Annotated in this window: 54 protein-coding genes (1 of these 54 cut by a window edge); 38 read left to right on the top strand and 16 right to left on the bottom strand. The window is 62.2% G+C overall.

Annotation, left to right across the window (positions count from 1 at the left end; genetic code table 11):
• The 25 genes from Q0C17_RS15855 to Q0C17_RS15735 all read left to right on the top strand — a co-directional run.
• Positions 1-335 carry the end of an NADH-quinone oxidoreductase subunit M gene (locus Q0C17_RS15855; protein ID WP_291208335.1) on the top strand. Its footprint begins 1168 nt before the window's first position, so the window shows 335 of its 1503 coding nt (coding positions 1169-1503); the start codon falls outside the window, past its left edge; the stop codon is at positions 333-335.
• 1 nt (position 336) lies between these two features.
• Positions 337-1770, top strand: coding sequence for an NADH-quinone oxidoreductase subunit NuoN (gene nuoN, locus Q0C17_RS15850; protein WP_291208333.1), 1434 nt, complete (start codon positions 337-339; stop codon positions 1768-1770).
• On the top strand, positions 1767-2498 hold the full coding sequence (locus Q0C17_RS15845; protein ID WP_291208330.1) for a biotin--[acetyl-CoA-carboxylase] ligase: 732 nt from the start codon (positions 1767-1769) through the stop codon (positions 2496-2498). Before nuoN ends, Q0C17_RS15845 begins: the two co-directional genes overlap by 4 nt.
• Before the next feature lie 6 nt (positions 2499-2504).
• Positions 2505-3272: a type III pantothenate kinase gene (locus Q0C17_RS15840; protein WP_291208327.1), complete on the top strand. Its 768-nt coding sequence runs from the start codon at positions 2505-2507 to the stop codon at positions 3270-3272.
• A 6-nt stretch (positions 3273-3278) separates the two neighbouring features.
• Positions 3279-4964: a ribonuclease J gene (locus Q0C17_RS15835; protein ID WP_291208325.1), complete on the top strand. Its 1686-nt coding sequence runs from the start codon at positions 3279-3281 to the stop codon at positions 4962-4964.
• A 6-nt stretch (positions 4965-4970) separates the two neighbouring features.
• Positions 4971-5399, top strand: coding sequence for a methylmalonyl-CoA epimerase (mce, locus tag Q0C17_RS15830; protein WP_291208322.1), 429 nt, complete (start codon positions 4971-4973; stop codon positions 5397-5399).
• Entirely contained in the window at positions 5399-5632 is a 234-nt protein-coding gene (locus Q0C17_RS15825; protein WP_291208318.1) for a DUF1467 family protein, read from the top strand. Before mce ends, Q0C17_RS15825 begins: the two co-directional genes overlap by 1 nt.
• 53 nt (positions 5633-5685) lie before the next feature.
• On the top strand, positions 5686-7002 hold the full coding sequence (gene proS, locus Q0C17_RS15820; RefSeq protein ID WP_291208315.1) for a proline--tRNA ligase: 1317 nt from the start codon (positions 5686-5688) through the stop codon (positions 7000-7002).
• The gene (locus Q0C17_RS15815; RefSeq protein ID WP_291208313.1) at positions 6999-8285 is read left to right on the top strand and encodes an ABC transporter permease; all 1287 of its coding nucleotides are present in this window, start codon (positions 6999-7001) and stop codon (positions 8283-8285) included. Before proS ends, Q0C17_RS15815 begins: the two co-directional genes overlap by 4 nt.
• Positions 8282-8968, top strand: a complete 687-nt coding sequence (locus Q0C17_RS15810) for an ABC transporter ATP-binding protein (RefSeq protein WP_291208311.1) — start codon at positions 8282-8284, stop codon at positions 8966-8968. Before Q0C17_RS15815 ends, Q0C17_RS15810 begins: the two co-directional genes overlap by 4 nt.
• Positions 8969-9046: 78 nt before the next feature.
• Positions 9047-12469 (top strand): DNA polymerase III subunit alpha, encoded by a 3423-nt coding sequence (gene dnaE, locus Q0C17_RS15805; RefSeq protein WP_291208310.1) that lies wholly within the window; start codon positions 9047-9049, stop codon positions 12467-12469.
• 146 nt (positions 12470-12615) lie between these two features.
• Positions 12616-13404, top strand: coding sequence for a 30S ribosomal protein S2 (gene rpsB, locus Q0C17_RS15800; protein ID WP_291208307.1), 789 nt, complete (start codon positions 12616-12618; stop codon positions 13402-13404).
• 42 nt (positions 13405-13446) lie between these two features.
• Positions 13447-14352, top strand: a complete 906-nt coding sequence (gene tsf / locus Q0C17_RS15795) for a translation elongation factor Ts (RefSeq protein WP_291208304.1) — start codon at positions 13447-13449, stop codon at positions 14350-14352.
• Between the two features lie 105 nt (positions 14353-14457).
• On the top strand, positions 14458-15213 hold the full coding sequence (gene pyrH, locus Q0C17_RS15790; RefSeq protein WP_291208301.1) for a UMP kinase: 756 nt from the start codon (positions 14458-14460) through the stop codon (positions 15211-15213).
• Positions 15210-15764: a ribosome recycling factor gene (frr, locus tag Q0C17_RS15785; RefSeq protein WP_291208298.1), complete on the top strand. Its 555-nt coding sequence runs from the start codon at positions 15210-15212 to the stop codon at positions 15762-15764. The genes pyrH and frr overlap by 4 nt, the downstream gene beginning before the upstream one ends.
• On the top strand, positions 15764-16522 hold the full coding sequence (locus tag Q0C17_RS15780; protein ID WP_291208296.1) for an isoprenyl transferase: 759 nt from the start codon (positions 15764-15766) through the stop codon (positions 16520-16522). Before frr ends, Q0C17_RS15780 begins: the two co-directional genes overlap by 1 nt.
• On the top strand, positions 16522-17340 hold the full coding sequence (locus Q0C17_RS15775; protein WP_291208294.1) for a phosphatidate cytidylyltransferase: 819 nt from the start codon (positions 16522-16524) through the stop codon (positions 17338-17340). The genes Q0C17_RS15780 and Q0C17_RS15775 overlap by 1 nt, the downstream gene beginning before the upstream one ends.
• 3 nt (positions 17341-17343) lie before the next feature.
• Positions 17344-18558 (top strand): 1-deoxy-D-xylulose-5-phosphate reductoisomerase, encoded by a 1215-nt coding sequence (gene dxr, locus Q0C17_RS15770; protein ID WP_291208292.1) that lies wholly within the window; start codon positions 17344-17346, stop codon positions 18556-18558.
• Positions 18546-19712: an RIP metalloprotease gene (locus Q0C17_RS15765; RefSeq protein WP_291208290.1), complete on the top strand. Its 1167-nt coding sequence runs from the start codon at positions 18546-18548 to the stop codon at positions 19710-19712. The genes dxr and Q0C17_RS15765 overlap by 13 nt, the downstream gene beginning before the upstream one ends.
• A gap of 36 nt (positions 19713-19748) precedes the next feature.
• The gene (gene bamA, locus Q0C17_RS15760) at positions 19749-22313 is read left to right on the top strand and encodes an outer membrane protein assembly factor BamA (protein WP_291208288.1); all 2565 of its coding nucleotides are present in this window, start codon (positions 19749-19751) and stop codon (positions 22311-22313) included.
• Positions 22314-22341: 28 nt separating this feature from the next.
• Positions 22342-22932, top strand: coding sequence for an OmpH family outer membrane protein (locus Q0C17_RS15755; RefSeq protein ID WP_291208287.1), 591 nt, complete (start codon positions 22342-22344; stop codon positions 22930-22932).
• Positions 22933-22955: 23 nt separating this feature from the next.
• Positions 22956-23969, top strand: a complete 1014-nt coding sequence (gene lpxD, locus Q0C17_RS15750) for a UDP-3-O-(3-hydroxymyristoyl)glucosamine N-acyltransferase (RefSeq protein WP_291208285.1) — start codon at positions 22956-22958, stop codon at positions 23967-23969.
• Between the two features lie 39 nt (positions 23970-24008).
• Positions 24009-24800, top strand: a complete 792-nt coding sequence (gene lpxA / locus Q0C17_RS15745) for an acyl-ACP--UDP-N-acetylglucosamine O-acyltransferase (RefSeq protein WP_291208283.1) — start codon at positions 24009-24011, stop codon at positions 24798-24800.
• 4 nt (positions 24801-24804) lie between these two features.
• Positions 24805-25656: a UDP-2,3-diacylglucosamine diphosphatase LpxI gene (gene lpxI, locus Q0C17_RS15740; RefSeq protein ID WP_291208281.1), complete on the top strand. Its 852-nt coding sequence runs from the start codon at positions 24805-24807 to the stop codon at positions 25654-25656.
• A complete protein-coding gene (locus tag Q0C17_RS15735) occupies positions 25656-26828 on the top strand; it encodes a lipid-A-disaccharide synthase (protein WP_291208279.1) in 1173 nt (390 codons plus the stop codon). The genes lpxI and Q0C17_RS15735 overlap by 1 nt, the downstream gene beginning before the upstream one ends.
• Here the strand turns inward: Q0C17_RS15735 and gltA are convergent.
• The 8 genes from gltA to Q0C17_RS15695 all read right to left on the bottom strand — a co-directional run bounded on the left by gltA (position 26804) and on the right by Q0C17_RS15695 (position 36554).
• The gene (gene gltA, locus Q0C17_RS15730) at positions 26804-28108 is read right to left on the bottom strand and encodes a citrate synthase (RefSeq protein WP_291208277.1); all 1305 of its coding nucleotides are present in this window, start codon (positions 28106-28108) and stop codon (positions 26804-26806) included. The genes Q0C17_RS15735 and gltA overlap by 25 nt on opposite strands.
• A 36-nt stretch (positions 28109-28144) precedes the next feature.
• Positions 28145-29614 carry a glutamate--tRNA ligase gene (gltX, locus tag Q0C17_RS15725; protein WP_291208275.1) on the bottom strand — a complete coding sequence of 490 codons (1470 nt, stop codon included), beginning with the start codon at positions 29612-29614 and terminating at the stop codon, positions 28145-28147.
• 426 nt (positions 29615-30040) lie between these two features.
• Complete coding sequence (gene lexA / locus Q0C17_RS15720) at positions 30041-30721, bottom strand: transcriptional repressor LexA (protein ID WP_291208273.1); 681 nt, start codon at positions 30719-30721, stop codon at positions 30041-30043.
• A gap of 110 nt (positions 30722-30831) precedes the next feature.
• Positions 30832-31626 carry an indole-3-glycerol phosphate synthase TrpC gene (locus tag Q0C17_RS15715; protein ID WP_291208271.1) on the bottom strand — a complete coding sequence of 265 codons (795 nt, stop codon included), beginning with the start codon at positions 31624-31626 and terminating at the stop codon, positions 30832-30834.
• On the bottom strand, positions 31623-32654 hold the full coding sequence (trpD, locus tag Q0C17_RS15710; protein ID WP_291208269.1) for an anthranilate phosphoribosyltransferase: 1032 nt from the start codon (positions 32652-32654) through the stop codon (positions 31623-31625). The genes Q0C17_RS15715 and trpD overlap by 4 nt, the downstream gene beginning before the upstream one ends.
• Complete coding sequence (locus Q0C17_RS15705) at positions 32651-33223, bottom strand: aminodeoxychorismate/anthranilate synthase component II (protein WP_291208267.1); 573 nt, start codon at positions 33221-33223, stop codon at positions 32651-32653. The genes trpD and Q0C17_RS15705 overlap by 4 nt, the downstream gene beginning before the upstream one ends.
• A complete protein-coding gene (gene trpE, locus Q0C17_RS15700; RefSeq protein WP_291208265.1) occupies positions 33220-34644 on the bottom strand; it encodes an anthranilate synthase component I in 1425 nt (474 codons plus the stop codon). Before trpE ends, Q0C17_RS15705 begins: the two co-directional genes overlap by 4 nt.
• On the bottom strand, positions 34641-36554 hold the full coding sequence (locus Q0C17_RS15695) for a peptidylprolyl isomerase (RefSeq protein ID WP_291208263.1): 1914 nt from the start codon (positions 36552-36554) through the stop codon (positions 34641-34643). The genes trpE and Q0C17_RS15695 overlap by 4 nt, the downstream gene beginning before the upstream one ends.
• An 87-nt stretch (positions 36555-36641) precedes the next feature.
• Between Q0C17_RS15695 and tpiA the strand changes: the two genes are divergently transcribed.
• The 3 genes from tpiA to Q0C17_RS15680 all read left to right on the top strand — a co-directional run bounded on the left by tpiA (position 36642) and on the right by Q0C17_RS15680 (position 39658).
• Positions 36642-37400 (top strand): triose-phosphate isomerase, encoded by a 759-nt coding sequence (tpiA, locus tag Q0C17_RS15690; RefSeq protein ID WP_291208261.1) that lies wholly within the window; start codon positions 36642-36644, stop codon positions 37398-37400.
• Between the two features lie 71 nt (positions 37401-37471).
• A complete protein-coding gene (secG, locus tag Q0C17_RS15685) occupies positions 37472-37960 on the top strand; it encodes a preprotein translocase subunit SecG (protein ID WP_291208259.1) in 489 nt (162 codons plus the stop codon).
• 63 nt (positions 37961-38023) lie between these two features.
• On the top strand, positions 38024-39658 hold the full coding sequence (locus Q0C17_RS15680; RefSeq protein ID WP_291208257.1) for a CTP synthase: 1635 nt from the start codon (positions 38024-38026) through the stop codon (positions 39656-39658).
• Here the strand turns inward: Q0C17_RS15680 and Q0C17_RS15675 are convergent.
• Genes Q0C17_RS15675 through Q0C17_RS15660 form a run of 4 tightly spaced genes read right to left on the bottom strand, consistent with a single transcriptional unit; the run spans position 39655 to position 44463 of the window.
• Entirely contained in the window at positions 39655-40890 is a 1236-nt protein-coding gene (locus Q0C17_RS15675; RefSeq protein ID WP_291208255.1) for a cyclopropane-fatty-acyl-phospholipid synthase family protein, read from the bottom strand. The two genes, Q0C17_RS15680 and Q0C17_RS15675, sit on opposite strands and share 4 nt — an antisense overlap.
• Positions 40887-41696, bottom strand: coding sequence for a DUF1365 domain-containing protein (locus tag Q0C17_RS15670; RefSeq protein ID WP_291208254.1), 810 nt, complete (start codon positions 41694-41696; stop codon positions 40887-40889). The genes Q0C17_RS15675 and Q0C17_RS15670 overlap by 4 nt, the downstream gene beginning before the upstream one ends.
• A complete protein-coding gene (locus Q0C17_RS15665; RefSeq protein WP_291208252.1) occupies positions 41693-43009 on the bottom strand; it encodes an FAD-dependent oxidoreductase in 1317 nt (438 codons plus the stop codon). Before Q0C17_RS15665 ends, Q0C17_RS15670 begins: the two co-directional genes overlap by 4 nt.
• On the bottom strand, positions 43006-44463 hold the full coding sequence (locus Q0C17_RS15660) for a deoxyribodipyrimidine photo-lyase (RefSeq protein WP_291208250.1): 1458 nt from the start codon (positions 44461-44463) through the stop codon (positions 43006-43008). The genes Q0C17_RS15665 and Q0C17_RS15660 overlap by 4 nt, the downstream gene beginning before the upstream one ends.
• A 139-nt stretch (positions 44464-44602) precedes the next feature.
• On the opposite strand from Q0C17_RS15660, the gene rfaE2 reads away from it, so the two are divergent.
• Together rfaE2 and Q0C17_RS15650 are read left to right on the top strand one after the other, a co-directional pair.
• Positions 44603-46066, top strand: a complete 1464-nt coding sequence (rfaE2, locus tag Q0C17_RS15655) for a D-glycero-beta-D-manno-heptose 1-phosphate adenylyltransferase (RefSeq protein ID WP_291208248.1) — start codon at positions 44603-44605, stop codon at positions 46064-46066.
• Complete coding sequence (locus Q0C17_RS15650; protein WP_291208246.1) at positions 46063-46245, top strand: hypothetical protein; 183 nt, start codon at positions 46063-46065, stop codon at positions 46243-46245. Before rfaE2 ends, Q0C17_RS15650 begins: the two co-directional genes overlap by 4 nt.
• A 23-nt stretch (positions 46246-46268) precedes the next feature.
• Here the strand turns inward: Q0C17_RS15650 and hspQ are convergent, their stop codons facing one another.
• The gene (hspQ, locus tag Q0C17_RS15645) at positions 46269-46586 is read right to left on the bottom strand and encodes a heat shock protein HspQ (RefSeq protein ID WP_366914849.1); all 318 of its coding nucleotides are present in this window, start codon (positions 46584-46586) and stop codon (positions 46269-46271) included.
• A 183-nt stretch (positions 46587-46769) separates the two neighbouring features.
• Here hspQ and Q0C17_RS15640 point away from each other — a divergent pair, with 183 nt between their 5' ends.
• Genes Q0C17_RS15640 through Q0C17_RS15620 form a run of 5 tightly spaced genes read left to right on the top strand, consistent with a single transcriptional unit; the run spans position 46770 to position 49903 of the window.
• Positions 46770-47879 (top strand): Ppx/GppA phosphatase family protein, encoded by a 1110-nt coding sequence (locus Q0C17_RS15640; RefSeq protein WP_291208242.1) that lies wholly within the window; start codon positions 46770-46772, stop codon positions 47877-47879.
• Positions 47869-48600: an RlmE family RNA methyltransferase gene (locus Q0C17_RS15635; RefSeq protein WP_291208240.1), complete on the top strand. Its 732-nt coding sequence runs from the start codon at positions 47869-47871 to the stop codon at positions 48598-48600. Before Q0C17_RS15640 ends, Q0C17_RS15635 begins: the two co-directional genes overlap by 11 nt.
• Positions 48597-49004, top strand: a complete 408-nt coding sequence (locus Q0C17_RS15630; protein ID WP_291208238.1) for a GFA family protein — start codon at positions 48597-48599, stop codon at positions 49002-49004. The genes Q0C17_RS15635 and Q0C17_RS15630 overlap by 4 nt, the downstream gene beginning before the upstream one ends.
• Complete coding sequence (locus Q0C17_RS15625) at positions 49001-49444, top strand: hypothetical protein (RefSeq protein WP_291208236.1); 444 nt, start codon at positions 49001-49003, stop codon at positions 49442-49444. Before Q0C17_RS15630 ends, Q0C17_RS15625 begins: the two co-directional genes overlap by 4 nt.
• A 51-nt stretch (positions 49445-49495) precedes the next feature.
• Complete coding sequence (locus Q0C17_RS15620; RefSeq protein WP_291208234.1) at positions 49496-49903, top strand: hypothetical protein; 408 nt, start codon at positions 49496-49498, stop codon at positions 49901-49903.
• Between the two features lie 10 nt (positions 49904-49913).
• On the opposite strand, the gene Q0C17_RS15615 is transcribed toward Q0C17_RS15620, so the two are convergent.
• The gene (locus Q0C17_RS15615; RefSeq protein ID WP_291208232.1) at positions 49914-51074 is read right to left on the bottom strand and encodes an indoleamine 2,3-dioxygenase; all 1161 of its coding nucleotides are present in this window, start codon (positions 51072-51074) and stop codon (positions 49914-49916) included.
• A 170-nt stretch (positions 51075-51244) separates the two neighbouring features.
• Between Q0C17_RS15615 and guaB the strand changes: the two genes are divergently transcribed.
• The gene (gene guaB / locus Q0C17_RS15610) at positions 51245-52702 is read left to right on the top strand and encodes an IMP dehydrogenase (protein ID WP_291208230.1); all 1458 of its coding nucleotides are present in this window, start codon (positions 51245-51247) and stop codon (positions 52700-52702) included.
• Here the strand turns inward: guaB and Q0C17_RS15605 are convergent.
• Both Q0C17_RS15605 and Q0C17_RS15600 read right to left on the bottom strand, forming a co-directional pair.
• Positions 52681-53298: a GNAT family N-acetyltransferase gene (locus Q0C17_RS15605; RefSeq protein WP_291208228.1), complete on the bottom strand. Its 618-nt coding sequence runs from the start codon at positions 53296-53298 to the stop codon at positions 52681-52683. The two genes, guaB and Q0C17_RS15605, sit on opposite strands and share 22 nt — an antisense overlap.
• Positions 53299-53308: 10 nt before the next feature.
• Complete coding sequence (locus tag Q0C17_RS15600) at positions 53309-53611, bottom strand: DUF1330 domain-containing protein (RefSeq protein WP_291208226.1); 303 nt, start codon at positions 53609-53611, stop codon at positions 53309-53311.
• 120 nt (positions 53612-53731) lie between these two features.
• On the opposite strand from Q0C17_RS15600, the gene Q0C17_RS15595 reads away from it, so the two are divergent.
• Both Q0C17_RS15595 and guaA read left to right on the top strand, forming a co-directional pair.
• Positions 53732-55039 carry an RsmB/NOP family class I SAM-dependent RNA methyltransferase gene (locus Q0C17_RS15595; RefSeq protein WP_291208224.1) on the top strand — a complete coding sequence of 436 codons (1308 nt, stop codon included), beginning with the start codon at positions 53732-53734 and terminating at the stop codon, positions 55037-55039.
• 40 nt (positions 55040-55079) lie between these two features.
• The gene (guaA, locus tag Q0C17_RS15590; RefSeq protein WP_291208222.1) at positions 55080-56639 is read left to right on the top strand and encodes a glutamine-hydrolyzing GMP synthase; all 1560 of its coding nucleotides are present in this window, start codon (positions 55080-55082) and stop codon (positions 56637-56639) included.
• Positions 56640-56746 lie beyond the last annotated feature (107 nt).

Below are 56746 nucleotides of genomic sequence, written 5' to 3'. Positions count from 1 at the left end.
TGGCCAACGTCGGCCTACCCGGCACCAGCGGGTTTGTCGGTGAGATCCTCACCATGGTCGGCGGCTTCCAGGCAGCGACCTGGGCAGCGGCAGGCGCCGCGCTCGGTGTAATCTTCTCGGCGGTCTACATGCTGACGCTCTACCGCCGCACGGTGTTTGGGGAGATCACCAATCCGCATCTAAACGACATCAAGGACATGAACATTGTCGAGTGGATCTGCATCGCGCCGCTGGCCGCGCTGACGATCCTCTTCGGGGTCGCGCCAAACCTGATCTTCAATCTTACAGACAGTTCGACCGCACGGGTCCTGTCGCTTATGGCCGGAGGCCAGTAACATGCTGGATGTCACCTCCATCCTGATGACGGTCGCGCCAGAACTCTGGCTGGCGCTTACGGGCCTGGTTGGCGTGCTGCTGGGCGCGATCTTCGGCGACCGGTTCAACTCGTTCTCGTTCAAGTTCGGCGCGCTGGCTTTGTTCGGCGCCGCGGCGCTGGCAGTCCTGCATTTCGGCGGCGGCGAAGCGTTCGGCGGTCTCGTCCGGACCAACACATTCGTGAACTTCGCGAAGGTTATCACATTCGTGCTGGCCGGTATCTCGCTGGTGATCGCCGAGGGCTTTCTAAAGCGCCACGAGACGACCCGCTACGAGTATGCTCTGCTCATCATCTTCGCCAGCCTGGGCATGGGCGTGATCCTGTCGGCCGCCGACCTGATGACGCTCTACATGGGCATCGAGACGCTGAGCCTCTCGTCCTACGTACTGGCAGCCTTCCACCGCGACTCGGCGCGGTCCTCGGAAGCTGGTCTTAAGTATTTCGTGCTCGGCGCGCTGGCATCGGGCATGCTGCTCTACGGCGCCTCGCTGGTGTACGGCTTTACGGGCACGACTTCCTTCGCTGGCATTGCCGAAGCAGGCGTAACAACCGGCGCGCTGTTCGGGATGGTGCTGATGATCGTCGGCCTTGCGTTCAAGATCTCGGCGGCGCCGATGCACGTCTGGACGCCCGACGTTTATGAAGGCGCTCCGACGCCAGTGGTCGCGTTCTTCGCCTCTGCGCCGAAGATGGCCTCTACGGTGGTCTTTGCGAACATCCTGTTCACGGTGTTCGGTTCGGCCATGGACCAGTGGCAGATCATCATCTCGATCATCGCCGGCCTGTCGATGATGATCGGCTCGCTCGGCGCGCTGCTTCAGACGAACATCAAGCGCCTGCTCGGCTACTCGTCGATTGCCAATGTGGGGTACGCACTGGTCGCGGTGGCAGCAGGGCAGGAGTTCGGCGCGGCCGCTTTGCTGACCTTCACGACCATTTACGCGGTCACCTCCCTCGGCATGTTCGCCGCGGTGCTCTCCATGCGCCGCCGCGGCGGCATGGTCGAAGGTATTGGCGAACTTGGCGGCCTTGCGCGCACCAAGCCGGTGCTGGCGATTGCCCTCTCGGTGCTGATCTTCTCGGTCGCAGGCCTACCGCCTTTCGGCGGCTTCTTCGGCAAGTTCGAAGTGCTGCGCGCTGGCCTTCAGGCGGAGCTCATTCCGCTGGCCGTGCTTGTGGTCATTTCTTCGGTCATCTCCCTCGGTTACTACCTGAAGCTCATCAAGATCATGTGGTTCGATGAGCCGACCGAGAAGTTCGAGGCGGTGGATCTGTCGGTGATGGCGACCGTGGTGCTGACGGCCGTCGTGGCCGGCATCGTGTTCATGGTGTTTATCAGCGAACTTGGTACGGGCGGTTGGGCAACCTTTGCAGCTGCGGGGCTACCGCGTTGAGCGAGGCCTGGCCGGTCTACCGACTGGGAATCATCGACAGCACGAATACCGAGGCCAAGCGCCGGGTTGCGACCGGTTTCCACGATCAGTGGCTGGTGGCCGACCAGCAGACCGCCGGCCGGGGCCGGCAGGACCGCCAATGGATATCGCCCGCCGGGAACGTCTACACGACCACTCTGTTCCGGGAGCCGGGCGGCCTTCAGGTTGCGCTCCGCCTGCCGTTTGCGGCGGCGTTGGCGGTGTCTGACGTGGTGTTGGTCCACGCGCCGGGCACGGAGGTGCGCGTAAAGTGGCCGAATGATGTAAGGATCGACCGGCGGAAAGTGTCAGGCATCCTCGTCGAGACAGGCGGGGCAGGGGCGGATTTCTGGGTGGCAGCCGGGATGGGGATAAACCTGATGCCGCCTCCCGAGAATGTGACCCAGCCCGCCACCAGCCTGATCGAGCTCGGCATGCGCCCCGGAACGCCCGTGGACGCGGTGTTTTCAAGTCTTCGGGAGGCCTTCATGCGCCGGCTGAAGCAGGCGCGGGAAGGCTTTGCCGGCACGCGGGCAGATTGGCTGGCGCGCGCGGAGGCACTAGGTCAGCAAGTCCAGGTCCGGGCCGGGGAGTCCATGGCAGAGGGTATCTTCGAGGATCTCGAGGATGACGGCGCCCTTCTGCTCCGATTGCCCGACGGATCGCGCCGTACCATAAGGGCCGGCGAAATCGAGATACGCAGGAGCTGAGCGGCCATGTTGCTCGCCATCGACGTTGGGAACACGAACACGGTCTTTGCCCTGCATGACGGGCTGGACTGGGTGCACAGCTGGCGCAGCGCCACAGATTCCACAAAAACCGCCGATGACCATGCCTCCTGGCTCTGGCGGCTGGCGGACATGTCGGCGGTCGACCTCAGCCGGGTCGAAGGGTGCGTCATCTCCACCGTGGTGCCGCAGGCGCAGTTCAATTTCCGCACGCTCGCGCGTCGCTACCTGAACGTGGAGCCGATGTTCATCGGCGACCCGAACCTCAAGACCGGCGTGAAACTCCGCGTGCGCCATCCCGAGCAGGTGGGTGCGGACCGTATTGCTTCGGCGCTGGGCGCGCATGTGAGGTATCCCGGCCCCCTGATCGTGATCGACAGCGGCACGGCAACGACGCTGGACGTGGTGGCCGCCGACGGGGCCTTCGAGGGCGGGATCATCTCGCCCGGCATCTACCTGTCTATGCGCGCGCTGCACGAGGCGGCAGCCCAGTTGCCCCGGATCGCCATCCAGAAGCCGGCGCAGGTAATCGGAAAGGACACTGTTTCGGCCATGCAGTCCGGTGTTTTCCTTGGTTATATCGAACTGATTGACGGGCTCGTGCGGCGGGTCAAAGCCGAGTATGGTGAGCCGATGACCGTCGTCGCCACAGGGGGGGTAGCTTCCCTATTCGAAGGCGCGAGCGAAACCATAGACTACTACGACCAGGATGTTCTGATCCGCGGTTTGCTGGAAGTCTGGAAGCGGAACCGATAGGACCTGATGGCCGATAGTGCTGTAACGACAGACGAACTCGTATTCCTCCCGCTGGGCGGGTGCGGCGAGATCGGCATGAACCTCAATGCATACGGTTACGGCCCGCCCCATGCGCGGCGCTGGATCGTTGTGGACGTGGGCGTGACCTTCGGCGGGCCGGATACGCCCGGGATAGACCTGATCTGCGCGGACCCTGCCTACCTCGTCGGCGAGCATATTGATGCCGTGTTCCTGACCCACGCGCACGAAGACCATATCGGCGCCATCGGGCTGCTCTATCCGCTGCTGCGGACGAAAGCGCCTATTTACGCTACGCCGTTCACGGCGGAGCTTGTGCGAGGCAAGATGCAGGAGCGGGGTGTCGATACCAAGCGCCTCAAGACGATCTCGCTGGAGGCTTCGGTCACGGCTGGGCCGTTCACAGTGCGCTACATGACTCTCACACACTCGATACCGGAGCCGAACGCGCTGGCCATCGAGACGCCGGCCGGTATGATCCTGCACACAGGCGACTGGAAGATCGACCCCGAGCCGCTTATCGGTGCACGGACGGATATCGAAGGCCTGACGAAACTCGGCGACCAGGGCGTGCTGGCGATGGTTTGCGACTCGACCAATGTGTTCGAGAGCGGCGAGGCTGGATCGGAAGACACCGTCCGCAAGGGCCTGATCGAGCTGATCGCAAAACAGACCGGCGCCATAGCGGTGACGACTTTCGCCTCGAACGTCGCGCGCGTGAAGTCCATTATTGAGGCAGCCAACCTGGCCGGCCGCGACGTCTGCCTCGTCGGGCGCAGCATGCACAAGATCACCGGCGCGGCGAAAACCGTGGGCATCCTGCCGCCGAACCTTGAATTTGTGGATGAGTCCGAAGCGGGTTATCTTCCTCCGGAAAACATCCTCTATCTGTGTACCGGCAGCCAGGGCGAGGCGAATGCGGCCTTGTCGCGCATCGCCCGCGGCGATCACCGGCACGTCGCCTTACGCCCGGACGATACGGTGATCTTCTCGTCGCGCCTGATTCCGGGGAATGAAAGCTCCGTCTACGCCATGCAGAACATGCTGGCGGAGCAGGGTATCCGTATCATCACACCGCGCATGGTGTCCGAGCCAATCCACGTATCCGGCCATCCATGCCGGGATGAGCTGCGCCGGATGTATCAATGGGTGCGGCCGCGCGTGTCGATCCCCGTGCACGGCGAGCGCCGGCATATTGTTGAGCACGCCGCGTACGCTAAGTCCCTGCAGGTTCAATCGGCCCTGATGCCGCGCAATGGCAGCCTGATGCGCCTCGCGCCGGGCGAGCCCGTGATCATCGATGAAGTACCGGCAGGCCGGCTGATGCTGGACGGCTCGCGGCTGGTGCCCGAGGCAGCCGAGGGACTGATCGAGCGGCGCCGGTTGTCCGTGAGCGGAATGATCCTGGCCACCGTGTGCCTTGATGATTCCGGCGATGTGGTGGACGGACCGGTGATTGCGGTGAAGGGCCTGTCCGAAACGGATGGGCGGATTGCCGATGAAAGCCTGGAGCCCCTGGATATCGCGGCGGCGCGTGCGCTAGAAGGTATCAAGAAGCGCGACCGCCTGGATGACGAAGTCGTAGAGAAGGTGGTTGGCCGTGCGCTGCGCAAGGCCTGTGAAATTGAGTTCGGCGTTCGTCCGCTCATAGAAGTGATCGTATTGAGGAGCTGATACAGCATGAGTGAATTCAAGATTGGCCCGCTGAACCATGTGGGCGTTGCTGTTCCGAACATAGAGCAGGCCTGCGAAACATACCGTACGCTCTACGGCGCGACGGACATCACCACGCCGTTCGACATGCCGGAGCAAGGCGTGAAGGTATGCTTCGTGAACCTGCCGAACAGCCAGATCGAACTGATTGAGCCGCTGAACGAGGCCTCGCCGATTGCCAATTTCATCAAGAAGAACCCGGCTGGCGGCCAGCACCATGTCTGTTTCGAAGTGGTCGACATCAATCAGGCCGTCACCGAGATGGAGAAGCGTGGCGCGACCGTGCTGGGCAAGCCCCGCATCGGCGCGCATGGCACGTTGATCATCTTTGTGCATCCGAAGAATTCGAACGGCGTGCTAGTGGAACTCATGGAAACTCCAAAAGGCCACCACTGATGGGTATAGCGGGCGCCATAATTGTCTTCGTCATGGCCTGGTGGATCAGCTTCTTTGCGGTCCTGCCCATCGGGGTGAAGGGGCAGTGGGAGGACAACTCCACGGTGCCGGGCACCGAAGAGGCCGCGCCCAAGAATCCCATGCTTCTTAAGAAGGTGATCTGGGCCTCTGTGGCCGCTGCCGTTGTAACGGCCCTGGCTGCCCTGATCATCCCGCAGCTGCTTGCGCAATAGGCCCCTGACCGGCTAGGTGAGCCCGTTAAGGATAGCCCGAAAGAGACCTCCAGATGCGTCTGTCGAACTACTTTTTGCCCGTTTCGAAGGAAGCGCCGGCGGACGCCGCAATCGTCTCGCACCAACTGATGCTGCGGACAGGCATGATCCGCCAGAACGGTGCGGGTATCTATACCTGGCTGCCGCTGGGCCTGCGCGTCCTGAAGCGGATCGAGCAGATCGTGCGCGAGGAGATGGACCGTTCGGGCGCGGTGGAAATGCTGATGCCGACGCTGCAGCAGGCAGACCTCTGGCGCGAGTCCGGCCGGTATGAGGCCTATGGCGACGAGATGCTGCGCATCAAGGACCGACATGACCGGGAGATGCTCTACGGGCCGACAAACGAAGAGCTGATCACGGACGTCTTCCGGGCATACGTAAAGAGCTACAAGCAGCTGCCGCTGAATCTCTATCACCAGCAGTGGAAGTTCCGGGACGAGCGTCGTCCGCGGTTCGGCGTGATGCGGGGCCGCGAGTTCCTGATGAAGGACGCCTATTCCTTCGACCTGACGGAAGAGGATGCGCGCAAAGCCTATCGCAAGATGTTCTGCGCCTATCTGAACGCATTTGACCGGATGGGACTGACCGCCATTCCGATGCGCGCCGATACCGGCCCCATCGGGGGCGATCTCAGCCACGAATTCATCATCCTGGCCGATACCGGCGAGAGCGCCGTATTCTGCGACCGCGAATTGCTGGCGCTCGGCGCTCCAGGCCTCGATCTCGACTTCAATTCGGACCTTGTGCCCATCGTCGAGCAGCGCACGCGCTTTTATGCGGCGACAGAAGAAATGCACGATGCGGCGGCGTTCAATGCACTTCCAGAAGACCGGCGCGTGTCGGCTCGCGGCATCGAAGTGGGCCACATCTTCTATTTCGGCACCAAGTACTCTGAACCGATGAACGCCGTCGTTCAGGGGCCGGACGGTCAGATGGTGCCCGTGCAGATGGGCAGTTACGGGATCGGGGTTTCGCGTCTGGTCGGCGGCATTATTGAAGCGAGCCATGACGAGCACGGCATCGTATGGCCGGACGCCGTGGCGCCTTTCCCGGTCGGTATCATCAACATGCGCGCGGGCGAAGCAGGGTGTGACCAGGCGTGCGAGACGCTCTATGCCCAATTCAGGAAAGCCGGCATCGAGGCGCTTTACGACAACTCTGATGACCGTGCTGGCGCCAAGTTTGCCCGCATGGACCTGATCGGCCTGCCTTGGCAGATCGTCGTCGGCCCGAAGGGTCTCGAGAAGGGCGTGGTCGAACTGAAACGCCGCAAGACCGGTGAGAAGTTAGAACTGTCGCTCGAGGATGCGGTTCGGAGGGTGATGGCGTGAACAAAGGCGATACCAAGGCGGCCGTACCTTTCGGCCGGCTGGAACGGACCCTCGCCTGGCGCTACCTGATGGCGCGGCGTGAGCATGGCGGCGCGAGCCTCATCGCCATCATCTCGTTCGTCGGCATTTTCTTTGCCGTCGCTGCGCTGATCATCACCATGTCGATCATGAGCGGTTTTCGCGCGACGTTGCTCGACGCGTTGCTGGGCGGCGAACCGCATATCGCAGCGGCCGTCGATGGCATGCCGCAGGAAGAAGCCGCCGAGATCGCCAAAGTGATCGAGCAGACGCCGGACGTTTTGAGTGTGTCGCCCTATATTGAACAGTTCGTGCTTCTGTCGGCAAACGGCGTTCGAACGGGCGGTGTCGTGCGCGCGATTCCGCCGGCGGACCTGCCGACCATGCCGATCTTCAAAGACGGCGGTGCTGCGGCTATTGCCGGCGGGTTCGGCGAAGGCCGAAATGGCGGCAATGTTATCATGATCGGGCAATATCTGGCTGCCAATCTCGGGCTTGGAATTGGTGATCAGGTAGAGGTCGTGACCTCTCAGATGCGGTCTGGCCCCATCGGGCAGACGCCGATCAGCAAGTCCTACGTGGTGGGGGATATCTTCCGTACCGGGAGCGCCCAACTCGACAACGTCTATGTGTTCATGCCGATGGAGCAGGCGCAGATCCTGTTCCAGTCCAAGGGCCGGTTTCAGTACCTCGACATTCGCGTGAAGAACCCGGACGAGACGGAAGCAGCGATGCAGCAGATTTCGGACGCGACCGGCTACAGCCTCCTACTGCGCGACTGGCAGACAAAGAACCGCACCTATCTCGGCGCGCTGCGCACGGAGCGCGTCATGGTGCGGCTGCTGGTGACGATTATCATGATGATCGCGACGCTGAACATCATCGTCGGCGTCGTCATGTTGGTGAAGAACAAGACACGCGACATCGCCATCCTGCGCACCATCGGCCTCAGTCGGGCTGGGGTGTTGCGGGTGTTCCTTATGGTAGGCACAGCGCTCGGGTCTGCGGGCGCGATCCTCGGCATGATCGTTGGCATCCTGTTTATCCTGAATATCGGACCCATCGAGGCGCTGATCAACCTGGCCATCGATGGGGAAGTATTCCCTGCCGAGCAGTACGGTCTTGACCACCTGCCGGCGATACTGGACTGGAATGAAGTGTTCAGCACAGGCGCCTATGCACTGTTCATGTCGATGTTCGTGTCGATGATCCCTGCGATCTGGGCCTCGTCCCAGGATCCGGTGAAAGCGCTGAGGTTCGAATGACCACGCCCGTCCTCGAACTCAGAGCGATCGACCGCACCTACAAGACCAGCGCCGGTGACCTGCAAGTGCTGCGCGGCACGGACCTGCGGATTGCGCCGGGCGAGTTAGTCGGGCTTGTCGGCCCCTCCGGTTCGGGCAAGTCGACCTTGCTGCACACTGCCGGGCTGCTGGAGCAACCGGAAGCGGGCGACGTGCTGCTCGATGGTGCGGACTGCCTGAAGCTCAACGAGAATGGCCGGACGGCCATCCGCCGAAAGAAGATTGGTTTCGTCTACCAGTTTCACCACCTGCTGCCGGAGTTCAATGCGGTCGACAATGTCGCCATGCCGCTGATGATCGCCGGCCGGCCGAAGAAGGAAGCGCGCGCCAAAGCGTCGTCACTTCTGGAGGAGATGGGTCTCGCCGAGCGCCTGCACCACCAGCCGGCCCAGCTGTCTGGCGGCGAGCAGCAGCGCGTCGCGATTGCCCGGGCGCTGGCAAATGATCCGCGTCTTGTAATTGCCGACGAGCCAACCGGAAATCTTGATCCGGCAACGACGGAGCGGGTGTTTGTCACGCTGATCAAGATGGTGCGGGAAGAGGGCGCCGGTGTGCTGGTTGCAACCCACAATCTGGCGCTGACCCGGCATATGGACCGGGTGTTGACCCTGAAAGACGGCAAGCTGGTCGACTATACCGAGTAAGACCCTGTGGAAGAACGCCAAAGCCCATTGGCGTTATGGGCGATTCGGTGAGAGTCTGCGGTCTACGAGGTAGAAACCATGACCACGCCGCTTTTCATCCCGCTTGCCATCCGCTCCAGCTATTCCCTGCTTGAGAGCATGATAACGCCTGCAGATGTTGCAAAGTGGTGCAAGAACAACGCTGTACCCGCCGCAGCGGTGGCCGACCGTAACAACCTGTTCGGGGCGCTGGAGCTGTCTACCAAGCTGGCGGATTACGGGGTGCAGCCGATCATGGCCTGCTGTTTCGATGTGACGGACGGCGTCCCGCGCTCGGAACCGACGCGGCTCACGCTCTATGCGCAGAACGACGCGGGGTACCAGCGGCTTATGTTCCTGTCGTCGCGGGCTTTCCTCGATGCGCCGGATGGGGTCCCGAAGCTGCACAAGCGGCTGGTACTTGAGGAGACCGATGGCCTGATCGTGCTGACGGGCGGCGCCGAAGGCGAAGTGGCGCGCCACATTCTGAAGGGCCGGATGGGGGACGCGCGCACGGAGCTTTCAACGCTCGCCGCGGCCTATCCGGGCCGTTGCTATGTCGAGATCACGCGCCATGGCACGCCGGCGGAACTGAAGACCGAGGCGGGGCTGCTTGAACTCGCCTATGACATGAGCCTTCCGATCGTTGCGACCCACGATGCGCGCTTTATGAAGCCGGACGATGCAACCGCGCATGACGCGCTGATGTGTATCGCGAACGGCGAGTATCTCGGGCAGGACGATCGCAAGCGGGTGGCCACGTCGCAGTACCTTAAGTCGCCTGCCGAAATGCGCGTGCTCTTTGCGGACCTGCCAGAAGCGATCGCCACAACGGTGGAGATCGCCCGGCGCTGCACAGTACGCGCCGAGACGCGCAGCCCTATCCTGCCGAGCTTCACGCAAGGCGGCCGGTCGGAGCCGGAAGAACTGCGCCTGCAGGCGAAGGAAGGCCTCGAGTTACGGCTGAAGGAAGCCGACCGTCTGTATGCGGAACGGGACGTGTATTTCGAGCGGCTCGACTTCGAACTCGGCGTCATCGAGCGGATGGGGTTCCCAGGCTACTTCCTAATCGTTTCGGACTTCATCAAATGGGCCAAGTCCAACGGCATCCCGGTGGGGCCCGGGCGAGGTTCGGGCGCCGGTTCGCTGGTCGCCTGGTCGCTCTTGATCACCGACCTCGACCCGATCCGGTTCGACCTGCTGTTCGAGCGCTTCCTCAACCCCGAACGCGTCTCGATGCCCGACTTCGACGTCGACTTCTGCCAGGAGCGTCGCGGCGAAGTCATCCGCTATGTACGAGACAAGTACGGCGCAGACAGTGTTGCCATGATCATCACCTTCGGGACGCTGCAGGCGAAAGCCGTTGTACGCGATGTCGGCCGCGTCATGCAGATGCCCTATGGCCAGATAGACCGGCTCGCGAAGCTCATTCCGTTCAACCCGGCAAAGCCGCCGACTCTGGACGAAGCCATCGCGGGCGAGCCTAAGTTTGACGACGAGATTGCGGCGGACGCGCGCGTCGGCGAGCTGATCGAGATCGCGCGGGCGCTGGAAGGGCTGTACCGCAACGCTGGAACCCATGCGGCAGGCGTCGTGATCGCGGACCGGCCGCTGGTCAATCTCGTGCCGCTCTATAATGATCCGCGGGCGGAACTTCCAGCCTCGCAGTTCAATATGAAGTATGCCGAAATGGCGGGCCTTGTGAAGTTCGACTTCCTGGGCCTCAAGACGCTGACCGTGATCGACCGGGCGATCAAGTTCATCGAACGCAACAACAAGGATCTCGGGCCAGCCTGGCGCAGCCTAGACGACTCGGCGACTTATGAACTGATGGCGAGCGGCGAGACGCTCGGCGTATTCCAGCTCGAAGGCGCAGGGATGCGCGACACGCTGCGGCGCGTGCGTCCGAACAATATCGAGGACGTCATCGCCATCATCTCGCTCTACCGGCCGGGCCCTATGGAAAATATTCCGGTCTATGTGCAGGGCAAGGAGGATCCGACCTCTGTGCGCTATCAGCACCCGGACCTGAAGCCGGTTCTGGAGGCCACATATGGCGTGCCTGTTTATCAGGAGCAGGTCATGCGGATGGCGCAGGAAGTCGCCGGCTATTCGCTCGGCGAAGCTGACCTCCTTCGCCGCGCGATGGGCAAAAAGAAGCTCGAAGAGATGATCGCGCAGCGCAAACGCTTCGTGGAAGGCGCTGCGCAGACAAAGGGCATGAAGGAAAATCTCGCCAACGAGATTTTCGACACGATGGAGAAGTTCGCGGGCTATGGCTTCAACAAGTCGCACGCTGCCGCCTACGCTCTGATCGGCTACCAGACCGCCTACCTCAAATGCCACTTCCCGGTCGAGTTCCTCGCCGCCTCCATGAGCCTTGATCTCGGCAACACTGACAAACTGGCTGCCTTCTTCCAGGAAGCCAAACGTCTGCGCATTCCCGTGCTGGCGCCTGAGATTAATTCTTCCTCAGCCGACTTCGACGTGCGCAACGGCGCCATTGTCTATGCCCTCGGCGCGCTGAAGGGAGTGGGCCTTGAGGCGATGCGTCATGTCGTGGCGGTGCGCAGCGAGAGCGGCACGTTCAAGGATCTCTACGATTTTGCCGAGCGGATCGACCCAAGGCAGGTCAACAAGAAGGCCTTTGAATCGCTTGCGCGTGCCGGGGTTCTGGATGCTCTGGAAGCGAACCGCGCCCGAGTGCTGGATTCCGCAGGTGTTCTTTCGCAGCATGCGACCAGTTCCGCAGGCGATCGGCAAGGCGGGCAGGGCGGCCTTTTTGCCGACGCCGAGCCGGCGCTTCGCCCGCCCTTGCCATCGCCAAGGGCATGGACGGCGCAGCAGAAGCTCGACGAGGAATTCCGCTCCATCGGCTTTTATTTCTCTGGCCACCCGCTGGATGATGTTTTGATGTCGCTCGACCGAGATCGCATCACCCTGATCATGGAAATCGAGGACCGGGCCGGGGAAGGCCGCCCTCTCGAGATGATCGGTATCGTGCGCGCCCGCAACGACCGTACGGGCAAAAATGGCAGCAAGTTTTCCTTCCTGACCGTCTCGGATCCCACCGGGGAGCGGGATGTGACCGTCTATAGCGAAGCCCTGATGCAGTACGGAGACCTGCTCAAGCCCGGCAAGGCCATCGCCCTTACGGTCTCAGTGAAGCTTACCGGGGAGGAGACCCGCCTCATCGTCGAACGGGTGGTGGAGCTTGAATCGGCCCGCCTGTCCAAGCCCTCCGGCCAGCTGCTGGTGCGTCTGTCGACGGGCACGAATCCGGCGGAGCTCGCCAGCGTGGTGCAGCGTCTGGAAGGGCTGAACGACCCGGACCGGGGCTCGATCCTGCTGGAAATGCCGTTGGAAGACGGCCGTCTGGTTACGGTTAAGCTGCCCCAGACCTATACGATCAGCCTGAAAGCCCAGCGGGCCCTGAAGGAAATCCCGGGGGTTGAGCGGGTGGTGCCCCGCCGGGCCGCCTGAGGCCGGAAACACGGCTGTTTGCGCTTGCCCCGGGCGGCGGAAGATGTATAGGAGCGCTCTTCGAAACCATGTCGCGGGTGCATCCGGTGCGACGGGGTCAAACCCGTAGTTCCACCCTGCGACGGCCAACCGGATGGAGAAAATCTATGGCCCTACCTGACTTCTCGATGCGTCAGTTGCTTGAAGCTGGCGTTCACTTCGGTCACCAGACCCACCGCTGGAACCCGCGCATGAAGCCGTATATCTACGGCGAGCGTTCCGGCATCCACATCATGGACCTGTCCCACACGGTGCCTTCGCTGCACCAGGCGCTCGTGTTCGTTCGCGACACGGTGGCCAAGGGCGGCCGCATCCTGTTCGTGGGCACCAAGCGCCAGGCGCAGGACCCGGTGGCAGAAGCAGCCCAGCGCTGCGCGCAGTACTATATGAACCACCGCTGGCTCGGCGGCACGCTGACGAACTGGACCACCGTGTCCAACTCGATCAAGCAGCTGCGCGAACTGACCGCGATGTTCGAAGCCGGTGGCGGTTCGGGCCTCACCAAGAAAGAGCTGCTCGACCTGCAGCGCCGCCGCGAGAAGCTGCACCGTGCACTCGGCGGCATCGCTGACATGGGCGGCCTGCCGGCTGCCATCATCGTCATCGACACGAACAAGGAAGCCATCGCTGTCCAGGAAGCCCGCAAGCTGGGTATTCCGGTCGTGGCCGTGCTCGACACCAACTGCGACCCGGCGGATGCCGATTTCGGCTTCCCGGGCAACGACGACGCAGCCCGCGCCATCTCGCTGTACTGCAACCTGTTTGCAGATGCGGTGCTCGATGGCCTCGCTGAATCGACGGCCGGCCTCGGCGTTGATCTCGGCGCAATGTCGGATGTCGGCGCGATGGCCGATGCTGACGTGCAGGTTGCAGGCGAAACGGCGACCGACGCCTGATACGGCGCTCCGGCGCAACAATTCTAATGAAGGATCAAAGCCATGGCTGAGATTACAGCGGCACTCGTAAAGCAACTGCGCGAGAAAACCGGCGCAGGCATGATGGACGCGAAGAAAGCCCTCGTGGAGAACGACGGCGACGAAGCGGCAGCCATCGAATGGCTGCGCGCGAAAGGCCTGTCTAAGGCTGCCAAGAAGTCGGGCCGCGCTGCGGCTGAGGGCCTCGTCGCCGTCAAGGTTTCCGCGGACGGCAAGACCGGCGCTATTGTCGAACTGAACTCGGAAACGGACTTCGTGTCCCGCAACGAGGGGTTTCAGAAAGCCCTCGACGGCATTTCGAAGGTGGCGCTCACCACCGACGGTTCTGTCGCTGCGGTTTCGGGTGCTGCCTCGCCAGATGGCGAAGGCACCGTGGACGAAATGGTCAAGCGCATGATCGCCACCATCGGCGAGAACATGACGCTTCGCCGTTCGGCGAAGCTTACTTCGTCGGGCCGCGTTGCCTCCTACATCCACAACGCAGCAGCGCCCGGCATGGGCAAAGTTGGCGTTCTGGTGGCTCTGGAGGGTTCGGGCGATCTGGAAGATGCCGGTCGCAAGGTTGCGATGCACATCGCGGCAACCTCGCCTGCGGCAGCCACGACGGCTGAACTCGACCCGGCGCTGATCGAATCGGAGAAGCGCGTTCTCACCGAACAGGCCCGCGAAAGCGGCAAGCCTGATGCGGTCATCGAGAAGATGATCGTTGGCCGGATGCAGAAATTCTACAAGGAAGTGGTCCTTGTCGAGCAGCCGTTCATCATGGACCCTGACAAGACGGTCGGTGAGTTTCTCAAGGCGCAAGGCGCGACGCTGAAGGCATTCGTGCACTTCAAGCTCGGCGAAGGCGTCGAAAAGGAAGAAACCGACTTCGCCGCAGAAGTCGCTTCGATGACAAAAGGCTCCTGATCAGGCTTGCCTTTCTCCCCGTGAGGGGCTTTGAACAATCCCGGCTGGCGGTTTCGCACAGCCGGGATTTTTTTGGTTCTGGATTGAGAATGATCGGTGGACAGAATGCCGGCGAATGAGCCTGAAAAGAGCCAGTTGAAATACCGGCGTGTACTGCTCAAACTTTCCGGTGAGGCCCTGATGGGCCCCGGCCAGTTCGGCATCGATATTCCCACCTGCATACACTTCGCCCAGGCGATCTCCAATGCGCGCGCGGCCGGGGCGGAAATCTGCCTCGTGATCGGGGGCGGGAACATCTTTCGCGGCGTAGCCGGCGCGGCAAAGGGCATGGAGCGGGCGCAGGCCGATTCGATGGGCATGCTGGCGACGGTAATGAACGCCCTGGCGATGCAAAGCGTGCTGGAAGGCATCGGCGTGCCGACACGCGTCCAGTCCGCGCTCAGCATGGATGCGGTTTGCGAGCCCTATATCCGGCGCCGTGCACAGCGGCATATGGAAAAGGGCCGCGTGGTGATCTTCGCGGCCGGCATCGGCAACCCGTTCTTCACCACCGACACCGGCGCAGCGCTACGCGCCATCGAGATGAACTGCGACGCCTTGCTGAAAGGCACCCAGGTTGACGGCGTCTACACGGCCGACCCGAAGCTGGATTCGACAGCCACACGTTACAATCAGGTCGCCTATGACGAACTGCTGATCAAGAACCTGCGTGTCATGGACCCTTCGGCGGTCAGTCTGATGCGCGACAATAACATTCCGATCGTCGTCTTCTCCCTCAAGGAAGAAGGCTCCCTTCTGAACGTCTTGCACGGCCGGGGAACTTCCACGACGATCTCCACCAAAGGAGGGTCGACCGAATGAGCTACAGCAAGCAGGACATCGAACGCCGGATGGAGGGCGCCCTGACGTCGCTCGCAAGCGAGTTTTCCGGTCTTCGCACGGGCCGGGCTTCGGTCAACCTGCTCGATTCGATCACGGTGTCGGCCTATGGCGGCGTCTCGCCGCTGAGCCAGGTGGCCTCTGTCACGGTGTCGGATACGCGGATGCTTTCGGTCAACGTCTGGGACAAGACGGTCGTCGGCGCTGTAGACCGCGCGATCCGCGAGTCGGGCCTCGGCCTGAATCCGATCATGGACGGACAGACACTCCGCATTCCGATTCCTGCCCTCAACGAGGAGCGCCGGGTCGAATTGACCAAGATTGCCGGTAAGTATGCCGAGGCGGCCCGCGTCGCTGTTCGCAACGTGCGCCGTGACGGTATGGATACCCTGAAGAAGATGGAAAAGGCGGGCGAGATAAATGAAGACCGCGCCCGCTCGCTTTCGGAAGAAGTGCAGAAGCTGACGGACGCTTTCGTCCACCGGGTCGATGACATGGTGAAGGCGAAGGAAGCGGAGATCATGCAGGTTTAATGGCCCGTCCCGGGACCTCCCCTGAACCTTCCCAGTCTGGCGGAGATCCTCCAGCACCCCAGCATGTTGCCATCATCATGGATGGCAATGGCCGCTGGGCAAAGGCCAAGGGGCTGCCGCGCACTGCAGGACATGAGCGCGGTGTTGAAGCATTGCGGCGCACTGTGGAGGCGGCCGGCGATCTCGGCATCCGCTACCTGACGGTCTTTTCCTTTTCTACCGAAAATTGGCGCCGGCCGGCTGCAGAGGTGAACACGCTGTTCGCTCTCCTAAAGGCCTATGTGCAGCGCGATCTGGCGCGCCTGAAGCAGGACGGCGTGCGCGTGCGCGTGATCGGTCAGCGCGCCGGCTTGCCGCTTGATATTGCAGAGCTCGTGGACCGTGCCGAGAGCGAGACCGCTGACAACAGCAAGTTCCACCTGACGATTGCGTTTAACTACGGTGCCCGGAATGAAATCATACGTGCAGCGAGTGCGTATGCGCGCGCTGTTGCCGCCGGCGAAGTCTCCGGCGACCTGACCGACGACGCGTTTGAAGCCTATCTCGATACGCGCGACCTTCCGGACCCGGACCTGCTGATCCGGACGAGCGGCGAGTACCGCATCAGCAATTTCCTGCTCTGGCAGGCGGCTTATGCCGAACTGCTGTTTGTCGATGTCCTTTGGCCGGACTTCAACCGTGCCCACCTCGAGAGCGCCATTTCGCGGTTTCATGAGCGGGAGCGCCGCTTTGGTGCGGTTGCGCCTGGAGCTACCTGATGGGCGATTGGACGCCGCCGGATGAGCGGTTCTCCGAGTTACCTCGACGCCTGCTAACTGCCCTCATCCTCATTCCCTTCGCGCTGATTGCTGTCTGGATGGGGTCTTGGTGGCTGGCAGCGGGCTGCGCGGTCTTCTGTGCGGTCATGATGCTCGAATGGTGCCGGATGAGCGCCACGCCGAACGAGCGCTTGCTGGCCGGGCTGGCGGCCCTGTTTGGCCTGAGCCTGGCCTTGGGCGATGAGCGTATCAGCTGGGGGCTTTTTGGTGCCGCAGCTGTGCTGGGTGTTGTCTCCGCTCAGCGGCAACCGGCGTCCCGGGTCTCCGGCGGCTTCGGCGTGATCTACGTCTTCGGCATGGTGTTCGGCCTCTACATGCTGCGGGAAGGACCCTGGGAGGGCCATCTCGTGGCACTGTATTTCATGTCCTTTGTCTGGGCATCGGATGCGGCGGCCTATTTCTTCGGGCGCATGATCCGGGGCCCGCGCCTCTTGCCGAAGGAGAGCCCAAACAAGACCTGGAGCGGCGCCATTTCGGCGGTCATCGTCTGTGCCGGCTGCGGCTACCTGGCAGCCGACTGGCAAAGCGCAGCGATCGTCCCCTGGATGCTCGCTGGCATGGCGATATCGGTGACCGCGCAAGCCGGCGACCTGTTCGAAAGCGGCCTGAAACGGCGCTTCAAGGTCAAGGATTCCGGGACCATCCTGCCAGGCCATGGCGGCCTGCTTGACCGGGTAGACGGTCTTGGCGCCGTCAGCATCTGTGCGACTTTGACATTTCTGAGTGTTCCGCACCTGCCGCGCCTGCTAGGTCTTTGACCCATGTCAGGTGTTCGCCGCGTTTCGATATTTGGTTCCACGGGCTCAGTCGGCCAGTCGGCGGTTGACGTCATCCGTCATGCCAACCGCGACGGCTGCCGGTTTCAGATCGCCGCCATTGCGTCCGGACAGAACGCCGCCGCACTGGCCGGGCAAGCCCTTGAACTGAAACCGGAAATCGCAGTCATCGCCGACGAGTCCAAACTGGACGAACTGCGCGGACACCTTGCCGGCAGCGGTATTGCCTGCGCCGCAGGCGAAGCGGCGATGGTCGAAGCTGCGGCCCGGCCCTGCGACCGGTTCCTTGCAGCCATCGTCGGCGCGGCGGGGCTGCGCTCCACGATGTCGGCTGTGAACGCCGGTAACCATCTGGCGCTGGCGAACAAGGAAAGCCTAGTCTGCGCCGGCACGATCCTCATTGAAGCGGCAGAGCGGGCAGGGGTGTCCATCCTGCCGGTAGATTCCGAACACAGTGCCATTTTCCAGTGCCTCGGCGATGGCCGCTCCCTCGAAAAGTTGACGCTGACTGCCTCTGGCGGGCCTTTCCGGACAACTTCCCGGGAAGACATGGCCCGCGCCACGCCCGCGCAGGCCGCCGCCCATCCCAAATGGAGCATGGGGCTCAAGATTTCCATCGACAGCGCCACGCTGATGAACAAGGCCCTCGAACTGATCGAGGCCGCAATCCTGTTTAAGGTGTCGGCGGACCGTGTGGATGTGCTGGTTCACCCTCAGTCCATTGTGCACGGGATGGCTCACTTCACGGACGGTTCGGTGATCGCCCAGCTGGGTTCGCCTGATATGCGAACGCCCATCTCGCTCGCCCTTGGCTGGCCCGACCGGATCGAGACCACCGTGGACCGGCTGGATCTGGCCCAGATCGGGCAGTTGGACTTCGGTCCGGTGGACACCAGTCGGTTCCAGTCCATTGAGCTCGCCCGGCGGGCTTTCAGCCTCGGGCCGGCGGGGCCAGTCATATTAAATTCTGCTAATGAATCAGCGGTTTCGGCATTCGTCGGGGGCGAATGTGGCTTTCTGGACATCGGTTGGGCGGTGGAAGCCGCACTGGACCGCTTTTCATCCTCGGAATTCGCCTCTACCAAGTGCACCTCACTGGAAGAAGTGGCGTTCCTGGACCAGTTCGGGCGCCGTCTGGCCGGGGAAGTTCTGCGAAACGCCCCAAGCCGGGCAGGAGGATTGTCAGCTTGGAAGGCGTAATCAGCCAGGGACCTCTTTTTATCGTCTGTCTGGTGTTCCTGATGGGCATCGTGATCGTCGTTCATGAGCTCGGCCATTACCTGGCGGGGCGTGTCTTTGGCGTGGCGGTGGAGTCCTTCTCGGTCGGGTTCGGCAAGCCGATGGTCGAGCGCCGGGACCGAAATGGTACCCGCTGGCGCGTCAATTGGGTCCCGCTGGGCGGTTTTGTGGCCTTCATTGACAAGCAGACCGCAGAAGCCGGTGCCGATGACCCCGACGCGCCGAAAGGCGTTGCTTTCGATGACGTCGGCCCTTTGAAGAAGATCGTCATCAGCCTGGCCGGTCCGATAGCGAATTTCGTGCTCGCTGCCGTGATCTTCTCGGTTTCCATTGGCGTCCATGGGATTGCGGTGCAATCGATCAAAGTTGCTTCGACCATGCCGGACATGCCGGCAGAGCGTGCGGGCATCCTTGCGGACGACCAGATCCTCGCCGTAAACGGCAAAGCGATCCGGAACTCGACCGACGTGACAGTCGCCGTGATGCTGAGCCCCAATACGCCGCTCGACCTGCTTCTTAACCGCGCCGGGAACGAGTTGACGGTTACCGTTACGCCCCAGGAGATCGTCCGTGTGAACGATTTCGGCCAGATGGTGCCGCAGAGCACACTCGGCATCCAGATGTACCCGTCTGAGACTTTCGACCGGCTCCGGTTCGGACCCGTCGAATCAGTTGTTGCGGGCGTTCAGGAGACGGGCGCCACGATCGAACGGACCGTGGTGATGCTGAAGCGTATCGTCACCGGCAATATGTCCTTTCATGCACTCTCGGGACCGGTCGGTGTCGCTGATGTCTCACGCCGGGTAGTGAATACGGTCATGGACAGACCCGAGATTCCGCTGATGGACCGGCTCGACCGCCTGTTCTGGGTGCTGCTCAGCCTGTGTGCTGCAATCTCGGTAGGGGTCGGTTTCTTCAACTTGTTGCCACTGCCAGTGCTGGATGGCGGGCGAGTTGTGTTTCATGCATACGAGGCATTGATAGGCTCAAAAATGCCAAGCCAGATAGAGGCAATGGCGCTGCGTGTGGGAGTGTTCGTCTTGGTGGCGATGGTGATCGTGATCACTTGGGGGGACATTCTCGAAACCGGCGTTTTCGGACGGGGAAGTAGCTGACGAAGGTCGGCTCCAGGAACGAAAGTGTATTCGAGAATGCGTAAATTCCTCGCAGCGACAGTTCTCGCTACCAGCGCTCTGGCGCTTGGTGCAGGCGGACAGCTCCAGATTGCCCAGGCCCAGGAAGACGCCCGTTATGGCGGCACGATCCGTTCGATCGTGGTGGAGGGCAACAAGCGCATCGAAGCGCGCACGGTGCAGTCCTATCTGCTGCTCGAACCCGGCGACGCCTTTGATCCGGACCGGATCGACCTCTCGCTGAAAACACTGTTTGCAACGAACCTGTTTGCGGACGTGTCGATTGACCGGCGCGAGGACGACCTCGTTGTGCGCGTCGTCGAGAATCCGATCATCAACCGCGTCATCTTCGAGGGCAACCGCGCCCTGAAGGACGAAAAACTGCGCGAAGAGATCCAGGCTGCGCCGCGCGGCGTGTTCACTGCTGCCCGCGTGCAGGGCGACGTCCAGCGGATCCTTGAGATGTACCGCCGCTCAGGCCGCTTCGCGGCGAAGGTTGAGCCGCAATACAAGCCGCTCGAACAGAACCGCGTAGACCTGATCTTCGAAGTCACCGAAGGCCCGGTGACTGGCGTGCGCGCCATCAACTTCATCGGCAACAAGGAATACTCGGACTCGCGGCTGCGCAGCGAGATTGTAACCCGTCAGTCGCGCTTCTGGCGCTTCTTCAGTTCGAACGACAACTACGACTCGGGTCGCCTCGAATTCGACCGTGAACAGCTGCGCGAGTTCTATCAGAACAACGGATACTACGATTTCCGCGTCACCTCTGCAGTCGCTGAACTGACGCCGGACCAGAAAGATTTCTACGTCACCTTCACCGTCGATGAGGGACGCCAGTATGACTTCGGCGTGATCAAAGTCGAAACGGCGTTGGAAAAACTCGACTCCAACATTCTTCAGGCCGTCGTGCCGATCCAGGAAGGCGAGCTGTTCCGCGGCAATCAGATTGAAAGCACGATCGACGCGCTCACTTATGCTGCCGGTGTTGCAGGCTATGCCTTCGTCGACATCCGTCCGCAGATCAGTGTCAACGAGCAGACCGGCCGCATCGACATCACCTTCGCCATCGATGAAGGCCCGCGCGTCTACATCGACCGGATCAACATCGTCGGTAACACGCAAACGCTCGACCGGGTTATCCGCCGCGAGCTGCGCATTGCTGAAGGCGACGCCTTCAACCGCATCCTGCTGGACCGCTCGCGCAACCGCATCCGCGCGCTCGGCTTCTTCAAGGAAGTCACAATAGAAGAGACCCCTGCTGAAGAGCCGGATCGGACCATCGTCAACGTCACTGTCGAAGAACAGTCGACCGGCGAGCTTTCGTTCGCAGCAGGCTTCTCTTCGGTTGACGCCTACCTCTTCGACCTCAGCGCTTCGCAGCGCAACCTGCGCGGCCGGGGCCAGTCAGTTGTGGCGCGTACCTCGCTGTCGAGCCGGCAGCAGGTCGTCGATCTTCGTTTCACGGAACCGCGCTTCCTTGACCGCAACCTTTCGGCCGGTGTTGACCTGTTCGCGACGCGCCAGGACTTCGAGGAGTTCACCGGGTTCACGAGTGAAACCATCGGTGGCGGCGTGCGCGTGGCGTTCCCGCTCACGGATCGCATGCAGCTCGGCCTGAGCTATCGTCTGCAGACGGATGATGTGAATATTGCTGACCAGAACATCATAATTGACTCCAACGGCGCGTTCGTGCGCGCCATTCAGCAGATCGCCGGCCTTGATACACCGGAAGACTTTTCGGATGACGTCGTGCGTCCGGTGCTGCCAGGTGATGCCGGGGCAGGTGAGGCTTTCGTAGATCGGTGTGATCCGCGTTTCCTTCTGCGCGACACGATCTGCCGGTCCGAGCGCAGCGACCTGTCGAGCATTGTCGGCTACAATTTCTTCTGGGATCAAACGAACGACCCGATCACGCCGACACGCGGTTTCGACTTCCGCTTCAGCCAGGACATTGCGGGCCTCGGCGGTGACGCTCAGTATGTTCGGAGCGAAACAGGCGCCTCGATCTATCGCGGTATCTGGCGCGACGTCGTTGCGTCGGCCCGCTTCGCGGGTGGTTATGTTCTTCCGCTGGATGATTCCGAAGGTGTGCGGATCAACAATCGATTCTTCCGCGGTGGCAGCACGTTCCGCGGCTTCGATGTCGCCGGCCTCGGCCCACGCGAAGTCTACCGCATCTTTGACCCGAACACCGGCGCCGAGCTCACGTCGCTTCGCCTGAACTCACTGGGCGGCAATGCTTATTATCAGGGCACGTTTGAACTGACAGTCCCGAACTTCCTGCCGGAAGAGTATGGCATCAAGAGCGCCATGTTCTTGGACGTCGGCTCGCTCGGCCAGCTCGAAGACATCGACAAGGGCGACCCCGTGGTGATTCCCGATGCTTCGTCACTTGGCTTTTTCGGACTTGGCGCGGTGCGCGTTCCGAAAGACGCCATGGCCCTTCGCGCCTCGGCCGGCCTCAGCGTGTTCTGGGATTCGCCCTTCGGCCCCATCCGGTTCGACTTCTCGCAAATTCTGCGCAAGGAAGACTACGACCAGACCGAGACGTTCCGGTTCTCGACCTCCACCCGTTTCTGATCTCGATAGCCCCAACGAGGAAAAACCAATGACCAAACTCCGCATGCTAGTGGCCACGCTTGTGCTGGCCATGTCGTTTTCGGCGACCTTTGCCCAGGCCTCTTATGCCCAGGGCACGGTCGTGATGATCATCGACGAAGGCAGAATCCTGACGGACAGCAAGGCCGGCAAGGACCTCTTCACGAAGCTCAAGAACATCGAAACCCAGATCAACGGCGAGCTGAAAGCTCCTCGTGACGCGCTGGAAGCCGACCGGACTTCGCTGGCAGCCCAGGTTGACGGCAAGACCCGCGAGGCCATCGTGGCCGATACAGCGCTCGTCGCCAAGATCGAAGCTTTCCAGAAAAAGGCTAACGATTTTGCCCAAAAGCGTACAGTCCTCTCTCAGGAATACGCGGCGACGGAACAGAAAGCCTTCGTCGATTTCAACACGGCGCTGGAGCCTGTTCTGCTTGAAGTCGTGAAGGAAAAAGGCGCGCAAGTCGTGCTGTCTAAGAGCCAGGCAGTTTTCTCGGCCGACACCGTGGACGCCACTCCGGCCATCGTTTCGAAACTGGATGCGCGGACGCCGGCGATCACCGTTGTCCGCCAGCGTGCGCCGGCTGCAACGCCTCAGTAAGTGTTCACGGAAAGCAATAGACCGTGACTGTTGATACCCGCTTCTATGCGTCATTGGGGGCTTTGACGCTTGAAACGGCCGCCGCCCTGACGGGCTCGGAGCTTGCCGGTGATCCCAAAGCGGAGATCACCGGCATTGCTGCCGCAGACCGCGCGCAGAAGGGCGAGATCGCGTTCCTGGAAGGCGACGCGGCACACGCCGCTCTCAGTGCCCGCCTGACTGTTCTGGTTGTAAGCGAAGCAGCCCGGGCGCGTGTCCCTGATGGTGTTTCTTTCCTCGTCAGTCGCCAGCCTCGTTATGCGCACGGCCAGATATCCCGTGCGCTCTATCAGCCGCGTCACTTGCAGACGCAGGAACCTGCGCAGATTTCCGCGTCCGCCCATATTCACTCTGAGGCGATTATCGGCCCCGGCGTTGTTATCGGGGCAGGAGCGGCCATCGGGGAGGGAACGGTCGTTCGCCCTAACTCAGTGATCGGGCCGGGTGTCCAGATCGGACGGCACTGCAGTATCGGCGCCTCGGTAAGCCTGTACTGTGCTTTGGTCGGCGACCATGTGACACTGCTCTCGGGTGCCCGCATCGGCGAGACCGGCTTCGGCGTCACGCCCGGGCCGCAGGGCCTGGAAGATGCGCCCCACTATGGACGGGTCATCCTGCAGGATCATGTGACCGTTGGTGCCAACTCCTGCATCGATCGCGGCGTATTCGGCGACACGATCGTTGGCGAGCGCACCAAGATCGATAACCTCTGCCAGATCGCCCACAATGTCGTGCTGGGCAGGTCCGTAATCGTCGCGGCGTTCGGTGGGATTTCGGGGTCCGTGAAAGTGGGAGATGGTTCCATGCTCGGCGGCCGTGTCGGTATTGCCGACCATGTAACGTTGGGCGAGGGCGTCAGCCTCGCGGCGTCCGCCGGCCTGTTCCGTGATGTCGGGCCGGGTGAGACCTGGGGCGGCACACCGGCCAAGCCGATCCGCCAGTGGATGCGCGAAGTGGCCTGGCTCAACAAGCAGTCGAACCCCAAGAAGCGGGATTGACCAGTGGCGCGGGACTGAAACCGCTGCTAACGGAAAACCATGTCCACGACTGTTCACCCCACGGCTGTGATCGAAGCGGGCGCTGTCCTGCATGACGGCGTATATGTCGGCCCGTTCTGTCATGTCGGTCCGAATGCGGAACTGGGCGAGGGTACCCGGCTGATTTCTCATGCCAGCGTGCGTGGCACCACCCGACTCGGCAAGGAATGCGTGCTGCACCCTCATGCGGCCGTTGGCGGCGTGCCGCAGGTGCTCGGTGTGGAGGAGTCGCCGGACTCGCGGCTCGAGATTGGCGATAACTGCGTGTTCCGCGAATATGCGACTGCCCATACCGGCTGGCCGAAAACAGGTGGCCTCACAACGGTCGGCACCGGCTGCTTTGTGATGATCGGCGCCCATATCGCGCACGACTGCCATATCGGCAACAATGTCGTGATGGCAAACAATGTCTCGCTCGCAGGCCATATCCATGTCGGCGACAATGTCTGGTTCGGCGGGCTTGCGGCCGTACACCAGTTCAGCCGCATTGGCCGCAACGCCTTCATTGGCGGCGGCGCCATTGTGGTGGAAGACGTGATTCCATTTGGCTCCGTGGTGGGCAATCATGCAAAGCTCGCGGGGCTGAATATGGTGGGGCTCAAGCGCCGGGGGTTTTCGAAGGCAGACCTCCATCAGATCCGCGCCGCCTATAAAGCTGTGTTCGAAGGCGAAGGCTTCTTCAAGGATCGCCTCGAATCCGCGGCAACAGCGTTCGAAGGCCAGGCGCTGGCGATGGAGCTGATCGATTTCATCCGCGAGGGCGGCGACCGCCCCATCTGTAAGCCGGGTTGACCGGATGCCCGCGCCGCTTGGCCTGATTGCGGGACTGGGCGACCTGCCGGTCGCCATCGCCGAGAATGCCGTAGCCACCGGGCAGGGCGTGCATGTACTGCGCCTGAAGGGCTTCGAGGAGCCGCGACTGGCGTCGTATCCGGGCAGCGTTGTCGGGCTTGGCGAAGTCGGCACGGTCATCAGCAGGCTGAAGGACGCAGGATGCCGCGATCTCGTCTTCGCGGGAAATGTCAGCCGCCCGAACTTCTCGGATCTCAAGCTGGACCTGAAAGGTGCGGCCCTGTTGCCGAAAGTGCTCAGCGAAGCGCGGCGGGGCGATGATGCCTTGCTGCGCGTTCTGGTGAGCGAGTTCGAGAAGAACGGTTTTAACGTTATCGGCAGCGAGCAGGCTCATGCGAGCCTGCTAGCGCCGGCGGGCCTGATTGCCGGGCCTCAGCCCGATCTGACGCTGATGGCGGACCTTGAAGTGGCAGCGCGGGTCGCGTCGGCCAGCGGGGCTCTGGACATCGGACAGGCGTGTGTTGTCTGCGATGGACTCGTGCTGGCGGTCGAGGCGCAGGAAGGCACGGATGAGATGCTCCGGCGCTGCGCACGGCTGCCCGAGACGATCCGCGGCCATTCGGGCGCGCGGCGGGGCGTCCTGGTGAAGCGGCCCAAACCGGTGCAGGAGCGCCGGATAGACCTGCCGACCACGGGCGTGTCGACGGTTGAACTCGCAGCTGCGGCCGGCCTCGCCGGGATCGGGGTGGAAGCCGGCGGCGCTCTCATGCTGAACCGGCCCGCGATGGAAGCGAAGGCGGCCGCGCTCGGATTGTTCCTGTACGGATTTCCGCCCGCGCTTGGAACGAACAACTGATGTCGCTCTATCTCGTCGCTGCAGAAGCCTCCGGGGACTTGCTGGCGCGCGAAGTTGCCGAATGGGTGCGCCGCAAGGCGCCCGGTATCGAGATCGACGGTATCGGCGGTGAAGAGCTTGCAGCTATCGGAATCCGGTCGCCTATCGACATTGGGCCATTGTCTGTACTCGGATTTGTGGAGGGGATCCGGGCATATGGCGATGTGGTGCGCCTTGCAGATGCTGCAGCCGATGCCATCTGCAGCAAGAATCCGCGCGTCGTTGTGCTGGTCGATTCTTGGGGCTTCATGCTGCGAGTAGCGCAGCGTGTGCGTACCCGTGCGCCCTGGATAAGGCTCGTCAAGCTGATCGGCCCACAGGTCTGGGCCACCCGCCCGGGCCGTGCGGAAACTCTCGCCGGGACGGTTGATCACCTTCTGTGCCTGCATGAAATCGAGGTGCCATACTACGCGGCATTTGGCCTGAAGGTGACTGTCATCGGCAATCCTGCGCTCTCACGCAGCGGGAAGGGGGATGGCGCGGCGTTTCGTGCCGCGCACGCCATTCCGGATGCCGCGCCAGTGCTCCTTGTCCTGCCAGGTAGCCGCCGCAGCGAAATCGCCTCTGTCGCCCCCGTGCTGGTTTCGGCCGCGCGTCAGATCAAGGATCGCAAACCCGAGATACGAGTTCTCATCCAGCCGGCCTCCTCGATCCAGGATGCCTTCACCGCGCGTTTCCCGGACGTGGGCACCTGGGCCGAAGTGATCTCCGATCCTGCCGCGAGGTATGATGCGATTGCAGCTTCCGATCTGGCGCTGGCCTGCTCGGGTACGGTGACGAGTGAAGTCGCCATGCAAGGCACGCCAATGATCGTCGGCTACAAGACGGGATGGATCACCTGGGCTCTGGCGCGAGGCTTGCTCTACAAAAAGGTGCACATCACGCTGCTGAACATCCTCAACGGCGACCGTGAGATCGTTCCGGAGTTCGTGCAGACACGTTTCAAGTCTGACCTGATCGCCGCGAAGGCGCTTGCCTGGCTGGGCGATCCGGCGGAACTCGCCGCACAGAAACTTCGCCAGTCAGAGGCGCTGAAGGCCCTCGTACACGATGGCCAACCTGCCGCAGAGATCGCGGCAGATGCCATCCTGCTGGAATTGCGCCAGACTCAGCGGCCCGTGATTGGCATGTAGTCGCGCATCGCAGCGCCGGTGTATATCTGGCGCGGACGACCGATCTTCTGGGTTGGGTCTTCGAGCATCTCGTTGAGCTGAGACACCCAGCCGACCGTCCGGGCCACGGCGAACAGCACCGTGAACATCTTGGTCGGGAAACCCATCGCTTCGAGAATGATGCCCGAATAGAAGTCGACGTTCGGATAAAGCTTCTTGTCGACAAAGTATTCGTCTTGCAGCGCGATGCGCTCCAGCTCCATGGCGACCTTGAGCAGCGGGTGATCACGCAGGTCGAGCGCGTCGAGCACTTCGTGGCAGGTCTTCTGCATGACTTTCGCGCGGGGGTCGTAGTTCTTGTAGACGCGGTGGCCAAAGCCCATGAGGCGGATGCCGCTGGACTTGTCCTTCGCCATCTTCACGAACTCCGGAACCTTGTCGAGCGAACCGATCTCGCGCAGCTGGCGCAGCGCCGCTTCGTTGGCGCCGCCATGGCTGGGTCCCCAGAGGCTGGCCACGCCGGCGGCGATGGCTGCGAAGGGGTGGGCGCCCGACGAGGCGACGAGACGCACGGTCGAAGTCGACGCGTTCTGCTCGTGGTCGGCGTGGAGCATAAAGAACCGGTCCATGGCGCGGGCCAGGATCGGGTTGATCTCATAGTCCTCGGCGGTGACCGAGAAGCACATGTTGAGGAAGTTTTCCGAGTACGAGAACTTGTTCAGCGGATCGATGAAGCGCTGACCCAGGTTGTACTTCATGCAACGGGCGGCGATTGTTGGCATCTTGGCGATGAGGCGGATGGAATCGCGCCGGCGCTCTTCCGGATCTTCGTTGCCCATGGCGCCGGGATAGAAGGCTGCCATACCACCGACAGCGCCGGTGAGCATTGCCATCGGGTGGCTGTCACGGCGGAAACCATCGAAGAAGCGATCCTGCTGGGTGTGCAGAAGCGTGTGCTGGCGCACTTCCTTCGAAAAGGAGTCGTACTGGGCCTTGTTGGGCAGTTCGCCGTTCAGGAGCAGGTAGCAGAGCTCCAGATAGTTGGATTTCTCAGCGAGTTGTTCGATCGGATAGCCGCGGTGCAAGAGCACGCCTTCGTCGCCATCGATAAAGGTAATTTGGCTTTCGCAGCTGCCGGTCGAGGTGAAGCCGGGGTCAAGCGTGAAATGGTCGGTTTCTGCGTAGAGCTTTCGGATATCTATGACATTCGGGCCATGCGTGCCGGAATAGACGGGCAGGTCCACACTTTTGCCGCCGACTTCCAGCTTCGCCGTGCCTGCGTTCTTTACCTTGTTTTCCATCAGCTCTTTCCCTGTTCAATTCGTTCCAAAGGCGCCTCAGCCAGCACCCGTCTGAAGCTGGTCTTCAATCCGGCCGAACGTTTCGTCGCGCCCGAGCCAATCCATTACCGGCGCCAGATCCGGTGCGGGTAACCCGCCCGTCAAAGCCGCACGCAAAGGCGGACCGATCTGCCCCATAGATAGTCCTGTTGCAGTGCAATATGTCGTGATCGTTTCCGAAATACTAGCGGTGGTCCAAGTGGCAGTGTTGCGCAATTCAGGCAGGAGTCCCCCCAGGCGCGCAAGTCCCTCCGCTGAAATAGCCTTCTTTGCATTTTTGGAGAGCTCCAGAGGGCGAGCCACACGCAGAAAGCGAAACGCGGCGGCAAGCTCTACAAGGGTCGCGCCACGGTCCTTCAGGAAGGGCAGGGCCTGACGCACGCGCGCAGAGGTGACTGGATCCAGTGGGCCTTCCTGCGCCAGGAACGGCTGGAGCAGATCGAACAAACGGTCATTGTCCGCTTCACGGATGAAGTGCGCGTTGACGGTACCGAGCTTCTCGAGATCAAGCCGCGCCGGCGACTTGTTGATGCCGCCGAGATCGAACAGCCGGATCGCTTCGTCCTCGGTGAATATCTCCTGATCGCCGTGGCTCCAGCCTAAGCGCAGAAGGTAGGCTTTCATGCCTTCGGGCAGGTAGCCTAGGTCGCGGTAAACCGTTGTCGACAGGGCGCCGTGGCGCTTGGAGAGCTTGGCGCCATCATTGCCGTGGATCATCGGCAGATGGGAAAACTCAGGAACATCCCAGCCCATCGCCTGGTAGATCGGGATCTGGCGGAATGTGTTGCGCAGGTGATCGTCGCCGCGGATGACATGGGTGACCCCCATGTCGTGATCGTCAACGACTACGGCGAGCATGTAGGTTGGCGTGTTGTCGGTTCGCAGCAGCACGAGATCATCGATCTCAGACGCATGGACCTTCACGGTCCCCTGAACGCCATCCTCGACAATCCGGTCGCCGCCATCCGGCGCGCGGAGCCGTACGGTGTAGGGAGCGTCCGGCGAAGGCGGCGAGCCGCCATTGCGCCAGGGCGAGCGGAACGGCGCGAGCAGGGCGCCCGCTTCGGCCAGAAGCGACGCGCGTTCTGTCTCTCCGAGACCTTCTGCACGGGCCGCAACACGTTTTTCCTCGCCGAGGTCCCGCCGCGCCTGCAGCTCGTCTGCGCTGACATAGCAACGGAAGGCCGTGCCGCGCGCGACCATTTCGTGCGCTACAGCAGCATGGCGCGAGGCTTGCTTGGATTGCATAACCGGGAGCTCATCAGGCGTCAGACCGAGCCAGTTCATGGCGTCAAGGATCGCTGCCGTTGCTTCGGGCGTTGAACGCTCGTGGTCGGTATCCTCAATCCGCAGCAGGAACCGTCCGCCGAACCTTTTCGCGAAAAGGTAGTTGAAAAGCGCGGTGCGTGCCCCTCCAATATGTAGCATCCCGGTTGGGGAAGGGGCAAATCGCGTAACGACGCGCATGATCAGGACAATCTCCGGGGCTGGGGGCGGAACAGCCGCCGACGGGGTGCAGAAACACGAGGATGATCCCGAGTGCAAGGGGGGCGGCCCCGACTAAACTTGCTCGGCGGCGTTGTTGCGCTGGTCACTGCCTACGCGCGTGCGTTTGCCCTTAAGTTCGGGATCTATGGCGGCGCCGAGACCTGCTTTGCGCCCTAGTTCGAACCCGCGCTAACGGCCGCTCCAGCCGCTTTGGCCAGCACCCTCTTGCTCCGGTTGGCGGCGCGTCTCTGGTGGAGATTACTCACGCTGACCACACCGGCGGTGATCCCTTTCGGGGCATTTCTTGGGGTCGCTGCCGCGAGGCTTCGGGCTCGAAACGTCCCTGTGCAGCGCAGGCTCGGGGCAGGTAACGCGGCGCCGTGGCCTGGTGCCGCGTACTCAACACTAATCGTATTTGCGAACCAGCGAGACCAGACGGCCTTGTACTTCAACGCGGTCGGGCCCGAAGATGCGGGTCTCGTAGGCAGGGTTTGCGGCCTCCAGCGCCACTGAGGCACCCTTGCGCCGCAGGCGTTTCAGTGTCGCTTCCTCGCTGTCGATCAGAGCCACCACGATGTCGCCGGTCTGCGCGCTGTTCGTGCGCTTCAGAATGACAATATCGCCGTTGAGAATGCCCGCCTGAATCATCGAGTCGCCCTGGACCTCCAGCGCGAAGTATTCGCCGCCATCTGACGCCTCGGTCGGGGCTGGCACGTGGCCGTTGTCCTGCTGGATCGCCGAAATGGGTGAGCCGGCGGCGATCCGGCCGACAAGCGGGATCATGCCGGGGCGGTAGTTTTCTGAGGTCTGGTTCGCGACGAGGGCAGGTTTGAAGTCCCGGCGCTGGCGGCCGGCCGGTGACGGAGCAGCCGAATCCGGCAGCTTCAGAACTTCGAGCGCACGGGCGCGGTTTGCAAGGCGGCGGATGAAGCCACGCTCTTCGAGTGCTGTGATAAGTCGGTGGATCCCGGACTTTGAGGCGAGGTCGAGCGCTTCCTTCATTTCGTCGAACGACGGTGACACCCCGGTTTCCCGGATACGGTCGTTGATGAAAAGTAGCAGTTCTTTCTGCTTGCTGGTGAGCATGCGTGGGGCCTTCCCAAGTGATTCTATGTTCACAATTGTTCTACGTGTGTTCCCGTTTCGGGTCAACCACTTGTGGAACGTTTGAGCATTCAGGAGCACAAAATCTGGTATCAGGCCGTGTGGCGGAGGGTTCCCGCGAAAGCCTGGCGGTCTGCCCGCTTCATCAGGCTCTCTCCGATAAGGAATCGCCGGATGCCGAAGGTCCGAAGCCGACGGATGTGTTCGGGATCGGAAATTCCGCTTTCGGAGATAAAATGCCGGTCGGCCGGCAGCCGGGGCGCGAGGCGTTCGCTGGTGCCGAGATCGGTCACCATCCGCTTCAGGTCGCGGTTATTTACGCCCACGAGCGGGGAGGGAAGACGCAGGGCCCGATCAAGCTCCGCCTCATCATGGGTTTCTACAAGCACATCCATGTTCAGCTCGAACGCCGTGCGGGTCAGTTCTGCTGCGCAGACGTCGTCCACAGCGCTGAGGATGACGAGAATGCAGTCCGCCCCGTGTGCGCGCGATTCGACAATCTGGACCGGGTCAATCATGAAGTCCTTGCGCAGCATCGGCAAGGCAACCGCCATGCGGATCGCCGCGAAGTCATCAAGCGTGCCGCCGAAACTCGGCCCGTCTGTGAGCACCGAGAGGCAGGCTGCCCCGCCGAGCTCATAATCGCGCGCTATCGCGGCCGCATCGGCACCTGGGAGAATTTCCCCGGCGCTGGGCGACTTGCGCTTGATCTCGCAGATCAGAGCATTCTGGTCCGCCGCGACGACGGCGGACAGGGCGGTCGCGAACCCGCGCGGTGCGGCCTGGGCTTTTGCATCGGCAAGCAGGCTGGATGCGGAACGCTCGCGCTTCAGCGCGCGGACTTCATCGGACTTGTAGTCGAGAATGCGATCGAGGGCGGTGCTCATAGGCTGTCCTCTCCCTGTGAAACGCGGCGGAGCGTGCTCAACGTGTCGCGCGCTTTGCCGGTATCGATGGCGGCTGCGGCAAGTGCAGTGCCCTGCGCCAGGTCGGCAGCGAGGCCCAGGACATACAGGCCAGCCGACGCATTGAGCAACACCATGTCACGGAACGGACCGGCATGTCCGTCAAACAGCTCCTGGATCGCGCGCGCGTTTCCGGCCACATCGGTGCCCTCCAGCGTCGACAGCGGATGTGTACGCAGGCCGGCAGCTGACGGCTCGACCATGAACTCGCGCAATCCGGCGGCGGTGACCTCACACACTTTTGTGGGTCCGGAGATCGAGATTTCGTCCACGCCGTCAACCCCGTGAACGACCCAAGACTTGCTTGTGCCGAGTTCACCAAGGGCTTCGGCGACGGGGCGCACCCATTCGGGGCCGAACACGCCCAGCACCTGGTGCTGCGCGCCGGCGGGGTTGGTCAGGGGACCAAGCAGGTTGAAGATCGTCCGTATGCCGAGTTTCATGCGCACCGGCGCAACATGACGCATGGCGCTATGATGCAACCTGGCAAACATGAATCCGACACCGGCCTTGTTGACGCAGTCCCGCAATGTCGCTTCATCGACTTCGAGGTTGACGCCCAGCGCCTCCAGCACATCAGCTGAACCCGTCTTCGGGGGCACCGAGCGGTTGCCATGCTTGGCCACGCGTCCGCCGGCCGCTGCAATGACAATAGCGCTGGCGGTCGAGGTGTTCAGGCTTTTCCAGGTCAGGCCGCCAGTGCCGCAGGTATCGAGAAGCTTGCCGTCTATATGAACCTTGCGGGCGTGGCGCCTCATGATCTTCGCGCCGGCGACGAGTTCGCTGGCTGTTTCTCCCCGGACAGCAAGGCCCATCAGGAAGGCGCCAATCTCTTCGGGCGCAGCCTCGCCGGAAAGCAGCACTTCGAAAGCCCGCTCCAGCAGGTCCACCGGCAGGGCTTCGCCGCGCGCAATCGCTTTCAGAGACGAGGAAAGTGCACCGTCCGTCATGTCTTGATCTGCGACAGGAAGTTCTTGAGAAGCGCGTGCCCGTGCTCGGTCAGAATGCTTTCGGGGTGGAATTGAACCCCGAAGATCGGACGCGTGCGATGGTGCAGCGCCATGATCTCGCCATCCTCCGTATACGCATCCGCGACTAACGCCTCGGGCAAAGTCGAAGGCTGCACCGCAAGCGAATGGTAGCGCACGACGGAGAACTCCGTGGGCAGGCCCTCGAACAGTGTGCCGCCTGTGTGCAAGATACGGGATAGTTTGCCGTGGCGAATTTCGCGTGCGCCAACAACGTCGCCGCCGAATGCCTGGCCGATGGCCTGGTGACCAAGGCACACCCCGAGGATAGGTAGCGTCTCGGGCGCCTTGCGAAGCAACTCGAGACAGATGCCAGCTTCGTTGGGTGTGCAAGGTCCGGGGGAGAGCAGCACGGCATCCGGCTTCAGTGCGAGCGCAGCGTCTGCGGTCAACTCGTCGTTGCGGATGACGTGCGTTCGGCTGCCCAGTTCCTCAAGGTAGTGAACGAGGTTCCAGGTAAAGCTGTCATAATTGTCGATCACCAGGATCATTGGTCAAACTCGTAAGCGGCTGACAGCTCAGCGGCGCGCCGCAGGGCTCCGGACTTGTGCACGGTCTCGTCATACTCGTACTGCGGCACGGAATCGAGCACGACGCCGCCACCGGCTTGGATATGAATCTGCCCATCCTTGATGACGGCCGTTCTCAGCGCGATGCAAGTGTCGAGATCGCCGTTCCAGCCGAAATAGCCGACGGCACCGCCATAGATCCCGCGCCGGGACGTTTCGACCTCGTTGATTATCTGCATCGCGCGGATCTTGGGTGCGCCGGAGACCGTGCCCGCTGGAAACCCCGCAAGCAGGGCGTCGACTGCATCGAGGCCCTCGCGCAGGTCGCCTTCCACATGGCTGACAATGTGCATGACGTGACTATAGCGCTCCACGACGAACCGCTCGGTGACCGTCACGCTGCCATAGGCGGCGACGCGGCCAACATCATTGCGGCCCAGGTCCAGCAGCATCAGGTGTTCGGCTCGTTCCTTCGGATCGGCCAGCAGATCATCTGCTCGGCGCGCATCTTCCTCCGGGTCTCCAGAGCGCGGACGGGTGCCGGCGATGGGGCGGATGGCGACGCGCCCATCGCGCACCCGCACCAGGATTTCCGGGCTGGAGCCCACGAGGCAAACGCTGCCGAGGTTCATGTGGAACATGAAGGCTGAAGGGTTCAGTCGGCGCAGTGCACGGTAGAAGCTGATGGGTTTGCGTTTGAAGGGCGCAGAGAAGCGCTGGCTTGGGACGACTTGGAAAATGTCGCCGGCCTTGATGTAATCGCGGCAGGTCTCTACGATCTCGAAATAACGCGATTGCGTCGTGTCGGAGTGCAGCGTAACCGCCTCCGCGGCGCCTTCCTTCGGGGGGAGGGATGCGAGGCGCTCAAGGCGGCGTTCCACATCGTCGAGCAGCGCTTCAACCGAAGCGGCGTCTTCTCCCTCCTGGCGGCCCACGAGCAGAAGCTCCTGATACAGATGATCGAAGATCACGACGACTTGCGGCACCAGCAGCAAGGCTTCCGGTACGCCGAGCACATCCGGTTTGGTAATGGCAACCGGCTCGACATACTGGATCATGTCATAGCCGAGGTAGCCGAACGCGCCGGACGCCATGGGCGGAATGCCTGCAGGTGCCTCCGCACGGGCGGCAGTTACGAACCGCCGGAGGGCCTCGATCGGAGTGCCGGTTTCGGCAACGGCGTCGGAAAAATCGGAGCTTTGGCTGATTTCAGCCACACCGTTCAGGATGCGGAACCAACGACCCGGCTCGATTCCGATAAAGGAGTACCGGCCAAGACGTTCACCGCCGGCAATCGATTCGAACAGAAAACTGCCCGGAAGTTCAGCGCCGAGCTTGAGCATGGCCCCCACCGGCGTCTCGATATCTCCAATCCGCCGCCGGATGATTAGCCGCGCGGTCATTGGGGTTCCGAAATCGTCCGCTTGTAAGCTTCCAGCGACGCTTCGTTGGTCCGGACTTTCATCGATTTCGTGATTTCCGCCTGAAGTGCCTGGACAAGGTCTTGGCCGAGCGCCGTCGTTGTGGCGGTGGAAATCTCGGTGCCGAGGCCGGCGCGCGCGGACTCGCTTGGCGGCTCAATAGTGTCGACCTTCAGGATCACGTAGCTGTTTGGTGCGCCGGTGGCGAGGTTTACGACCTGGCCAAGCTGCGTGCTGAACATGGCCTGCTGGATCGGCCCCGGAATGCCGAACTGCCCGGCAGTCGCCCGCGTGACAGACTGCGGGAAGGTTTCAACCGGTGACCCCGCTGCAGCTGCGGCTTGCTCGAAGGTCGTCGTGCCCGAACCGATACTTTCCACGAGACCGTTGACGGCGGCGAGCGCCGCGCTGTTGCGGCGCTCGGCGGTGAGCATAGCGCGCACGTCGTCATCGATGTCTTCAAAGGCCGGGGTGAAGGGCGCAATAATCTCGCGTGTCGAGGCAATGAAGATCGCATTCGGTGTATCGAAGCGGCTGGTGAGTTCGCCTTGTCCAAGGCGGAAAGCCTGTGCCATGGCATCCTTCGCCTCACCCAGAAGGCTGAACTGTTGTCCTTGGTCCGTGACGCCATTGGTATCAACCGGCGCAAAGCTCATGACCGGAAGCTTCAGTTCTTCAGCAATCTTTTCAAGGTCGAATCCGGCTGAAACGACTTCATCGAGGCGTTCCATCTTCTCATTCATCAGAACCTGGGCGCGCTCGCCGGCGAGTTCGTCGCGGATCACGCCCGCCACTTCCTCGATAGGTTTCACAGCGCCCGGCTGAACCGATATCAGCCGTGCAACCATCCATTGTCCGTTCACTTCGCGCGGACCGAACATTGCGCCGCTCTGCCTGCCCGCACCGAACATTGCATCGCGCAACGCGTCGTCATCCACTTCAGCGGCGCGGCTGGTCTTGAGGACATTGGACGTTGCGCCGCGAACGGTATTAAGATCTCCGCCGCCGGCCAGCAGTCCGAATGCCGTACGCGCCGCGTCCCGGTCTGCGAAAAGAAGTTCTGCATAGGTCCGTTGATCGGGGTCCGAAAAGCGCTCCGACTTGGTCGCTTCGTAAATTGTGGCGATCTCCTGATCAGTCACTTCGACTTCACCCAGAAAATCTTCCGCCGACATCCTCAGCAGGTCTATGCTGCGCCGTTCGGGTTGCTTCAGCTGCTCGAGGTTGGCGTCATAGTAGGCGCGCACCTCTTCCGGTGTCGGGTCAGCGAGCTGCGCGCCCTTCAGAGCATCAAACAGGAACCACGACACGTTGCGCGCTTCCCCGAAGTAGAGGATCTGCAGATCGCTCAGCACCTTCGGCGCAATGACAGCCGAGGTCGCAGCGTTCTGCATCGTCTGGATCATAAGATCGTCGCCGATCTGCTCTTCAAACTCGCTCAAGGTGAAGCCGAGCTGCTGAAGGCGCTGTCGCAACAGGTTCGGGTCAAGTTCTCCGCTCAGCGGGTTCTGGAACGCCTCGATCGAGCGCGTTTCGGCAAGAACCGCGTCGGTGGACGGTGCAATGCCGAGACTGGCGCCATAGCCAAGCGCCGTGATGCGAGCGGTTTCGGAGGCATAGATCTGGTCGATCAGGCCGTTCTGGAGGGCTTCTGTCTTGGTGACCGGCGTTTCAGATGTCTGGTTCATGTTGCGCAGGACGCTCTCGACCCGCCGATCAAGATCACTCGGATCGAAGCCGCGCGAGCCGGCTTGCGCAATGTTTGCGCCCAGTCCGCCGCGAACCAGGTTGAAGATCGAATCGACGCCCCAGAACGCCATGCCAATGATAATGATCATGACGACGACTTTGCCGAAGATCGAGTTCGTCAGCCGTTTCATCAGCGCAAGCATGGTGGGCGTCTCTTTGGAATGGGTTTGCCGGTTGGCTCACAGCTTGCTAGGCGACCGACCGGTTACTTGCAAGATAGGGAACGCGGCATGAACCGGAAGCTGATCGCTGGAAACTGGAAGATGAACGGCCTGCGCGCAGACCTGCCGACAATACGGGAGGTTGCCACTGCGGCAGGGGCTTCTCTCGGGGGCCCGGACGTTCTTTTGTGCGTGCCGGCGACCCTGCTTTCTGAAGCCGCCCGGGAAGCTGCGGGGTCCGCCCTGTCGGTGGGAGGCCAGACTTGTCATCCGGCTGAAAAAGGCGCGTTTACGGGGGATATCTCGGCCAGAATGTTGCGCGAACTGGGCGCTAACTATGTGATCGTCGGCCATTCGGAGCGCCGCACCGGGCACGGCGAGACCGACGAGATTGTGGCATCGCAGGCCCGTGCGGCGGTTAATGCCGGGCTGACCCCGATTTTATGCATCGGCGAAACGCTGGCCGAACGGACTGCCGGAGAGACACTAAAGGTCATCGAAGGGCAGCTCGCCGGGTCCCTGTCCGGCCTCGATTCTGCCGCCAGCTTAGTCCTCGCCTACGAACCGCTTTGGGCCATCGGCACCGGAAAGGTCGCTACCGCCGGCCAAATAGCCGAGGTCCACGCCTTTATCCGCAAATTCCTGGTTTCGCGCTACGGCGACGCCGGAACCGGCGTCCGAATCCTGTATGGCGGCAGCCTGAACCCGGGAAATGCTGCCGAAATCCTGCCTATTCCCAACGTAGATGGCGGACTTATCGGTGGTGCAAGCTTGAAGGCGGGCGACTTTCTCGCCATCTACACGACGGCGCGGGCACTGACTGTGTGAACGCCCGGCTTGGCGAATGCCCGTAAGCGGGATAAGCGAGCGCGAAATCCCTAAGCAGCCGGGTCCGATCCATGCAGAACGTCATTCTCGCCATCCACATTCTCGCCTGTCTGGCGATGATCGGGCTTGTCCTTGTCCAGAAATCGGAGGGCGGCGGCCTTGGAATCGGGGGGGGCGGTGCGAACTCGCTTATGTCGGGGCGAGGTGCAGCAGGCGCTATAGTGCGCACCACGATCATCATCGGCGGCATTTTCTTCGCTACCAGCCTGGCGCTGACCTCGATCGCGAACCGTTCGGCCGACAAACAGTCCGGCCTAGAACGCGTGCTGGAAGAGACCGCCCCGCTGGCGCCGGCCGGTGAGCCGATCGACCTGTTCGACCCCAGCGTCGATCCGCTTGCAAACGAGAATTTGCCGGCGCCGGAGCCCACAACGACTGACGTGGTCGATCCGACCGCCGCGATCTCCCCTCCGGCCGCCACCCCTGGAGCCGCCCCGGCCTCGGAAACGGCGCCTCAGCCTGCCCCTGAACCTGCCCCGGCAGAGACCAATCCCCAGTAATTTTGGCTGAATCGCGTCTTGGCGGGCAGCCGCATGCGCGAATCGTTGCAAGAGTGTGATCCCATGATCCGCTATATTTTCATTACGGGCGGCGTGGTGTCTTCATTGGGCAAGGGGATCGCTTCGGCGGCCTTGGGCGCCTTGTTGCAGTCACGCGGATATGGCGTGCGCCTGCGCAAGCTGGACCCCTACCTTAACGTCGATCCGGGGACGATGAGCCCGCGTCAGCACGGCGAAGTATTCGTAACCGATGACGGGGCGGAGACCGACCTCGACCTCGGCCACTACGAACGTTTTACCGGCGTCTCTGCCCGCCAGTCGGACAACATCACGACCGGCCGCATCTATTCGAACATCATCGAACGCGAACGCCGTGGCGATTACCTGGGCGCGACCATCCAGGTCATCCCGCACGTCACCAACGAGATAAAATCCTTCGTTCTGAACGATCCGGGGCAGGGGGTTGATTTCGTCCTTTGCGAGATCGGCGGCACGGTCGGTGACATCGAGGGCCTGCCCTTCTTCGAGGCTATTCGCCAACTCGGCCAGGAACTCGGTCCCCAACGCGCGGTGTTCATCCACCTGACGCTTTTGCCCTACATCCCGGCCGCCGGCGAAATGAAAACCAAGCCGACGCAGCACTCCGTCAAGGAACTCCGCTCGATCGGTATCCAGCCGCAGATCCTGCTGTGCCGCTGTGACCGCCCGATTCCGGAGAACGAAAAAGGCAAGATCGCCAGCTTCTGCAACGTGCGCCCTTCCAGCGTCATCGAAGCGCGCGATGTCGGTCACATCTATGACGTGCCGGTCGCCTATCACAATGAAGGCCTCGACACTGAAGTGCTCGCCCACTTTGGCATCGGCGACGCCCCCGCGCCCGACCTTTCGGCCTGGCAACGTATCGGCCACACCATCCGCAATCCGGACGGGGAAGTCTGTATTGGCCTCGTAGGCAAGTACACCGACGTTCCGGACGCTTACAAATCGGTGATGGAAGCCCTGAACCATGGCGGCCTCGCCAATCAGGTGAAGGTCGACATCCGATTGATCGATTCAGAGCGCTTCGATGATGAAGTTGCGCCGCTCGATATTCTCGAAGGGGTACACGGTATTCTCTTGCCCGGCGGTTTCGGTGAACGCGGCGCCCACGGCAAGATGCGCGCGGCGCGGTTTGCGCGTGAACGGAAGATCCCCTGTTTCGGCATCTGCTACGGCATGCAGCTGTCAGTCGTGGAGGCAGCCCGACACCTTGCAGGTATCAAGGACGCCTCAACCAGCGAGTTTGGCCCGACGAAGGAACCTGTTGTCGGCCTGATGGAAGAATGGACCAAGGGCAACGAAAAAGTCGTGCGCGACGCGAACACCGATCTCGGCGGCACGATGCGTCTCGGTGCCTATCCCGCGCGCCTCGCCGAAGGTAGTCTCGTCGCCAGCATCTATGGCACCAGTGAAATCTACGAGCGCCACCGGCACCGCTACGAGGTCAACACCAAGTACATCCCGGCGCTTGAGAAACAGGGCGTGTTGTTCTCCGGCATGTCGCCGGATGGCCGCCTGCCCGAAATCTTTGAGTTGAAGGATCATCCGTGGTTCATCGGTGTCCAGTTCCATCCGGAATTGCGCTCACGTCCGTTCGAACCGCACCCGCTGTTCGCCAGCTTCATCGGCGCCGCGATCCGTCAGTCCCGCCTCGTCTAGACTGCCGACGTCCGTGTCACCTGGAACTGGCCGACATTGATCCGGCCGTCACTGAACCCTGCTTCGCAATAGCTGAGATAAAAGTTCCACAGCCGGCGGAACTGCTCATCGAACCCGAGCGGCTGGATTTCGTCCCAGCGGTCATTGAAGGCCCGTGACCATTCACGGCAGGTGCGCGCATAGTCCTGCCCGAAATAGGCAACGCCATCATGGCGAAGTCCGGCTTCAGCGAGCTTTTCTTTCAGAACCTTCTCGCTGATCAGCATCCCACCCGGAAAAATGTGTTGCTGGATGAAGTCCACGCGGCGCCGGTAGCTGGGGAACAGGTCGTCGTCGATGGTGATGATCTGCAACGCCGCACGTGCACCTTCCTTCAGTGATGAGAACACTTTCGCGAAGTAACTGGGCCAGTAAGGCTCGCCGACCGCCTCGAACATCTCGATGGAAGCAACACCATCATAGGTGCCGACATGGTCGCGGTAATCCTCCAGGCGAATCTCAACACGGTCGCTCAGGCCATTCAAACGCATCCGCTCTTCAGCATAGGCCTTCTGCGCGGGTGAAATGGTGAGGCAGGTAACTCTGCTGCCCCGATGCTTCGCGGCATACTCGGCAAAGCCGCCCCATCCGCAGCCGATTTCCAGGATGTGAGAGCCCGGCCCGGCCTGTATGCGCTCACAGATTTCCTTGTACTTGTGCATCTGCCCATGCTGCAGGGATTGGTTGGGACTTTCGAAATAAGCAGAAGAATAAGTCATGCTCGGGTCCAGCCATTTTCCGTAGAAGGCATTCCCGAGATCGTAGTGCGCCATGATGTTCTTGCGCGCACCCGCCTTCGAATTGCGCCGGCTGAACGCGTGCCGGAGCATGTTCATTGAACGGACGAATATGTTGCCGCGCGAGAGTTCTTTGGCAGCATCGAAGTTGGCCGAAAAAAAGCGCAGTACGGCTGTCAGGTCCGGCGTCGACCAGTCACCATCCATGTAGGACTCTGCGAATGCCACATCGCCGCCCGACAGCGCGCGGCCTACGAAACGGAAATTGTGCACATTGATCGTGGCGTCGGGGCCCTCACCCTCGTTCTGAAACCGAAGCCGCGTCCCGTTGGGCAGCACGAATGTCAGCGCGCCCTTGTGCGTACGTAGCAGCACCATGGCGCCAATGCGGAAGCTGGCGGGTACATCCTTGAGCTGGCGGATGGCTTGCGGCGTCGCGATAATGGGAGACGTCATGGGCGGGACTCCGGAGCAATGGCCGCACGGGCTTTGACCGAAACAGCAACGGTCGTCGTCCGTTCCGGTTTCAGGGGTTTCGAAAAATACTTTGCACCCCTTATCCAGAGCAGGAGAGCCTGCCAGTGAATGCCGAACGTGACGCCGAGTGTGGACATGGGGTTTTTCAGTGCGAGCGAGAGGAAATTTGAAGTTGTAGCCGGCAGCATACGTGCCTTGATGTTCGCCAGATGTGTCCGGCTGCCATCTTTGATGTTTTCCACCACGACATCGAGCGTAGAGGCGGGTTCGCGCAGCGTGAAGCGATACTGTCCGCTGACGTCGAAGAAGGGCGACACGTGGAAGGACTTATCCGCGAAATGCACGGACCGCTCGCCCTCCGCACGGGCGACATAACAGTGCCGCTCGCCGAAGGTATTGCGGACCTCGTAGATGATGCCCTCCAGGCTGCCGTTCTTTCCGAAGCCGTACCACAGTGAAAGGGGCGCAAACTTGTAGAAGAAGTGGCGCGGAAAGGTCACCAGCCGGATCATGCCGCCGTGCAGGCTGACACCTGCGGTCGCAAAGAGGTCGTCCGCCCATGCTCGCAAACCGGTGGTGCGCTCCGGGCCTCCATGGTCGGCCTCATGAAACGAGAAAAGGCCCGTACGATTGACAGCAAAGAGGCGTGACATGCGGCCTGCTTCTTCAAGCCGGTCGATGTCGACATCGATCAGGACGAGCGCGTAGCGAAATTCCCGTTCAAACGGGAAAAAGCGCTTGTGCAGCGTCTGGCCTGACCAGAGCCTTAGCGGCGGTGAACTCAAGCAGATACCTCGGCTTTCGCTTCTGGTCCCGAAGTGTTGCGCCGCGGCGCCACGATGTCCACGCCTTTTGCGTTCCAAGGAACCGATCCACCCAGCGACAGGGCGGGTGAAAGGCCGGATTTCAGCCCGTCTTCGTGGAATCCGCGGCCCATCCATGCTCCGGCAAACCATAGACCATCCTGCCCCTGGACCCGCTTGAGCGAGCGAACTGCCGCCTCGGCAGCTGCATCGAACTGCGGATGGTCGAAGGCATACTGGTGGAACGTCAGTTCCGGCGCGGGCGGCGTTTCAGGGTTGAGCGTGATGAACACCGGCTTCTTGGGATCAATGCCCTGAAGACGGTTCATCCAATAGGTCAGGCAGATGTCGCCGTTGGTCTGCTTGATCACATTCCAGCTTGCCCAGGCGGCCCTGCGCGATGGCATCAATGCCGGGTCGCGGTGCAGGTAGATCGTGTTCGGACGATACTTTACCGAACGCAGGAGGAAGGCGGGGTCCTCATAGTCGCGTTCGACAAGCTGCAACGCCTGGTCCGAGTGGCAGGCAAGGATGACATTGTCGAATAGTTCCGTTGTTCCGTTTGCCTGAACAACGGCGATCTTATCCCCGAAGGGGTGCACGCGCACGACAACAGAATCAGTACGCACGCGGCTGCCAAGCGCGTCGGCGACTTTCGAGACATAGTTCCGGCTGCCGCCGCTGACCGTGCGCCATTTCGGGCGCTCCTTATGCATCAAGCGGTGGTTGTCAAAAAACTGGAAGAAGCTGAGTGCGGGATAGTCGAGCATCCGGTCTTCAGGAGTGGACCAGATCGCTGCACCCATCGGCAAGACGTAGTTCTCGCGAAACGCTGCATCGAAGCCATGTCGGTCGAGCCAGGCGCCCAGGGTCGTATCCCTGATCGCATCGTTCGCTAGATCCGAGCGCGCAATGTCGTTGAACCGGAGGATCGTCTGCCAGAACCGATGGAAACGCGGGCTAAGGAAGTTTCGTTTCTGCGCGAAGATGCCTCCCAGCGTCGATGCCCATGTCCAACCCGCAGGGTCAGACACCGCAAAGCTCATGTCGGAGGCTTCAGTCTCTACGCCGAGCGCTTCGAAGAAGCCGATCAGGTTCGGATAGTTCAGCCCGTTATAGACAATGAAACCGAGATCGACGTTGAGCGCTGTGCCGTCGTAATCGAAAGTGTGCGTGCAGGCATGCCCGCCAAGACGGCCGTCCTGCTCGAACACGGTGACGTCCGCGCTGTCCCGCAGCGCCCAGGCGGCGCCAAGTCCCGAAATTCCGGATCCGACGATCGCGATCCTGTTCATTCAGCGCCCTGCTCCTGTCTGGTCTGTTTATAGGCGTCGAGCGCGCGCTGGCGTGCGGCGGCGTGCTCGACGATGGGTTTGGGATAGTTCTTTCTCAGTTCAACACCGGCCTCTTTCAGCACCAGCGCGGGTGCTTCAAAGGGCGCATGCAAGAACTTGTCAGGCACTTTTGCGAGTTCCGGAACCCAGCGGCGCACATAAGCGCCCGTCTCGTCAAACTTGCTGCCTTGCGTGATCGGATTGAATACGCGGAAATAAGGTGCAGCGTCAGCGCCGCTTCCTGCCGTCCATTGCCAGCTTGCCGCGTTGGCGGCGGGGTCAGCGTCCACGAGCGTGTCCCAGAACCATTGCTCGCCCGCCTGCCAGGGTAGCAGCAGGTGCTTGGTCAGGAAGGAGGCAACAATCATCCGTACACGGTTATGCATCCAGCCGGTATGCCAGAGCTGGCGCATACCGGCGTCCACGACCGGATATCCCGTCATCCCCTGCTGCCATGCCCTCAGCGCCGCACGGTCTTTACGCCAAGGCATCTGGTCGAAGGACGGATTGTAGTTTTTTCTGGCGAGTTCGGGATTGAACGTCAGCAGCACGTGAGAGAACTCACGCCAGGCGATCTCCGACAGAAAAACCATGCCCGAACGTTCGTTGATGCGGCCGGCTTCGATCCCCTCTTTCACTGCGCGCCAGATTTGCGCCGGTCCGATCTCGCCAAACCGTAGATGGGGCGACAGGCGCGAGGTGGACACAACCAGATCCGGCCGGTTGCGGTTGTCGGCATAGTGATCAACGGGGCCGTCGAGAAAATCCTCTAGCAAGCCTCGTGCACTTTGTTCGCCGGGCTTCCAAACTTTCGACATGCCGCCGGACCAGTCCGGCGCTGAAGGATGCAGCCCCCAGTCTGCGAGCTGCTCGCCCGCCAGTTTCCGCCCGCTGATCCGCTTCGGGGCGGACAAGGCCTTGGCCGGCACGTAAGCGGCCTGCAGCGCCCGCCAGAAGGGGGTGAAAACCTTGTAGTAGCCGCCAGCGCCTGTCTTGAGCTGCCAAGGCTCCATCAGCAGCCGCGCATTGAAGCTTTCGGCGGAGATCCCCGCCGACTTGAGAGCTGCTTTAACATCCGCATCCACGGACTTTTCGGGCTCGCTGTAGCGCCGATTCCAGACCACGCTTTGGGCGCCGGTTTCGGCCACGATATCGAGCAGGACCTGTTTCGGATGCCCCGTCCTGAGGACCAGATAGCCCCCGGCCGCTTCCAGTGACGCCGCCAGCGCTTTCAGGCTCTTGTCCAGCCACCAGAGCGCTGCACCGCCCAAGGGGCGCGCTGAAGCCACGCCGGTTTCGCGGATGTAGAGACAGATCACCGGCCCGCCGCCTGCAAGAGCGGCTGTCAGAGCTGGGTTGTCGGTTAGCCGCAGGTCCTCGCGGAACCAGGCAATGACAGGCGGCGGGGAGGGCATGATAGGTGGGCAATCCTGCTTTCAGCTCTACAACGATACGGCAGGGTTTGCGGATTGGATCAATCCACCCTGCTAGGCCGCACTTTCAACAGGCAGCGGGGGCCGCTATACCCCCGGTCGAGTAAAGGGAAAGCGCCGGATGCAGCCTGCCCGCCTTCGCCAGATCATGGAAAATGCGCGGGCTCAGCGCGTCCTTTGCGTGGGCGATGTCATGCTGGACCGGTTCGTCTACGGCGTGGTCAGCCGTATTTCGCCCGAAGCCCCCGTCCCGGTCCTGCGCCAGACCCGCGCCGTCAGCATGCCCGGCGGCGCCGCAAACGTCGCCCGCAACCTGGCGTCACTCGGCCTCCTGCCCGTCATTATTGGCGCTGTCGGCACGGATGAAGCCGGCATCGAGCTCAATGAGCTTCTCGAACATTCGCCAGGTATTTCGGCGCGCCTCGTCCCGCTCAAGGGGCGCCCGACCACTCTTAAGACCCGCCTCGTCGCCGGCGGCCAGCAGCTGCTTCGCCTCGATGCCGAGGAAAGCGGCGCGCCGGACGCCGCGAGCGAACGCGTCATCATCTCTGCCATCGAAGAAACCTTGCCGTCGGTCGCCGCCGTTCTGGTGTCCGATTATGCCAAGGGCCTCGTCACCGACGCGGTGATGACGGCCATTGTCAACGCCGCCGCCGTTTACGACATCCCGGTGATCGTTGACCCAAAGGGCCGTGACTTTGCCCGCTACGGCGCTGTCGACATTCTGAAGCCCAATGCCGGCGAGCTCGGCCTCGCGGTGGGGCTTCCGACCGAAACGACCGGACAGATCGAGGACGCACTCGCCACGGCACGCCGAACGCTACCCGCCAAAGCTGTCGTCGTAACCCGGGCTGCGCAAGGCATGTCCTACATTTCCACCAGCGGCGCGCATGGCCACGTCACCGGCAAGGCGCGCGAAGTGTTTGACGTCTCCGGCGCCGGCGACACGAGCCTCGCTGCTCTCGCTGCGGCCGTCGTGGCGGGGGCGAGCCTCGATGAAGCAGTGAACGTCGCGATCATCGCCTCGGGTATTGCCGTCGGCAAGTCCGGAACCGCCACGGTTTCGGCGCCTGAAATGGTCGACTCGCTCGAGTTACCTCATTGGTCCCATAAAGCCGGGACGCTATCGGTGGATGCGATGGTTGGGCAGATCGAGCGCTGGCGGGAAGGGGGGCTCAGGATCGGTTTCACCAACGGCGTGTTCGATATCCTGCATCCGGGACATGTCCGTGTGCTCGAAGAATCGCGCAGTCGGTGTGACCGTCTTGTCGTCGGCCTCAATTCCGACGCCTCCGTGAAGCGCCTGAAGGGCTCGGAGCGCCCGGTGAATTCCGAGCAGGCCCGCGCCCAGGTCCTGTGCGGCCTGTCGGCCGTCGACGGGGTCGTAATCTTTGAAGAGGACACGCCGCTGGACCTTGTCGCCGCTTTGTTGCCCGACGTCCTGATCAAGGGCGGGGACTATACGCGTGAAACCATTGTGGGCGCGGATCTGGTCGAGGCGCGCGGTGGGGAAGTCGTCATCATTCCCCTGGTGCCGGGCCAATCCACCACGTCGATCATCGCTCGCTCACGGAGCGGAGCTTGAGTCAGGCCTCTCAGACCGCCGCCGCGCTGTGGCGCCAGTACGGTGAAGATGCATTGGTCATCGCCACGCTGCGCGCGGCCGAAGTTGCCGCCATGGGCGACGTCGAAGCACTGGCTTACTGGGATGAAGTCGCGGCTCATTTGTCCGGAGAGGCGCCAGAACCGTCGCAGACAAACTAGGGCAGGGGCCCTGCCCCCGCCTTTCAGTTGGTGGAGTGCTTCTTCAATTCGTAAGTGCCGCGGCCCGTCAGGTCGAACCATTCCGGAATGTCCGGATGGCTCAGCGGCAGGTCGGAATCATCGGCCAGAAGGTTTTGTTCAGACACATAGGCGATGTAGTGCGTCCGGTCGTTCTCGGCGAAGAGATGATAAAACGGCTGGTCCTTGCTGGGGCGGACTTCTTCCGGGATAGATTCGTACCATTCGTCGGTATTGGCGAATTGCGGATCCACGTCAAAAATGACGCCCCGGAACGCAAAAACCCGGTGGCGAACGACCTGCCCGATCTGGAATTTGGCAATGTGCTTGGAAACCGAGCCGTAGTGATAGCGCTCGTCGACCTTCTCGGTCAGTACGAGCGGTTCCCGCTTGCCCTGCTTCGATCCCCCGAACAGAGCGCGCAACCAAGCCGCAGGTCCACGTCTACTGGTCATTTTCAGCTCCTATGATAGAGCATGCCTCAAGTTTGAGTTTCGGGCCACACCATGGCTGACAAAAAAGATGGAACTGGCGGCCGCAAGCGCGGACCGCCCGGTTCTCAAAGGGGAAAACCGCTCTATGCCGCGGTCGACCTCGGCACGAACAACTGCCGGCTGCTGGTCGCGGAACCCCGCGGCCAGTCCTTCCGCGTGGTTGATTCTTATTCGCAGATCGCCCGTCTGGGCGAAGGCTTGCACGAATCCGGGAGGCTGTCCGATGCGGCGGTCGAGCGCGCGCTGAGTGCCCTGCATGCCATCCGCAACAAGCTTAAAATCCACGGCGTAGGCCGGGTTCGCTGCATTGCTACGGAAGCCTGCCGAAAAGCCTCGAACGGCGAGGAGTTCATCCGCCGGGTTCAAGCTGAAACAGGTCTGACCTTTAAGGTGATCGGCGCCAAGGAAGAGGCCCGCCTCGCCACCATCGGCTGCTATGACCTGATCGAGCCCGAAGCCCGGTCTGTGCTGGTCGTCGATGTCGGCGGTGGCTCCACCGAACTGTCCCACGTCGATGCCAGCGCCATCCGCTCCGGCGGGCTGGCAGGCATCCTGCGACAGGCCCCCATCGTCGACTGGACCAGCCTCAAGATCGGTGTCGTGACCCTGTCTGAAACCTTCGATCTCAACGACGAGGCCGCCGCCTGGCCGCAGATGCTGGAACATGCCCGGTCTGCGGTGCGAACCTGGCCGGCGCTTGACCGAGTTGTTGAGCGGCTTGCGGCCGATGATGGCCACCTGATCGGCACGTCCGGTACCGTGACCTGCCTCGCCGGCGTCCACCTCAAGCTTGACCGCTACCGGCGTGACAAGGTCGACGGCAGCTGGCTCTCCCGACACGATGGCCACGCTACAATGAACCGGCTGCGCGAACTCGGCGTTTCCGGCCGGGCCAAACTGCCCACCATCGGCGAAGAACGCGCGCCGCTGATGCTCGCGGGGTGCGCGATTATGGAAGCGGTCTGGGAAGTCTTCGACGCCCATAAACTGCGCGTCGCTGATCGCGGTCTGCGCGAAGGCGTTCTATTGTCGATGATGCATGGTCAACGCCCTCAGCGCCGCCGGCGCCCGAAACGGTCAGGCCCCAGAACAGCCCCCGCAGGAGTCGGCGATGTCGGATGATGAAAAGCGGCGCTGGAAAGGCCCGACCGGCGAGCGGGTGGGCTCCGGCCGGCGCACGACCGAGCGCAAGGTCATCGCCCGTAACGCGAAGACAGAAAGCTCCAAGCGCTGGATCGAACGCCAGTTGCAGGATCCCTATGTCCGCAAGGCCAAGGAGGCCGGATACCGCTCCCGCGCGGCCTACAAGCTACTCGAGATTGACGAAGAGGCTGGCATCCTGAAGCGCGGCCAGCGCGTCATTGACCTCGGCTGCGCACCGGGAGGCTGGATACAGGTGGTGCTGCACAAAGGCGCGGCAGAAGTTGTCGGGATCGACCTTCTCCCCGTCGAGACAGTCGACGGCGCCACGATCTTCGAAGGCGACGTCAACAATCCGGAAGATGTCGCGAAAGTCCTCGCCGCGCTCAGCGGCCCGCCTGATCTGGTGTTGTCAGACATGGCCGCCAACACTACCGGTCACAAGCAGACGGACCACCTGCGGACCGTCGCGCTTGTCGAACTCGCCGTCGATTTCGCAATCGCTCATCTGGCGCCTGGTGGTACCTTCTGTTCGAAAGTGTTTCAGGGCGGCGCGACGCGTGACGTGCTCGAAAGCCTTCGGAAGAATTTCCGTACTGTGAAACACATCAAGCCACCCGCCAGCCGTGCAGGCAGTCCGGAAATCTTCGTGGTGGCCAAAGGATTCAAGGGCGCAAAGCCCGCCAAGGGAGGGACAGAATGAAGATCACCGGAGGATGTTACTGCGGCGCGGTTCGCTATGAAGCGAACGGAGATGCGATCATGAAGGCGCGCTGCCATTGCCGCGAATGCCAGTTCTTCACCGGGGGTGAAGGCAATGATTTCATTGCCATGCCAATCTCCGGTTTCAGTTTCACCAAGGGCGAGCCGAAGTCTTACACCCGCCCGGAATTGAAAGGCGCTGCCACGCGCCAGTTCTGCCCGGATTGCGGCACACCCCTGCTGACGAAATCTCCCGCCTTGTCGATTGCTGTCATTCTGAAGGTCGGCTCATTGGACGATCCGAAACTGTTCGAAGGTCCGCAGGTGATCCTGCAAACTGCCGACGCGCAGCCCTTTCATCACATACCGGACGGTGTGCCGGCTTTCGCCAGGTTCCCCGGATGAAAAGCATTGCAGTTGCCGTCCTGTTGCTGTTCGCCGTGGCCTGTTCGAACGAGACGCCGCCCGAGCAGCCACCGGTCGAACAGCAGCCCGCAGAGCAGGTCGCCGCCAAACCCGATGCGTCCGGCGAACCGGATTACGCACGCATCGAGCTGGCTGCCCCGCAAGCTACCGCCGAAGAGCGCGCTTCCTGCGAAGCGGTTGGCGGCACGATCCTGCCCAGCGGCAAGCTGCAGTGGGAAAACTGCGTACAAATTTTTGCCGACGCGGGAAAAGCCTGCGCCGGCGAGGCCGATTGTATCGGTGAGTGCCGCTATGAAGCCGAAGGCGAACACGTTCCGGACACGGAAGTCATCGGCACCTGCCAGACGACAGACGCCCGCTTCGGCTGTCGCACTGTGGTCGAAGGTGGCAAGATCGCGCACACGCTGTGTGTCGACTAATTAGCGCCTTCATAGGTACAGTTTCTGCACGGGCCAGAGGACAGATCTGACATGAAATTCCTAGTGCCGATTGTGGCGGGGTTTGCCGTTGCGGGCTGCGCCTGGTTCCATCCGCCCGCCGCGCCCGAAGTCGAGGCGGTCGCCCCTGCGGCCTACTACCAGCATGTCGGTGTTGCGGGCGAAGTTGCATCGCCCGCCGAGCGTGCGGCGTGCAAAGCCGCTGGCGGAGAGATCAGCCGCGAAGGACTTCGCGGTTGGGAACACTGCGTGCAGACTTACCCGGATGCCGGAAAGACTTGCTCCGATCACGACGATTGCCTCGGCACATGCCGGTATGACGGTCCTTCCGCGCCACCTGGCTCAAAGGTGACGGGCGCCTGCCAGGTGCGTGACGTGGCTTTCGGTTGCTACACGCTCGTTGAAAAAGGCAAGCTCGGCTACGCGATTTGCGCCGACTGAATTGCCTGCATTACAGCAGGTGCGCCTCTGCTTCATCACGGTGCTTTTTCAAATAGCGCATGAACGGCGTGCCGCCCGTGCCGACGTCCGGATCGTTGCCGGCCGCGGTCGAGGCCTGACGGTTGATGTACGTCGCCGCGTATTCGAGATGGCGCGTACGGAAGCGCGCGAGCTTGCGAATGTTATCATTATAGAGCTCGCGCATCGCCGAATTGCCGTGCGACTGCACGAAGCTGCGCAGCACGCTCTGCGCACGCAGGTCGTCGATGAAGCGCCGGTGATGCGGGGGCCGGTAGACGTGAAGTTCATCGAGGAATGCGCGAAGGGGATCGCCCGCATGACTTATGCCCAGCAGCGCATCCATTGCCGGCACGATCGAGGATTGCGAACCCGTCTGCCCGCGAAAGGCCTGCGGCCTGCCGCCAGTCTCGTTGACGCCTTCGTAGATCAACCCTTCGCCCAGCGCCGGATTGTCTTTCCAGCCATGGATCCACGGCCGCACGCGGTGGAAGTAGACATACGGATCGCAGCGCTCCGGCATACGGTCAAAGATTGCATTCACGTCGTCCCACACTGAACTCATCACACCCAGTGCGCGCTCGACTTCCGCAGGACTTCCCGCCTTCGCCGCGTCGACAATCTTTGTCGCTTCCAGCAGCATCTCGCCGGCGCGCGCCTCGATGGCGACGTGCACGAGGATGAACCAGGCTTCGTCCATGCCGCCTTCGAAATGTTGCAGCGTATGGATATTCGAAAGGTCGATCGGCCCCTGCCCGTCAAACCGGCTCCAGTTCTCAAGGGTGTAGCTGGAATAGGGGAGGAGAGGGGGTTGGCCGATGGCCCTGCCGATCTGCCAGATCGGAACGGCAAGGCAGGCCGGCAGGGCTATGGGTGCTTCGGGCTCACCCCAGACATAGGCCTGCACCATGAAGCTGTAGTGGAGCATGGCGATGCGCAGTTCGGCGTCGCTCGCGCTCGCACAGAAGTCCGTCAGGTCCAGTCTGGGAAGCGTTTCGAGGAAGCTGCGCACGCGGCCGGTCGGGATCAGTTCCGGCAGGCGAAGGGCCATTTCGCGGGCCGGCTGCAGGTGGGCGGGCAGGGCCACGCCGGCCGGGTCAAAGCCCGCCAGGAAGCCGCGCTGCGCACTCAATCCATAATCTGACAAGTTCATCAAGGTTCCTCCCCAGGACACGATGGTTACAGATGCAACTAATACCGACTCTATCGAGTGCGCCGCACAGCCTGTCAAAGCGGCTCTGCAGAAGGGGGCCGGCGCGCCGGGGAAGGGGGCTTCACAAGCCTGCCCGACTCCCTTACTAGGCCAAAAAGGGAGCTCCCCACATGAAAATCCGACAAGCGATCACCTTCGACGACGTGCTCCTGCAGCCCGGCGCGAGCGAGGTCCTGCCCGCAGAAGTCGACGTTTCGACCTTCCTGACGAAGGCGATCCCTCTGAACATCCCCCTGCTCTCGGCGGCCATGGATACGGTCACCGAGGCGCGCCTCGCCATCGCCATGGCCCAGTCTGGCGGCATCGGCGTGATTCACCGTAACCTGTCGATTGAGCAGCAGGCCGGCGAAGTGGCCATGGTGAAAAAATACGAGAGCGGCGTGGTAATGAACCCCGTCACCATCGCCCCGACGGCCAGCCTCGGTGAACTGCGTGAGCTGAAACAGCGCACGCGCTTTTCCGGTATCCCGGTCGTCGAGAAGAACGGCAAGGTCGTCGGGATCGTCACCAACCGCGACACACGTTTTGCGGAAGACGCGAACGAGAAAGTCGCAAGCTTGATGACGCGCGAAGTCGTCACCGTGAAGATGGATACACCCATCGAAGAAGCTCGCCGCCTCCTCCACAAGCACCGGATCGAACGCCTGGTGATCGTTGACGAGAGCGGACGCTGCATTGGCTTGCTGACCGTAAAGGACATGGACAAGGCATCGCTGAACCCCTTTGCCGCGAAAGACCCCGCAGGACGCCTGCGCGTAGCCGCCGCTTCGACGGTGGGTGATGCAGGCTTCGAGCGCACAGAGGCGCTGATTGCCGCCGGCGCGGACGTTGTCGTTATCGACACGGCGCACGGCCATTCGAAAGCGGTCGCGGACGCTGTCCTGCGCGCCAAGAAAATTTCGAATGCTGTGCAGATCATTGCGGGTAATGTCGCGACGGCCGAAGCCACGCGCGCGCTCATCGATGCAGGCGCTGACGCGGTGAAGGTAGGTATTGGACCCGGCTCCATTTGCACCACGCGGATCGTGGCGGGTGTCGGCGTGCCTCAGCTGACTGCGATCGAGGATTGCGCGAACGCCGCAGCCGCATCCGGCATTCCGATCATCGCGGATGGCGGCATCAAGTTCTCTGGCGACTTTGCCAAGGCGCTCGCGGCCGGGGCGTCTACTGCCATGATGGGATCGATGTTCGCCGGCACCGAAGAGAGCCCCGGCGAAGTGTTCCTGTACCAGGGCCGCTCGTACAAGGCCTATCGCGGCATGGGCTCTCTCGGCGCGATGGCGCGCGGCTCAGCCGACCGCTACTTCCAGAAGGATGCCGCAGCCGACAAGCTCGTACCGGAAGGTATCGAGGGGCAGGTGCCCTACAAGGGCGCGCTCGGCCCGATCATCCACCAGATGGTCGGCGGCCTGCGCGCCGCGATGGGCTATGTCGGCGCCCGCACGATTGCGGAACTGCACGCGAAAGCGCAGTTCGTGCAGATCACCGGGGCAGGGCTCCAGGAGAGCCATGTGCACGACGTGATGATGACGCGAGAGTCGCCGAACTATTCACTGCCCAGAGGCTGACGCGGCTCACGCCACATTGCCTCCAGCGGCGGCCCGCCGGGCCCCGGTTCGAAAAGTTTCATCCGCTCGAAGCCGTGGCTGACATAGAAACCGGTATTCGCCGGGTTCGAGTTTTCGAGATAGCAGGGCAGGGAGATCCGGTCGGCCGCGTCCAGCATCGGCCGGATCAGTTTCTTGCCAAGGCCCTGCCCCCTCGCCGCCTTCCGCGTGGCGATGGTGAACAGATACATGTGCGGCGCTTTCGGATGCTCGCGCGCCATCGCTTCGCCCGCGCCCAGCCCGCGCTTCGCGGCACCCTTTTCACCTTTCGTCATCAGCGACCAAACCAGCCGCATTGTCTGCAGGTTGTTCAATTCGCGGCTCTGCGCCGAATGCGCCCACATGGTCGCGCCTGTATCGCCGTGGATATGGCATATGCCGCGCGGTAGGTAGACGCTGCGAGCCAATTCACCGAACACCGGCGGCATGGTTTGCGTATTGCCGAAAATCCAGAGATTTACGGGGTCCTGTGCAAAGCCTTCGCCGGTGATGCTGCCCAGCTTTTTCCAGTCCTGCGCTGCGGCGGGCCGTACACCTTCGGGAAGCGAGATGTCCATCGAGTGATCCTTACGCAGCCGGTGGTGCAAAGCCTTCGAGTAGCACGATATCCGCGGTGGAGGCGGCGAAACGGTGCTGCACGAGGTCCTGATAGGCTGGCGAGGCGTACCAGGCTTTCATCACCGTCTTGGAGGGGAATTCCAGCAACACGGTACGCGTGCAGCGCCATTCGCCCTCGATCACCTCAGGCGCTTCGTCAACGGAGAGCAGCTTTCCCCCGAACGGCGTGAACGCAGCCATAAACCCGGCGCCATATCTGGCATAGGTCTCGGGGTCGGTGATGGTCAGTTTTGCAACGACAAACGCGGGCATGGCACGGAGCTTTCCAACAGTCTTGTGACTGTAAGATTTGGAATATTGCAGTGTCCAATGGTTTCATTGCGGGTCCGGCGCGGTTATGGCGTGCATGAAAGCCAGTGAAGAGGACCCAGCATGCGCACAGGCGGCAAAATCACCGCAGCCATCGAGGTCCTGCGCGACGTGCTGGAGCGCCACCAACCGCTGAAGATCGCCCTTCGCGACTGGGGCAAGCGCGCCCGTTACGCCGGCTCCAAGGACCGAGCATGGGTCTCCGGCCTGGTGCTAGACGCGCTGCGCAGGCGCAACTCAATCGCGCACCATATGGGCCACGGGGATTCCCGCGCCCTGATCCTCGGCGCGCTGCGCATCGCGTGGGACTGGAACGCGCGGGACATCGAGGAAGCCTGCTACGACGATCATGGGCCCACACCGCTTACCAATGACGAGCGCAGCCGACTGATCCTGGCGCCGGACCCATCGGCGGCCGCGCACGTGCAGGGCGACTATCCGGAATGGATGACACCCCACATGCAACGCGTGTTCGGCCCCGAAGCGGTGATCGAAGCGCAGACGATGGCCGTACGGGCAGACGTGGACCTGCGTGTGAACACGTTGAAGGCCGACGCTGAGAAGGCGGCGCTGCCGCTCAAGTCCGTGAAGGCCGAGCCGTCGCGCCTGCTGAAGAACGCCTACCATATCCCGGCGCGTGACCCGACGGAGCGTGAGGACAGCATCGAGGGTATCCCGGCTTTCTCCAAGGGCTGGGTTGAGGTGCAGGACGCCGGCAGTCAGATCGCGGCGGCCGCGGCCTGCGCGAAGCCCGACCAGCAGGTCATGGACTATTGCGCGGGCGGCGGCGGCAAGACGCTTGCGCTGGCCGCGCAGATGGAAGGCCGCGGTCAGATCCACGCCTACGATATTGATGGCAAGCGGCTCTCCGCGCTTATTCCGCGCCTGAAACGCTCCGGTGCGCACAATGTGCACCTAGTGCACCCGAGCGAGGGCAACACGCTTGAGCCGCTCGTGGGGCAGATGGATCTCGTCTTCGTCGATGCGCCTTGCACTGGCACCGGCACATGGCGCCGGCGGCCGGATTCCAAATGGCGCGTCAAGCCCGCACAGCTGGAAAAGCGGATGCAGGACCAGCGGGAAATCCTCCAAGCCGCATCGACCTACGTGAAGCCGGGCGGCCGGTTGCTGTACGCGACCTGCAGCTTCCTGATAGAGGAAGATGAGGACAGGGTAGCCGAGTTCCTGGCCGGCGCGCCGCAATTCGTGGAGCGGGACGCGGCTGAGGCTGCCATCGCCTCCGGCGCGCTGACGACCTACGGTGCCGAGATCGTGCGCAAGTACCGTGGCCCGACGGGCAGCGTGCGCCTGACGCCGCGCCGGGCCGGCACAGACGGGTTTTTCTTCGCGCTGCTGGAGCGCCGCGCCTGAGCCGTCTGGACGAATCCCTGCACCTCGGCTACTGCGCCGCATGACCGAGACCCGCCACCAACGCGCCCTGATCGTCGACTTCGGCAGCCAGGTGACGCAGCTCATCGCCCGCCGTCTGCGCGAAAGCAGCGTCTATTGCGAAATTCATCCCTACAACAAGGTCGATGCGGCCTTCCTGAAGGCCTACGGACCGCAGGCGATCATCCTCTCGGGCGGTCCTTCGAGCGTGTACTGGGATGACGCGCCGATGGCCGATACGGCGGTCTTCGAGGCCGGCATTCCGGTTCTGGGCATCTGCTACGGCCAGCAAGTGATGATGCACCAGCTGGGCGGCCGGATCGAAGGGGGCACCAGCCGCGAGTTCGGCCGGGCCTTCATCGAGCGCGTAAAGCACGACCCGTTGCTAGACGGTCTGTTTGAGGGAGAGGAAGAACAGGTCTGGATGAGCCACGGCGATCACGTTGCCGAAATGGCGGCGGGCTTTGCCGTGATCGCGAAGTCGCCGGGCGCGCCCTATGCGGTGATCGCCGATCGCGCGCGGCGCTTCTATGGTACGCAGTTTCACCCGGAAGTCGTCCACACGACGCACGGCGCCAAGCTGCTGCGCAATTTCATTCACGGCGTCGCGGGCTTCACCGGCGACTGGACGATGGCCGCCTACAAAGCCGAAGCCATCGCGAAGATCCGCGAACAGGTCGGCAAAGGCCGGGTGATTTGCGGCCTCTCGGGCGGCGTCGATTCGTCCGTCGCCGCCGTTCTGATCCACGAGGCCATCGGCGACCAGCTGACATGTGTCTACGTCGACCATGGCCTCATGCGTGCCGGCGAAAGCGAGCAGGTGGTCGGCCTGTTCCGCGAGCACTACAACATTCCGCTTGTGCATGTGGATGCGTCGGAGCTTTTCCTTGGCCAGCTGGACGGCGTCACGGACCCGGAGAAGAAGCGCAAGATCATCGGCGGCCTATTCATCGATGTGTTTGACGAAGAAGCGAAAAAGATCGGCGGGGCAGACTTCCTCGCGCAGGGCACGCTTTATCCGGATGTCATAGAAAGCGTATCCGTCAGTGGCGGTCCGAGCATGACGATCAAGAGCCACCACAATGTGGGCGGTCTTCCTGCGCGCATGAAGATGAAGCTGGTCGAGCCGCTGCGCGAACTTTTCAAGGACGAAGTGCGCGCGCTGGGCCGCGAACTTGGCTTGCCGGATGCCTTCGTGGGCCGCCACCCGTTCCCGGGCCCCGGCCTCGCCATCCGCATCCCGGGAGCCATCACGCGCGAGAAAGCGGATACGCTTCGCAAGGCTGACGCGATCTATATCGATGAGATCAAGAAGGCGGGCCTCTATAACGAGATCTGGCAGGCCTTCAGCGTGCTGCTACCGGTCAACACCGTGGGTGTGATGGGAGACGTGCGCACCTACGAAGCCGTTCTCGCCCTGCGCGCAGTGACCAGCGTCGATGGCATGACCGCCGATTACTATCCCTACGACCACGCCTTTCTTGGCCGCGTGGCCACGCGCATCATCAACGAAGTGAAAGGCGTGAACCGCGTTGTTTACGACATCACGTCGAAGCCGCCCGGCACGATTGAGTGGGAATGATTTTTACCCCTCCGGCAGTATCCGTTTGTACGCCATAGAACTACCTAACTAGCTGAATAACAACAATAAACCTCGCATCGTCTATCACGATCTATCGAGGGGCAGCG

It is taken from the genome of Hyphomonas sp. (genome assembly GCF_022844445.1).
Taxonomy (GTDB): Bacteria; Pseudomonadota; Alphaproteobacteria; order Caulobacterales; family Hyphomonadaceae; genus Hyphomonas.
The sequence above is the reverse complement of the archived record's forward strand: the minus strand, read 5'-3'. Positions and strand labels throughout refer to the sequence as shown.

What these genes read in the sequence shown, in the direction of transcription:
- nuoN (WP_291208333.1), top strand. Translation starts at nt 337, where the DNA reads ATGCTGGATGTCACCTCCATCCTGATGACGGTCGCGCCAGAACTCTGG.
- Q0C17_RS15840 (WP_291208327.1), top strand. Translation starts at nt 2,505, where the DNA reads ATGTTGCTCGCCATCGACGTTGGGAACACGAACACGGTCTTTGCCCTG.
- Q0C17_RS15835 (WP_291208325.1), top strand. Translation starts at nt 3,279, where the DNA reads ATGGCCGATAGTGCTGTAACGACAGACGAACTCGTATTCCTCCCGCTG.
- mce (WP_291208322.1), top strand. Translation starts at nt 4,971, where the DNA reads ATGAGTGAATTCAAGATTGGCCCGCTGAACCATGTGGGCGTTGCTGTT.
- Q0C17_RS15825 (WP_291208318.1), top strand. Translation starts at nt 5,399, where the DNA reads ATGGGTATAGCGGGCGCCATAATTGTCTTCGTCATGGCCTGGTGGATC.
- proS (WP_291208315.1), top strand. Translation starts at nt 5,686, where the DNA reads ATGCGTCTGTCGAACTACTTTTTGCCCGTTTCGAAGGAAGCGCCGGCG.
- Q0C17_RS15810 (WP_291208311.1), top strand. Translation starts at nt 8,282, where the DNA reads ATGACCACGCCCGTCCTCGAACTCAGAGCGATCGACCGCACCTACAAG.
- dnaE (WP_291208310.1), top strand. Translation starts at nt 9,047, where the DNA reads ATGACCACGCCGCTTTTCATCCCGCTTGCCATCCGCTCCAGCTATTCC.
- rpsB (WP_291208307.1), top strand. Translation starts at nt 12,616, where the DNA reads ATGGCCCTACCTGACTTCTCGATGCGTCAGTTGCTTGAAGCTGGCGTT.
- tsf (WP_291208304.1), top strand. Translation starts at nt 13,447, where the DNA reads ATGGCTGAGATTACAGCGGCACTCGTAAAGCAACTGCGCGAGAAAACC.
- pyrH (WP_291208301.1), top strand. Translation starts at nt 14,458, where the DNA reads ATGCCGGCGAATGAGCCTGAAAAGAGCCAGTTGAAATACCGGCGTGTA.
- frr (WP_291208298.1), top strand. Translation starts at nt 15,210, where the DNA reads ATGAGCTACAGCAAGCAGGACATCGAACGCCGGATGGAGGGCGCCCTG.
- Q0C17_RS15780 (WP_291208296.1), top strand. Translation starts at nt 15,764, where the DNA reads ATGGCCCGTCCCGGGACCTCCCCTGAACCTTCCCAGTCTGGCGGAGAT.
- Q0C17_RS15775 (WP_291208294.1), top strand. Translation starts at nt 16,522, where the DNA reads ATGGGCGATTGGACGCCGCCGGATGAGCGGTTCTCCGAGTTACCTCGA.
- dxr (WP_291208292.1), top strand. Translation starts at nt 17,344, where the DNA reads ATGTCAGGTGTTCGCCGCGTTTCGATATTTGGTTCCACGGGCTCAGTC.
- bamA (WP_291208288.1), top strand. Translation starts at nt 19,749, where the DNA reads ATGCGTAAATTCCTCGCAGCGACAGTTCTCGCTACCAGCGCTCTGGCG.
- Q0C17_RS15755 (WP_291208287.1), top strand. Translation starts at nt 22,342, where the DNA reads ATGACCAAACTCCGCATGCTAGTGGCCACGCTTGTGCTGGCCATGTCG.
- lpxA (WP_291208283.1), top strand. Translation starts at nt 24,009, where the DNA reads ATGTCCACGACTGTTCACCCCACGGCTGTGATCGAAGCGGGCGCTGTC.
- lpxI (WP_291208281.1), top strand. Translation starts at nt 24,805, where the DNA reads ATGCCCGCGCCGCTTGGCCTGATTGCGGGACTGGGCGACCTGCCGGTC.
- Q0C17_RS15735 (WP_291208279.1), top strand. Translation starts at nt 25,656, where the DNA reads ATGTCGCTCTATCTCGTCGCTGCAGAAGCCTCCGGGGACTTGCTGGCG.
- gltA (WP_291208277.1), bottom strand. Translation starts at nt 28,108, where the DNA reads ATGGAAAACAAGGTAAAGAACGCAGGCACGGCGAAGCTGGAAGTCGGC.
- gltX (WP_291208275.1), bottom strand. Translation starts at nt 29,614, where the DNA reads ATGCGCGTCGTTACGCGATTTGCCCCTTCCCCAACCGGGATGCTACAT.
- lexA (WP_291208273.1), bottom strand. Translation starts at nt 30,721, where the DNA reads ATGCTCACCAGCAAGCAGAAAGAACTGCTACTTTTCATCAACGACCGT.
- Q0C17_RS15715 (WP_291208271.1), bottom strand. Translation starts at nt 31,626, where the DNA reads ATGAGCACCGCCCTCGATCGCATTCTCGACTACAAGTCCGATGAAGTC.
- trpD (WP_291208269.1), bottom strand. Translation starts at nt 32,654, where the DNA reads ATGACGGACGGTGCACTTTCCTCGTCTCTGAAAGCGATTGCGCGCGGC.
- Q0C17_RS15705 (WP_291208267.1), bottom strand. Translation starts at nt 33,223, where the DNA reads ATGATCCTGGTGATCGACAATTATGACAGCTTTACCTGGAACCTCGTT.
- trpE (WP_291208265.1), bottom strand. Translation starts at nt 34,644, where the DNA reads ATGACCGCGCGGCTAATCATCCGGCGGCGGATTGGAGATATCGAGACG.
- Q0C17_RS15695 (WP_291208263.1), bottom strand. Translation starts at nt 36,554, where the DNA reads ATGCTTGCGCTGATGAAACGGCTGACGAACTCGATCTTCGGCAAAGTC.
- tpiA (WP_291208261.1), top strand. Translation starts at nt 36,642, where the DNA reads ATGAACCGGAAGCTGATCGCTGGAAACTGGAAGATGAACGGCCTGCGC.
- secG (WP_291208259.1), top strand. Translation starts at nt 37,472, where the DNA reads ATGCAGAACGTCATTCTCGCCATCCACATTCTCGCCTGTCTGGCGATG.
- Q0C17_RS15680 (WP_291208257.1), top strand. Translation starts at nt 38,024, where the DNA reads ATGATCCGCTATATTTTCATTACGGGCGGCGTGGTGTCTTCATTGGGC.
- Q0C17_RS15675 (WP_291208255.1), bottom strand. Translation starts at nt 40,890, where the DNA reads ATGACGTCTCCCATTATCGCGACGCCGCAAGCCATCCGCCAGCTCAAG.
- Q0C17_RS15665 (WP_291208252.1), bottom strand. Translation starts at nt 43,009, where the DNA reads ATGAACAGGATCGCGATCGTCGGATCCGGAATTTCGGGACTTGGCGCC.
- Q0C17_RS15660 (WP_291208250.1), bottom strand. Translation starts at nt 44,463, where the DNA reads ATGCCCTCCCCGCCGCCTGTCATTGCCTGGTTCCGCGAGGACCTGCGG.
- rfaE2 (WP_291208248.1), top strand. Translation starts at nt 44,603, where the DNA reads ATGCAGCCTGCCCGCCTTCGCCAGATCATGGAAAATGCGCGGGCTCAG.
- Q0C17_RS15640 (WP_291208242.1), top strand. Translation starts at nt 46,770, where the DNA reads ATGGCTGACAAAAAAGATGGAACTGGCGGCCGCAAGCGCGGACCGCCC.
- Q0C17_RS15635 (WP_291208240.1), top strand. Translation starts at nt 47,869, where the DNA reads ATGTCGGATGATGAAAAGCGGCGCTGGAAAGGCCCGACCGGCGAGCGG.
- Q0C17_RS15630 (WP_291208238.1), top strand. Translation starts at nt 48,597, where the DNA reads ATGAAGATCACCGGAGGATGTTACTGCGGCGCGGTTCGCTATGAAGCG.
- Q0C17_RS15625 (WP_291208236.1), top strand. Translation starts at nt 49,001, where the DNA reads ATGAAAAGCATTGCAGTTGCCGTCCTGTTGCTGTTCGCCGTGGCCTGT.
- Q0C17_RS15620 (WP_291208234.1), top strand. Translation starts at nt 49,496, where the DNA reads ATGAAATTCCTAGTGCCGATTGTGGCGGGGTTTGCCGTTGCGGGCTGC.
- Q0C17_RS15615 (WP_291208232.1), bottom strand. Translation starts at nt 51,074, where the DNA reads ATGAACTTGTCAGATTATGGATTGAGTGCGCAGCGCGGCTTCCTGGCG.
- guaB (WP_291208230.1), top strand. Translation starts at nt 51,245, where the DNA reads ATGAAAATCCGACAAGCGATCACCTTCGACGACGTGCTCCTGCAGCCC.
- Q0C17_RS15605 (WP_291208228.1), bottom strand. Translation starts at nt 53,298, where the DNA reads ATGGACATCTCGCTTCCCGAAGGTGTACGGCCCGCCGCAGCGCAGGAC.
- Q0C17_RS15600 (WP_291208226.1), bottom strand. Translation starts at nt 53,611, where the DNA reads ATGCCCGCGTTTGTCGTTGCAAAACTGACCATCACCGACCCCGAGACC.
- Q0C17_RS15595 (WP_291208224.1), top strand. Translation starts at nt 53,732, where the DNA reads ATGCGCACAGGCGGCAAAATCACCGCAGCCATCGAGGTCCTGCGCGAC.
- guaA (WP_291208222.1), top strand. Translation starts at nt 55,080, where the DNA reads ATGACCGAGACCCGCCACCAACGCGCCCTGATCGTCGACTTCGGCAGC.